Annotated in this window: 56 protein-coding genes and 2 other annotated features (2 of these 58 running past the window's edge); of the genes, 38 read left to right on the plus strand and 18 right to left on the minus strand. The window is 45.7% G+C overall.

Annotated features, from left to right (window positions below):
• The 6 genes from AC6RGY_RS11910 to AC6RGY_RS11935 form a co-directional block, all read left to right on the plus strand.
• Positions 1–1,181, plus strand: partial view of an HBL/NHE enterotoxin family protein gene (locus AC6RGY_RS11910; RefSeq protein ID WP_499863243.1) — the 3' portion only. The gene continues 1 nt to the left of window position 1, outside the view; only the last 1,181 of its 1,182 coding nucleotides appear in the window; only part of the start codon is in view: it crosses the left edge, with 2 bases visible at positions 1–2; it ends in the stop codon at positions 1,179–1,181.
• The gene (locus AC6RGY_RS11915; protein ID WP_499863244.1) at positions 1,178–2,398 is read left to right on the plus strand and encodes a ClyA family alpha-helical pore-forming toxin; all 1,221 of its coding nucleotides are present in this window, start codon (positions 1,178–1,180) and stop codon (positions 2,396–2,398) included. Before AC6RGY_RS11910 ends, AC6RGY_RS11915 begins: the two co-directional genes overlap by 4 nt.
• Before the next feature lie 81 nt (positions 2,399–2,479).
• Positions 2,480–3,499 carry a ClyA family alpha-helical pore-forming toxin gene (locus AC6RGY_RS11920; RefSeq protein WP_499863245.1) on the plus strand — a complete coding sequence of 340 codons (1,020 nt, stop codon included), beginning with the start codon at positions 2,480–2,482 and terminating at the stop codon, positions 3,497–3,499.
• 138 nt (positions 3,500–3,637) lie between these two features.
• Positions 3,638–4,345 (plus strand): MBL fold metallo-hydrolase, encoded by a 708-nt coding sequence (locus AC6RGY_RS11925; protein ID WP_499863246.1) that lies wholly within the window; start codon positions 3,638–3,640, stop codon positions 4,343–4,345.
• Between the two features lies 1 nt (position 4,346).
• Positions 4,347–4,910, plus strand: coding sequence for a TetR/AcrR family transcriptional regulator (locus tag AC6RGY_RS11930; protein WP_499863247.1), 564 nt, complete (start codon positions 4,347–4,349; stop codon positions 4,908–4,910).
• 452 nt (positions 4,911–5,362) lie between these two features.
• Positions 5,363–6,265 carry an SMI1/KNR4 family protein gene (locus AC6RGY_RS11935; protein ID WP_499863248.1) on the plus strand — a complete coding sequence of 301 codons (903 nt, stop codon included), beginning with the start codon at positions 5,363–5,365 and terminating at the stop codon, positions 6,263–6,265.
• 113 nt (positions 6,266–6,378) lie between these two features.
• On the opposite strand, the gene queC is transcribed toward AC6RGY_RS11935, so the two are convergent.
• The 3 genes from queC to queD are packed head-to-tail and all read right to left on the minus strand — an operon-like array spanning position 6,379 to position 8,312.
• Positions 6,379–7,053 carry a 7-cyano-7-deazaguanine synthase QueC gene (gene queC, locus AC6RGY_RS11940; RefSeq protein WP_499863249.1) on the minus strand — a complete coding sequence of 225 codons (675 nt, stop codon included), beginning with the start codon at positions 7,051–7,053 and terminating at the stop codon, positions 6,379–6,381.
• A gap of 30 nt (positions 7,054–7,083) precedes the next feature.
• A complete protein-coding gene (locus AC6RGY_RS11945) occupies positions 7,084–7,788 on the minus strand; it encodes a 7-carboxy-7-deazaguanine synthase QueE (RefSeq protein WP_499863250.1) in 705 nt (234 codons plus the stop codon).
• Entirely contained in the window at positions 7,785–8,312 is a 528-nt protein-coding gene (queD, locus tag AC6RGY_RS11950) for a 6-carboxytetrahydropterin synthase QueD (protein ID WP_499863251.1), read from the minus strand. Before queD ends, AC6RGY_RS11945 begins: the two co-directional genes overlap by 4 nt.
• Positions 8,313–8,618: 306 nt before the next feature.
• On the opposite strand from queD, the gene AC6RGY_RS11955 reads away from it, so the two are divergent.
• Positions 8,619–9,413, plus strand: coding sequence for an SDR family NAD(P)-dependent oxidoreductase (locus AC6RGY_RS11955; RefSeq protein ID WP_499863252.1), 795 nt, complete (start codon positions 8,619–8,621; stop codon positions 9,411–9,413).
• A 289-nt stretch (positions 9,414–9,702) separates the two neighbouring features.
• A complete protein-coding gene (locus AC6RGY_RS11960) occupies positions 9,703–10,347 on the plus strand; it encodes a TetR/AcrR family transcriptional regulator (protein WP_499863253.1) in 645 nt (214 codons plus the stop codon).
• A 396-nt stretch (positions 10,348–10,743) separates the two neighbouring features.
• Here AC6RGY_RS11960 and AC6RGY_RS11965 read toward each other — a convergent pair whose 3' ends face one another.
• Both AC6RGY_RS11965 and AC6RGY_RS11970 read right to left on the minus strand, forming a co-directional pair.
• Positions 10,744–11,667, minus strand: a complete 924-nt coding sequence (locus AC6RGY_RS11965; protein WP_499863254.1) for a 1,4-dihydroxy-2-naphthoate polyprenyltransferase — start codon at positions 11,665–11,667, stop codon at positions 10,744–10,746.
• Between the two features lie 22 nt (positions 11,668–11,689).
• Positions 11,690–12,562 carry a LysR family transcriptional regulator gene (locus AC6RGY_RS11970; RefSeq protein WP_499863255.1) on the minus strand — a complete coding sequence of 291 codons (873 nt, stop codon included), beginning with the start codon at positions 12,560–12,562 and terminating at the stop codon, positions 11,690–11,692.
• A 162-nt stretch (positions 12,563–12,724) separates the two neighbouring features.
• On the opposite strand from AC6RGY_RS11970, the gene AC6RGY_RS11975 reads away from it, so the two are divergent.
• The 11 genes from AC6RGY_RS11975 to thrS all read left to right on the plus strand — a co-directional run bounded on the left by AC6RGY_RS11975 (position 12,725) and on the right by thrS (position 26,838).
• The gene (locus AC6RGY_RS11975; RefSeq protein ID WP_499863256.1) at positions 12,725–14,149 is read left to right on the plus strand and encodes an NAD-dependent succinate-semialdehyde dehydrogenase; all 1,425 of its coding nucleotides are present in this window, start codon (positions 12,725–12,727) and stop codon (positions 14,147–14,149) included.
• 93 nt (positions 14,150–14,242) lie between these two features.
• On the plus strand, positions 14,243–14,902 hold the full coding sequence (locus AC6RGY_RS11980; RefSeq protein WP_499863257.1) for a type 1 glutamine amidotransferase domain-containing protein: 660 nt from the start codon (positions 14,243–14,245) through the stop codon (positions 14,900–14,902).
• 195 nt (positions 14,903–15,097) lie between these two features.
• Positions 15,098–16,501, plus strand: a complete 1,404-nt coding sequence (locus AC6RGY_RS11985) for an isochorismate synthase (RefSeq protein WP_499863258.1) — start codon at positions 15,098–15,100, stop codon at positions 16,499–16,501.
• Positions 16,498–18,279 (plus strand): 2-succinyl-5-enolpyruvyl-6-hydroxy-3-cyclohexene-1-carboxylic-acid synthase, encoded by a 1,782-nt coding sequence (gene menD, locus AC6RGY_RS11990; protein WP_499863259.1) that lies wholly within the window; start codon positions 16,498–16,500, stop codon positions 18,277–18,279. Before AC6RGY_RS11985 ends, menD begins: the two co-directional genes overlap by 4 nt.
• Before the next feature lie 14 nt (positions 18,280–18,293).
• Positions 18,294–19,142 (plus strand): 2-succinyl-6-hydroxy-2,4-cyclohexadiene-1-carboxylate synthase, encoded by an 849-nt coding sequence (gene menH / locus AC6RGY_RS11995; protein WP_499863260.1) that lies wholly within the window; start codon positions 18,294–18,296, stop codon positions 19,140–19,142.
• Positions 19,135–19,950 carry a 1,4-dihydroxy-2-naphthoyl-CoA synthase gene (gene menB / locus AC6RGY_RS12000; RefSeq protein ID WP_499863261.1) on the plus strand — a complete coding sequence of 272 codons (816 nt, stop codon included), beginning with the start codon at positions 19,135–19,137 and terminating at the stop codon, positions 19,948–19,950. The genes menH and menB overlap by 8 nt, the downstream gene beginning before the upstream one ends.
• A 240-nt stretch (positions 19,951–20,190) precedes the next feature.
• Positions 20,191–21,693, plus strand: a complete 1,503-nt coding sequence (locus AC6RGY_RS12005; RefSeq protein ID WP_499863262.1) for an o-succinylbenzoate--CoA ligase — start codon at positions 20,191–20,193, stop codon at positions 21,691–21,693.
• Entirely contained in the window at positions 21,690–22,802 is a 1,113-nt protein-coding gene (gene menC, locus AC6RGY_RS12010; protein ID WP_499863263.1) for an o-succinylbenzoate synthase, read from the plus strand. The genes AC6RGY_RS12005 and menC overlap by 4 nt, the downstream gene beginning before the upstream one ends.
• A gap of 80 nt (positions 22,803–22,882) precedes the next feature.
• Positions 22,883–23,539: a metal-dependent hydrolase gene (locus AC6RGY_RS12015; protein ID WP_499863264.1), complete on the plus strand. Its 657-nt coding sequence runs from the start codon at positions 22,883–22,885 to the stop codon at positions 23,537–23,539.
• A gap of 163 nt (positions 23,540–23,702) precedes the next feature.
• Positions 23,703–24,596, plus strand: a complete 894-nt coding sequence (gene ytxC, locus AC6RGY_RS12020; protein ID WP_499863265.1) for a sporulation protein YtxC — start codon at positions 23,703–23,705, stop codon at positions 24,594–24,596.
• 334 nt (positions 24,597–24,930) lie between these two features.
• Complete coding sequence (gene thrS, locus AC6RGY_RS12025) at positions 24,931–26,838, plus strand: threonine--tRNA ligase (protein ID WP_499863266.1); 1,908 nt, start codon at positions 24,931–24,933, stop codon at positions 26,836–26,838.
• Between the two features lie 290 nt (positions 26,839–27,128).
• Here the strand turns inward: thrS and AC6RGY_RS12030 are convergent, their stop codons facing one another.
• Positions 27,129–28,721, minus strand: a complete 1,593-nt coding sequence (locus AC6RGY_RS12030) for a multicopper oxidase family protein (RefSeq protein WP_499863267.1) — start codon at positions 28,719–28,721, stop codon at positions 27,129–27,131.
• Between AC6RGY_RS12030 and AC6RGY_RS12035 the strand changes: the two genes are divergently transcribed.
• From AC6RGY_RS12035 to rplT, 4 genes are all read left to right on the plus strand, one after another.
• Positions 28,703–28,927: a hypothetical protein gene (locus tag AC6RGY_RS12035; RefSeq protein WP_499863268.1), complete on the plus strand. Its 225-nt coding sequence runs from the start codon at positions 28,703–28,705 to the stop codon at positions 28,925–28,927. The genes AC6RGY_RS12030 and AC6RGY_RS12035 overlap by 19 nt on opposite strands.
• 406 nt (positions 28,928–29,333) lie before the next feature.
• Positions 29,334–29,451, plus strand: a sequence feature (ribosomal protein L20 leader region).
• A 69-nt stretch (positions 29,452–29,520) separates the two neighbouring features.
• Entirely contained in the window at positions 29,521–30,018 is a 498-nt protein-coding gene (gene infC / locus AC6RGY_RS12040) for a translation initiation factor IF-3 (protein WP_499863269.1), read from the plus strand.
• An 18-nt stretch (positions 30,019–30,036) separates the two neighbouring features.
• Positions 30,037–30,237, plus strand: coding sequence for a 50S ribosomal protein L35 (gene rpmI, locus AC6RGY_RS12045; RefSeq protein ID WP_499863270.1), 201 nt, complete (start codon positions 30,037–30,039; stop codon positions 30,235–30,237).
• Positions 30,238–30,262: 25 nt separating this feature from the next.
• Positions 30,263–30,622: a 50S ribosomal protein L20 gene (gene rplT, locus AC6RGY_RS12050; RefSeq protein ID WP_499863271.1), complete on the plus strand. Its 360-nt coding sequence runs from the start codon at positions 30,263–30,265 to the stop codon at positions 30,620–30,622.
• A gap of 53 nt (positions 30,623–30,675) precedes the next feature.
• Here rplT and AC6RGY_RS12055 read toward each other — a convergent pair whose 3' ends face one another.
• A complete protein-coding gene (locus AC6RGY_RS12055; RefSeq protein ID WP_499863272.1) occupies positions 30,676–31,272 on the minus strand; it encodes a nucleotidyltransferase family protein in 597 nt (198 codons plus the stop codon).
• Positions 31,273–31,448: 176 nt separating this feature from the next.
• Here AC6RGY_RS12055 and AC6RGY_RS12060 point away from each other — a divergent pair, with 176 nt between their 5' ends.
• A complete protein-coding gene (locus AC6RGY_RS12060) occupies positions 31,449–32,723 on the plus strand; it encodes an MFS transporter (RefSeq protein ID WP_499863273.1) in 1,275 nt (424 codons plus the stop codon).
• A gap of 148 nt (positions 32,724–32,871) precedes the next feature.
• Complete coding sequence (locus AC6RGY_RS12065; RefSeq protein WP_499863274.1) at positions 32,872–33,675, plus strand: sulfotransferase family 2 domain-containing protein; 804 nt, start codon at positions 32,872–32,874, stop codon at positions 33,673–33,675.
• A 190-nt stretch (positions 33,676–33,865) separates the two neighbouring features.
• On the opposite strand, the gene AC6RGY_RS12070 is transcribed toward AC6RGY_RS12065, so the two are convergent.
• From AC6RGY_RS12070 to AC6RGY_RS12085, 4 genes are read right to left on the minus strand one after another with little or no spacing between them, the layout of a single operon-like run.
• Positions 33,866–34,789 carry a metal ABC transporter permease gene (locus AC6RGY_RS12070; protein ID WP_499863275.1) on the minus strand — a complete coding sequence of 308 codons (924 nt, stop codon included), beginning with the start codon at positions 34,787–34,789 and terminating at the stop codon, positions 33,866–33,868.
• Entirely contained in the window at positions 34,786–36,057 is a 1,272-nt protein-coding gene (locus AC6RGY_RS12075; protein ID WP_499863276.1) for a metal ABC transporter permease, read from the minus strand. Before AC6RGY_RS12075 ends, AC6RGY_RS12070 begins: the two co-directional genes overlap by 4 nt.
• Entirely contained in the window at positions 36,057–36,830 is a 774-nt protein-coding gene (locus AC6RGY_RS12080; RefSeq protein ID WP_499863277.1) for a metal ABC transporter ATP-binding protein, read from the minus strand. Before AC6RGY_RS12080 ends, AC6RGY_RS12075 begins: the two co-directional genes overlap by 1 nt.
• Positions 36,831–36,845: 15 nt before the next feature.
• On the minus strand, positions 36,846–37,772 hold the full coding sequence (locus AC6RGY_RS12085) for a metal ABC transporter solute-binding protein, Zn/Mn family (protein ID WP_499863278.1): 927 nt from the start codon (positions 37,770–37,772) through the stop codon (positions 36,846–36,848).
• A gap of 254 nt (positions 37,773–38,026) precedes the next feature.
• Here AC6RGY_RS12085 and AC6RGY_RS12090 point away from each other — a divergent pair, with 254 nt between their 5' ends.
• Complete coding sequence (locus AC6RGY_RS12090; RefSeq protein ID WP_499863279.1) at positions 38,027–38,239, plus strand: hypothetical protein; 213 nt, start codon at positions 38,027–38,029, stop codon at positions 38,237–38,239.
• A 153-nt stretch (positions 38,240–38,392) separates the two neighbouring features.
• Here the strand turns inward: AC6RGY_RS12090 and AC6RGY_RS12095 are convergent, their stop codons facing one another.
• The 4 genes from AC6RGY_RS12095 to thiD all read right to left on the minus strand — a co-directional run bounded on the left by AC6RGY_RS12095 (position 38,393) and on the right by thiD (position 40,632).
• A complete protein-coding gene (locus AC6RGY_RS12095) occupies positions 38,393–38,599 on the minus strand; it encodes a CDGSH iron-sulfur domain-containing protein (protein ID WP_499863280.1) in 207 nt (68 codons plus the stop codon).
• A gap of 153 nt (positions 38,600–38,752) precedes the next feature.
• Positions 38,753–39,067, minus strand: coding sequence for a hypothetical protein (locus AC6RGY_RS12100; protein ID WP_499863281.1), 315 nt, complete (start codon positions 39,065–39,067; stop codon positions 38,753–38,755).
• A 100-nt stretch (positions 39,068–39,167) separates the two neighbouring features.
• A complete protein-coding gene (gene thiE / locus AC6RGY_RS12105) occupies positions 39,168–39,875 on the minus strand; it encodes a thiamine phosphate synthase (RefSeq protein ID WP_499863282.1) in 708 nt (235 codons plus the stop codon).
• A complete protein-coding gene (gene thiD, locus AC6RGY_RS12110; protein WP_499863283.1) occupies positions 39,814–40,632 on the minus strand; it encodes a bifunctional hydroxymethylpyrimidine kinase/phosphomethylpyrimidine kinase in 819 nt (272 codons plus the stop codon). The genes thiE and thiD overlap by 62 nt, the downstream gene beginning before the upstream one ends.
• 183 nt (positions 40,633–40,815) lie before the next feature.
• Here thiD and AC6RGY_RS12115 point away from each other — a divergent pair, with 183 nt between their 5' ends.
• Both AC6RGY_RS12115 and AC6RGY_RS12120 read left to right on the plus strand, forming a co-directional pair.
• Positions 40,816–40,968, plus strand: a complete 153-nt coding sequence (locus tag AC6RGY_RS12115) for a hypothetical protein (protein ID WP_499863284.1) — start codon at positions 40,816–40,818, stop codon at positions 40,966–40,968.
• A gap of 88 nt (positions 40,969–41,056) precedes the next feature.
• Positions 41,057–42,136 carry a M42 family metallopeptidase gene (locus tag AC6RGY_RS12120; RefSeq protein ID WP_499863285.1) on the plus strand — a complete coding sequence of 360 codons (1,080 nt, stop codon included), beginning with the start codon at positions 41,057–41,059 and terminating at the stop codon, positions 42,134–42,136.
• Between the two features lie 522 nt (positions 42,137–42,658).
• On the opposite strand, the gene sspI is transcribed toward AC6RGY_RS12120, so the two are convergent.
• Positions 42,659–42,886, minus strand: coding sequence for a small acid-soluble spore protein SspI (gene sspI, locus AC6RGY_RS12125; RefSeq protein ID WP_499863286.1), 228 nt, complete (start codon positions 42,884–42,886; stop codon positions 42,659–42,661).
• A gap of 541 nt (positions 42,887–43,427) precedes the next feature.
• Here sspI and AC6RGY_RS12130 point away from each other — a divergent pair.
• From AC6RGY_RS12130 to AC6RGY_RS12165, 8 genes are all read left to right on the plus strand, one after another.
• Complete coding sequence (locus AC6RGY_RS12130; protein WP_499863287.1) at positions 43,428–44,753, plus strand: helix-turn-helix domain-containing protein; 1,326 nt, start codon at positions 43,428–43,430, stop codon at positions 44,751–44,753.
• Between the two features lie 412 nt (positions 44,754–45,165).
• Positions 45,166–45,819, plus strand: coding sequence for a potassium channel family protein (locus AC6RGY_RS12135; RefSeq protein WP_499863288.1), 654 nt, complete (start codon positions 45,166–45,168; stop codon positions 45,817–45,819).
• Positions 45,820–45,822: 3 nt separating this feature from the next.
• Positions 45,823–46,611 (plus strand): TrmH family RNA methyltransferase, encoded by a 789-nt coding sequence (locus AC6RGY_RS12140; protein ID WP_499863289.1) that lies wholly within the window; start codon positions 45,823–45,825, stop codon positions 46,609–46,611.
• A gap of 207 nt (positions 46,612–46,818) precedes the next feature.
• Positions 46,819–47,088, plus strand: a binding site (T-box leader).
• Between the two features lie 45 nt (positions 47,089–47,133).
• Positions 47,134–48,168, plus strand: a complete 1,035-nt coding sequence (pheS, locus tag AC6RGY_RS12145) for a phenylalanine--tRNA ligase subunit alpha (protein ID WP_499863290.1) — start codon at positions 47,134–47,136, stop codon at positions 48,166–48,168.
• Between the two features lie 12 nt (positions 48,169–48,180).
• Entirely contained in the window at positions 48,181–50,613 is a 2,433-nt protein-coding gene (gene pheT, locus AC6RGY_RS12150; RefSeq protein ID WP_499863291.1) for a phenylalanine--tRNA ligase subunit beta, read from the plus strand.
• Positions 50,614–50,881: 268 nt separating this feature from the next.
• Positions 50,882–51,133 carry a cell division protein ZapA gene (locus AC6RGY_RS12155; RefSeq protein ID WP_499863292.1) on the plus strand — a complete coding sequence of 84 codons (252 nt, stop codon included), beginning with the start codon at positions 50,882–50,884 and terminating at the stop codon, positions 51,131–51,133.
• Positions 51,133–51,657 carry a CvpA family protein gene (locus AC6RGY_RS12160; RefSeq protein WP_499863293.1) on the plus strand — a complete coding sequence of 175 codons (525 nt, stop codon included), beginning with the start codon at positions 51,133–51,135 and terminating at the stop codon, positions 51,655–51,657. Before AC6RGY_RS12155 ends, AC6RGY_RS12160 begins: the two co-directional genes overlap by 1 nt.
• 215 nt (positions 51,658–51,872) lie before the next feature.
• Complete coding sequence (locus AC6RGY_RS12165; RefSeq protein WP_499863294.1) at positions 51,873–52,076, plus strand: hypothetical protein; 204 nt, start codon at positions 51,873–51,875, stop codon at positions 52,074–52,076.
• Positions 52,077–52,136: 60 nt separating this feature from the next.
• Here the strand turns inward: AC6RGY_RS12165 and AC6RGY_RS12170 are convergent, their stop codons facing one another.
• The gene (locus AC6RGY_RS12170; RefSeq protein ID WP_499863295.1) at positions 52,137–54,488 is read right to left on the minus strand and encodes a transglycosylase domain-containing protein; all 2,352 of its coding nucleotides are present in this window, start codon (positions 54,486–54,488) and stop codon (positions 52,137–52,139) included.
• A 188-nt stretch (positions 54,489–54,676) separates the two neighbouring features.
• Here AC6RGY_RS12170 and sleB point away from each other — a divergent pair, with 188 nt between their 5' ends.
• Positions 54,677–55,678, plus strand: a complete 1,002-nt coding sequence (gene sleB / locus AC6RGY_RS12175) for a spore cortex-lytic enzyme (protein ID WP_499863296.1) — start codon at positions 54,677–54,679, stop codon at positions 55,676–55,678.
• 72 nt (positions 55,679–55,750) lie between these two features.
• On the opposite strand, the gene AC6RGY_RS12180 is transcribed toward sleB, so the two are convergent.
• Positions 55,751–56,101, minus strand: a complete 351-nt coding sequence (locus AC6RGY_RS12180; protein ID WP_499863297.1) for a phage holin family protein — start codon at positions 56,099–56,101, stop codon at positions 55,751–55,753.
• A 143-nt stretch (positions 56,102–56,244) separates the two neighbouring features.
• On the opposite strand from AC6RGY_RS12180, the gene AC6RGY_RS12185 reads away from it, so the two are divergent.
• Positions 56,245–57,671 carry the 5' portion of an endonuclease MutS2 gene (locus AC6RGY_RS12185; RefSeq protein WP_499863298.1) on the plus strand. The gene runs 937 nt beyond the window's last position, so the window shows 1,427 of its 2,364 coding nt (coding positions 1–1,427); the start codon lies at positions 56,245–56,247; its stop codon lies off the right edge, out of view.

Below are 57,671 nucleotides of genomic sequence, written 5' to 3' on the forward strand. Positions count from 1 at the left end.
TGAAGAGAAGGATCGCAATAGGAACTTTTGCCTCATTATTGGCAATAAACAGTTTGCATCCTCTGGATGTATTTGCTGCTGATCAAGGAAGAACCGAAGAAGAGAGTGGGACTTATTCATCTCTTGAATACGCTAATCTATCCTCTCACTTAAGCCATTTGAATGCTCAATCCATCATGATGCAATCGTATGCACTGGGCTTATTAAAACAGCCTACGGTCGAACTGGAACAAATTCCTACACTATCCTCTCATATTGAACAAGCAAAGAGTAATGCGGTTTACTGGCTGGATACGATCCATCCGCTTGTGATTGAAGCCAACCAAGATGTTATAGGTTTTGATAATAAGTTTCAAAACTACTACAGTTCATTGTATTCGTTAGCGGACGATGTACAAACAGATGAAGCATCTAAAGAGAACCTGCAGTTTGGACTAAACATTCTTGAGCAAGATATTGCTAGTCGAAAAGACTCCGTAGAGAACATCATTGAGAACCTAACGTACTTCAAAGAGTCTTTGCAATCAGACTACAGTCACTTTGTAAACGACGCTGCTCAAGCAAAAGCCCTACTTGAAGGGGAAGAAGGGAAAATTGCCGAGCTAGAAGCACTTTTAGATTCGATTAACGAAGGTATCGAAACAGATGTCAAACTCATCGTAACGGGTACGGTTACATCAATTGCGGGCATCGGATTAATCACAGCCGGTTCGTTTGCAGTCGTTGCTATACCAGAAGGAACTTCTAAAGCGGGGGCAGTGGCGACAATTATCGCAGGTGTCAATATGACGGTAGGCGGAGTTGTCGTGGTGGGATATGCTTCCGACGATTTGATTGAAAAACAAGCAGAACTGGTTCGTGTAGCAAGCGATTTATCGGAGACAGAAGCGGAAGTAGCAACCTTGACGATGGTCAAATCGCAAGTGGATCAATTTGTAGAAAGTATCGATGAAACGATTACAGCACTTGAAGATATCGAACGTGGTTGGGTTGATTTGGGGAACGGCTTTGCAGAGCTAACTGATCGAATCGAAAACGATGTTCATGTGGATAGTGCATTTGTACAGTCTCAGCTTTCTCGCGCACAAGTTTCATGGCAAGAAGTATCCGAAATGGCGAATAAGCTACAAGGTGCTCCCGTCGTAACTGAAGATATCGATCATGAGGAGGAAGAAATATGAAAACAAATAAAAAGGTACTCGTCAGTTCTGCCACACTCGCTCTCGCCCTTTCAGTAAATGCCACGCTACCTACAGACGTTCTGGCAGCAAAATCAGTAGATTCGATTCATGCGAATCAATCCATCAAAACGAAAATGCCCGTCATGCTTGGGACAAATTCTGTGTCAGAAGATTACCTCGGTCCAGAAGGACTGAAACTAGCCATGGAAGATACAGCTTCCAATGCACTCGTGTTGGATGCCTACGCATTAACCATTCTGAAGCAGAAAGATATTTTCTTTCAAAATATCGAGTCGTTAGAAATCAGTGATTTATCGACCTCTTTAACCACTCACCAAACAACTGCGCGTACGAATGCTTCGTATTGGATTGACACGTTGAAGCCTTCTCTGATACAGGTCAACGAAGACATTATCGGATACAATACGAAGTTTCAAAACTATCACGATACGCTTGTCACTTTAGCAGAAAACAACGACAAGGACACACTGAATACTGGCTTGGGTCTTCTTCACGAAGAAATCGTAGAAAATAAGGCTGAAGTTGATGCACTCATTGAGGATTTAACCACATTCAAACACGCTTTGATACATGATGTGCAATCCTTCCGCTCAGACGCGGATACGATTAACTCCATGTTAGCGGGTAATGATGCCCTCATTCCACAGTTGAAGAGTCAGATAAACGCTTACAACAAAGCGATTAACACCGATATTGGGATTATTGCTGGTGGAGCAGTTGGAGAAGTGGTTGGTGTGGCCGCATTTGTAGGAGGGGTCATCTTATTCCCTACGGCTCCTTACTTAGGAGGTGGCCTGATGGTAACAGGGGTAGCTATTGTGGGTGGATCGACGGCTGCGATTATTCTTGCTTCGGAGGATTTGAAAGGTAAACAACAAGCGTTGAAAGATACAACCACTCAACTATCCCAATTAGAAACAGAAGTTGTTGTTCTAGAGACGTTAAATGATCAGGTGCAATATTTTGCTGAGACGATTGATGTTGCGATTAATTCTTTGCAGAATATCTCTGATCAGTGGAATACGCTGGGGAGTAAATACAGTACATTAATCAACACGGTAGAGGATACAAGTGGGGATTTAGGGATCTTTGTTATTCCACAGCTCAACACAGCTAGAGATGACTGGAGTGATATTAAGCTGTATGCCGAAACGCTTTACCAAGATTTAAACTATACCACAGAAGAAATCAAGTAGAATTTACAGAGAATGACCCCCCCCTCCCTTATACCAAATAAGGTGAGGGGGGTCACACGATGACTATAGGGAGATGAGAAGGTGAAAAAGTACTATCTACAAGTTACTATCGGACTATTAACGCTTTTGCTCTTAAATGTCACAGTCTATCCTTCCACTACGTATGCAACAAACGATACGTATTTGGACTCGGGTACAATAAAAGAAACGATGGAGGAGACAACTTCCAATATAGAAAAATTAGATTCATATGCAGACACGATTATTAGCGACTACTCTGTGTTTGAAACCAATATATCTGCTCTACAAATGACAGATATAAAAGATCAGCTTGTGGATCATGGACAAGATGCGCAAGGGCACGCGCATTATTGGAATGATTCATTGAAAGAGGAAGTGAGAGGAACAAACCGTTTGATTATAGATTATCATCATACCTTTATGGAACGATATCAAACACTGACAACACTTATTCAGGAAGAAGAGAATGAACAAATCGCCATCACCTTAGGTCAGCTACAAGATGAGATCAAGCAAAATCAACAACAAGTGGATGGAATTATTGATCAATTAAAGTTATTTAGAGGAGATTTAACCAAAGACGTACGTGCTTTCACAGGCGATTCTGATCAAATCTTAGCTGAATTAGAAGGAGACCAAGCATATATATCCTCACTGGAGAACGAAATTCGGTCATTAAAAAAAGCGATACAGAAAGATAAAGATATCATCCTTGGGGCATCTTTCGGGGGTCTCATTGGCTTGCCATTTGTTATCATGGCACAAAAAGATCTAGAGAAAAAACAGAAGCAGTTAAAAGAGAAAGAAGAGTTGCTCTCCCGAGTAAAACAAGAAATCAAGGTATTAAAAACACTCAATGAGCAGGTAAACAAGTTTACTCATACGATTGATTCTGTTATCGGTTCTTTATCTGAGATGTCCTCTCAATGGTCAACGATGGATAGTAAGCTCACTGTTTTAATTGATCATGTCAACGATGCAGATCCTGCGGTGCCAATATTTTTGCAGGCAGACTTAAACACTGCGAAACAAGACTGGGAAGAAGTTAAGGCTTATGCGGAAGTGTTACTTTCCAGTTAGGGATTCATGATGAATAGAGAACCCAATCCTTCTTTGTCCATTTGGAGGGGTTGGGTAAATCTTTTGCATAAACAGTTGCCAAAACTAATATAATTAATTATAATACTAATTAAGTTAGTTTTAAAAGGGGTGGACACCATGTTTGTCTGTAAACATCATAATGTATACCAGTTAACCTTTATGCCGCGATTATTTCCAGTCAATTGCTATTTAGTGGAAGGGGAAAAAAGTCTCACCTTAATTGACACCGCTCTTCCCTATAGCTACAAAGGTATTTTACATACGGCCTCTTCGATTGGAAAACCGATTACAGAGATTATCCTAACGCATGCCCATGATGATCATGTTGGTTCCTTAGATCGGTTAAAGAGTGAGTTACCTGAAGTGAAGATTGTTATTTCACGCCGAGACGCTAGTCTATTAAAAGGAGATGTTTCATTAGCAGATGACGAACCGCAGACCCCCATAAAAGGTGGAGTACCCAAGAATATACGGACCAAACCAGATGTTTTGCTAGAGGATGGGGAGGAAGTTGGGTCACTCTTGGCATTGTCTGTACCGGGACATACACCTGGTTCGATGGCTTTTATGGAACGCGAATCGGGGGTTCTGATTGCTGGGGATGCTTTTCAAATTAGAGGAGGCTTAGCAGTAGCAGGAGATACAAGGATTCGATTTCCTTTCCCTGCATTGGCTACGTGGAATAAAGGAGAAGCACTGGCAAGTGCTAATCGTCTGTTGGAGCTAAGGCCGTCGGTCCTGGCGGTCGGTCACGGCTCATGGATCCATGAGCCGTATGATAAGATGGAGAAAGCGGTTCAAAGAATGAAAGTGAGGATATGGTGAAGTGAGAAGAGGATTAGATCAGACACGGATTATCAATGAAACGATCAGTATTATTGATCAAGAGGGGATGGAGAGCTTGACTTTAGCTAAACTGGCGGGGCGTTTAGAAGTAAAGACCCCCTCTCTTTACAATCATGTCAAGGGATTGAGTGACCTGAAGCGACGCTTAGCATTGTCAGGGCTTGAACGATTGAAAATTGCTTTAACAGAAGCAGCGATCGGAAAATCGGGAGAGGACGCCATCCGTTCCATTTCAATAGCGTATGTCTCTTTTGTCCATCGTCATCCCGGTTTATATGAGGCATCACTGTTTCCTCCGTCCTTGATGGATGAGCGATTAAAAGAGATAGGAGAGGATATTCTCCGTATCTTTGATAGAGTGTTCGCCCCTTATGCACTCTCAAATACAGATAAGATTCATATGATACGCGGGTTACGTAGCCTTCTTCACGGATTTGCTTCTTTACAGTTGAAAGAGGGGTTTAATCTTCCGGTTTCAACGGAAGAGAGCTTAGAGGAAATTTTACAGATTTATCTTCAAGGGATAAAGGGGAGATGTGAGTAATTTAGAAAATATTATATATAGAAGAAAAGAAATAAAGAGGAGCAACCCATTTTCGGAGAGGTTGTTCTTTTTCTTTTAATGAAGACCCAGATGGGGTGGGTCGTAGAAAGAGCTGACTTTTCTTCACCGAAAAGAAAGGGTCTGTTATAGGCAACCGCTAGACGGATGCATCATAGGATCATGCATCACAGCAATATCCTATGGAGGAGAAGGGGGAGAGATGGGAGTCATTTTTAGATAGAGAAACGCGGGCTAGAGGTAACACTCTTCGAAGAGGGATTGGGTGGTTTTTGTAAAGTCGTTCCCTTAAGTATGTATAATAGAGGATGGTCTCACTAACGACTCCAAGGGCTCTAACTTGTAAGCGAAGGTCACCTTAAGGATAGCTAATCTAGCTCGGAATAAATACTGTTTGATCGAGAAGGATTAAATGAGGGAAAGGCTGAGAGGAAATGAATAAAAAGAGATCAAAGATAGGGAATGTCTACGTGATACCGCTTTCAAATGGATCTTTTGCATTTGGTAGATTGTATAGAGGGATGACAATGGCGGTTTATCAACACATAGGAGAGAATGTTAATCACCTCCCCGAAGCTGAAGATGAAGATTATCAATTCATCGTGAAGATAGAAAGCGATATGATCAAACCGAGTAGGTGGCCATGCATAGACCATCGACCTTTTAAGAAAGAAGAGGAGGAATGGCCACCACCCCGCTATAAAATCGATTCATCAGGAAAATACAAGATATTGTTTAAAGGAGAGGAGTACGAAGCGACCAGGGAGGAATGCGAAGAGCTAGAGGTAGATTCGGTATGGAAAGCGTATATGGTGGTAGATAGAATATTGGGCTATGAGAAGTGGGAGAAACTAAAAACGAAAAGCTGTGATGAGAAAAAGAGGTGGGTTTTGGAGTTAATCGAGCAAGCCAAAGAGGAGAAAGACTTTGCTGGCGAGGTTGGAGAGGAGCGAATAAGTGAAATCGAGCATAGATTGGGTGTAGAATTACCGGACAGTTATCGTTGGTTTGTTGGCAAGTTTGGTGAAGGTGGCATAGGAGGAGTGGAGATCCTCGGAGATATACCGGGAGAGATAGCTACCTGTGTACAGGAAACGGAAGATTTGAGAGCAACCGGACTTCCGAACTCTTACGTGGCTATCGAACATGTCGACGAATACACAATGTGCTTGGATACAAGTAGGATACGGAATGGAGAATGTCCTGTAGTAGACTTTAGTATGGATGGTGAAAGTTACATCGAATATGATGGTTTCCTGGATTTTTTGATTAATAAGTTTGAATCTGTATTAGAAGATAGGATTGATCAAGAGATAGAGGGAGATAATGTCCCTTGAATTTCGAGATAATGATAGTCTTTAATCATAGTGAAAACCGCAGGAGAAATGGAGTCCTGCGGTTTTCTTCGTTCGCATTTAGCGAGTAGTTTGATGCGTGTTAAGGACTATGATCAGCTTTGATAGGCGATGGGATCTTCCAAGCCGGCTTCGGAAAATCCTTTTAGACGTAGACGGCAACTATCGCATTCGCCACATGCCACCTCTCCACCTTGATAACAAGAAGTGGTCAAGTGATAGGGAACGTCGAGGCGACTTCCCAGTTCTACTGTCGCTGCCTTCGATAAATGTGCGAGCGGGGCTACGATTTGAATGGGGTTCTCTTCTTGTGAAGCTTTTGTGCCTAGCCCGATAGCATGGTTCATGGCTTCAATAAATTCTGGACGACAATCCGGGTAACCACTGTAGTCCACACCACTTACTCCGATATAGATTCGCTCCGCCCCTACTACCTCTGCATAAGAGGTGGCAAGTGAAAGGAAGATGATGTTACGTGCAGGGACATAGGTGACCGGAATTCCATCTTCTACTCCATCAGTGGGAACGTCCAATGCTTCATCCGTTAAGGCACTCCCACCGATTTGTTGCAGGAAGTCCATTTGCACGACTCGATGTTCAGAAGCCTCAAAGTAGCGAGCTACCTGCTTGGCATTCTCGATTTCTTTATGGTGACGCTGACCATAATGGAACGTGAGGGCATAGATTTCATAACCTTCCTCTTTGGCTACACCCATACAGGTGGTGCTATCCAAGCCACCACTTAAAATGACGACTGCTTTCTTTCCCAATAGAATAACCTCCTTGCTTTTCTCACATTTTTACACGCCTCGTTTGTCAGGATGCCAGATGTATTTATGGGTTTGTAGATTGAGCTTGATTTCCTTTTTGGAGGATGAGAGGAGCCATTCGACCAGTGTTCTGGATGGCAGTGAGGTCCATTCTGGACTAAAGAGCACCTCTCCGGCTCTTACATGCTCTTCCACAATGGAAAGGGCCTCCTGAAAGTCGTCTTTGTCTGCAATCACAAATTTAATCTCATCCTGTGGGGTGAGATCGGAAAAATTAGGCATCAGCATGCGCGCGCGTTCTCCGCTTTTACTAAGCTTAAAGTCCATAATAAAACGCACCTTTGCTCCCAGTGCATGACGAGTACGCCAGGCATGAAAAGGAGCAAGGTCGATGGCTCCGTTGGTTTCAATATGGATATCGTCGATGAATGAAAGCTGGGCAAGCTCTTCTATCAGTGCTAATGCTTTGTCCTGATAAAGAAGTGGTTCTCCGCCTGTTAAGCAGATATACCGGTTTTGATACTTTTTCACCTCGGTCAGGATCTCCCCGATGGTCGCAGTGAACTCTGGCTTATGTGGAGCATAGCTATAAGGCGTATCACACCAAGTACAGCGGAGGTTGCAATTATATAAACGAATAAATGTTGTCGGATACCCTGTTTTTTGCCCTTCACCTTCCACAGTTTCAAAGATCTCCACCATCGGAAGCTGGGTTTCCAAAGAAGAGGCACTCATGCTTCATCCACCATCCATTCCCGTTTCAGGTAGGCAGAGCTAGTGGGAGTCTCGTATAGACGGATGGACTCCAAGCGCAATTGTTGCTCTGGTGTCCCCATGGCAGTAAGGCCCTCAGCTAACTCTTCCCAGACCCACACAATCATGTTTTCGACACTTGTATTCATCGGAGGGAGGACTTCATTTATATATTGGTGATCGAGTGGCTTCATAATCCGATCGTTTACCAATGTTTTTAGATCTTTAAAGTCAACTACCAATCCGATCTCATCGACAAATCCACTTACTTGAAGAATGAGTCGGTACGTATGTCCATGTAGGCTCCTGCATTTGCCTTCGTAAAGGTGGAGATGATGCGAAGAATCAAAGGTGAATTCTTTCTCCACAGCTACGCGGCGTTGATGATAACGCAACTGGTTCTTGGTAATATCTCTGCCGAAGATTTGGAGATTCGGCGGAAAATGAAAAGCTCCTGCCTCACGTTGACGAGGAGGAGCAGAATGGGATTTATCTTTATGAGACATAACACATCGCTCCCTAGTTTTGTTTAAAGAGTGGTGGGCATCTCGACACTCTTCCAGTGTAAGTATAGCATACTGGCCAGAGGGACGGGCAAGAATATACACTTGACCAGAAGGAAGGTTTTTCTAGTCAGACTTTTCGGCAATATTATGTCGTTGACAACAGACGTTACGTCAATTAAAATATAATTAAAAGACATTGAGTCTATTATAGAGAGAAGAGATAGAAAAACAAGGAGAGCTGGAGGGCGATTACTAGATACGAAAGGGTATTGTTCATTTCATTGAAATTGAAAGGGGAAAAGGAGCATGACAAAAAATAAAACGGCCCTTATAACCGGGGCTTCAAGTGGGATTGGGAAAGAATTGGCTTTTATTCATGCGAAAAAGGGAGATGACCTGGTCATTGTTGCTCGTCGAGAGGCAAAATTAGTTGAACTTAAAAAAGAGATAGAAAAGAAACATGGTGTAAGCGTTATGATGATTACCAAGGATCTGACATCGCCTGCCGCACCTACCGAAATATATGACGAGATAAAAGAAGCAGGCATACAGATAGACTATCTGATTAACAATGCTGGCTTTGGTGGACATGGAAAATTTCATGAGCGTCCCATGGAAACGGATTTAGCCATGATCCAACTGAATGTGGTTGCTTTAACGACACTGACAAGATTATTTATACCGGACTTTGTGAAGCGAAACGAAGGGAAAATCCTTAATGTATCCTCGACGGCTAGTTTGATGGCGGGACCACTACAAGCGGTGTACTATGCAACAAAAGCATTTGTCACCTCGTTTAGCAATGCCATTGCTGAAGAGTTGCACGACACAGATATTTCAGTGACAGCCCTGTTACCTGGTGCAACCGAAACCGAATTTGAAAGCACTGCTGATTTAGGAAAGACAGGGATGTTCAAACAGTCGGCTAGTGCTAGAAAGGTGGCAGAGGATGGATACAAAGGAATGATGGCTGGCGAGTTGAATGTTATTTCCGGTCTACCTTTCTTGCAACGTATACAAGTTGCTGCTATACCTGTCACACCAAAAAAAGTACTTTTGAGAACGATTCGCCAAATGCAAGAGGAAACGAAGGAATCGTAATCGCAGTTATTTGATATGGATGGTGGATGAACGTGAGGGGGAAGTGGGGAGATTCCCTTCTTCCCTTGCTCTCATCATATCCCCGAGGTAGATCAAAAGAATATAATTGGCAGACCAAGTAGGTTTGCGAGCGGCGCTTAGAGGCACATTTCCTGAGAGAAGGATTTGTGTTATTTTGATTATGAGAAGAGTAGGGTTACATGGTTATACAATTTTGAAGTAGCATGAAAGATAAGGAATCATTAAAAAATAAGTGGCGTCAATTGTCTCTCGAGAAGGAGTGAAAGAAATGGGGTTTTCACGTGCTCGAACCAATGAGCAGAAACAGCAACGAGTAGAAGAAGTTATGAATGCTACTGCTCGTTTGTATGATACGCTACCTTATGATGAGATTACCTTCGCGGCTATTGCTAAAGAGGCAAGCTTTACAAGGTCTAATTTATATAGTTATTTTTCGAGCAAAGAGGAAATATTATTGGAACTCCTCATGAAGGACCTTAATTTATGGTTGAAAGAGGTGGAAGCATCTTTTCATATAAGAAAAAAATATACCGTAGAAGATGTTGCAGGGGTGTGGGCCACGCTACTTACTCAGAATGAACGCCTTCTTAGTTTACTTGCCATTTTATTTACTGTATTAGAAAAGAACGTTTCGGTTAAAGCGCTTGCGAAATTTAAAGAAAAGATGACATCGATTCAACTTCGCATTTTTCAATTGTTAAAGGGGCTATTCCCATCTGCTACTCTGGAGGATCTGCAACAATTTTTTGTTAGTCAATATGCCCTTTGCCAGGGGTTGTACCCCATGACGAAGTTAACAGAGAACCAGATAAAAGCCATCGAAATGTCTGGTGTTGACTATACTGCGCCCGTCTTTTATGATTTCTACCTTCAGGCACTTATCCAATTGATGCAACCTCTTAGGGGAAAATGACTAGTAAGCTCTCATCATGAGGGCTTTTTTTATTCGTCGAGCAAGGATGGATGATGCACGAAGATGGACGCTACCTTGCCCTAGCCATTCCAGAGGGAATCTACTCTCTTCCAGAAGGGATGAGAGCACTCTTGACCAATCACGTTTCCTCGTCCACTTCTTAATGTGGGAGTATAGCTCTATACGGATCGCTTTCCCTGGATGCTTTTTGTGGATCAAATGGCGGAGGGAATAGGAGGCAAGGAATGCGAATAGATGACTGACTCGCATCCTTCGCCTCACGAAGTCAACTTCAGGGTGAAAGTTGAAAGAGCAACAACTTTTTTTGCGGGCTCGATGAATCATAGTTAGAGATAGGTAGAGGGCGGGTGCCCTTACTTTTTTCTAAAGGGGTTCTTAGGTCCAGTATTCAATGAGAAGCCCAATTGCAAGTAGTAATCCATATAACGTATTCGTCTGTGCCGTTGCTTGCATTGCAGGCATCATGAGTTGAGGAGTGGATGAATGTTGGAATCCCTTTACGGAACGAATCGCTTTGGGACTACTTACAAAGACGATGAGGACCCAGACGGACGTAAGACCGAGTAAGACCCCTAACCCCGTCCATACATAAGCGAGCAGGAATAAGCCGGCTAAAAGGCGTACGGCTCCTCGGTGACCTAATAGGATGGCCAATGTTTTTCTACCGCTCCTCTGGTCTCCCACTCGATCACGAATGTTATTGGCTAACAAGATGGCGGCGATGAGAAGAGCGAGTGGGAAGGAAACGTATACACTTTGCCATGTCACACTACCGGTCTGAATATAATAAGAGATCAGGACGATCAGGTTCCCCATAAAAAGTCCAGCCGCCAGCTCGCCAAAGGGGGTATAGGCGATCGGATAGGGTCCCCCAGTATAAAAATAACCGACGAGAATACTTACCAATCCGATGAGCGCCAGCCACCAACTGCTCTCAAGACAAATGTAAATCCCTAGAAGAATCGCTATGAAGCAAAAGCTGATGGCAAGGTTGAAGACGGTTTGTGGATGGATCCCATCACGGACAATCGCGCCACCAATTCCGACCGACTCCGCTGTGTCCAATCCCCGTTTAAAATCGTAATACTCATTAAACATATTGGTCGCCGCCTGAATGAGAATAGAAGCGATCATCATGGCAAAGAAAAGCAACCAATCTATTTTTCCAACAGGTAGAGCCAATGCGGTTCCTACACCCACAGGCACAAAAGAAGCAGTCAACGTATGGGGGCGAAGTAGTCGCCACCAAACCCGCCAGCGTGACTCCTTTTCTGTCTGTGAAGAATGTTGTTTTTCCATAATTTTGTACCTCCAACTAAAATCAGTGGTTCTTGTTTTCGCGAAGTAGGGGGTACATCTTCTTCCCGATGTCATCCTCTCTTGCAATTAACGAGATGCTACGTTGTACAGGGAAATCTGTGATTGGAAGTGTTTTTATTTGATCGTTATGAATGTGATGAACAAAAATCTCTGGCAAGATGGACATTCCTAGGTTGGCAGAGATCATCCCAAGAATACTTTGGCCGAAGCTGATTTCGGAAGAAATCTGCAGTGTAGCCCCATGTGTTCGGAAAGCTTTCTCAAGCAGCATACGAATATCACACGTTGATGGTAGCGTAATAAAGGATTCGTCTTTGATATCAGCGAATGAAATCGAGTCTTTTTCCAGTGCAAGTGGATGACCAGCATGAACAAATAACATGAATGGCTCTGCGAAGAGTGGTTTTGTAAAGTAAGGATGTTTAATCACTGTATCGTCACAAAGGACGAGATCGATCTCTCCTCGTTCCAACCCAGTGAGGAGGTCCCAAAAACTATGAGAGATGTTTATAGAGATATTATCCTTCAAAGAAAGATCAGTGGTATGAGCCAATTTGTCGGGTATATAAAAGGTTGCAATACTGGGCCAAGAACCAACAGTTATTTTTTCCTGCCCAAGAGAGAAAGAGATTTCCTTTTTCATGGCAGTAAATTCGTCCAATATCCTCTTTGCTCGGTTTTGCAAAACCAATCCAGCTTTTGTTAATTCGACACCGGTCGTGGAACGGATGAATACTTTTGCACCGAGATCATTTTCTAGACTGCGGATCTGTTTGCTTAGTGCTGGTTGACTGATATGAAGATGCTCGCTTGCTCGCGTTAGGCTTTTAAATTCGGCCGTAATCTGAAATGCTTCTAGCCACTCTATCTTCAATTGTACTCACCTATAACCTTTCGTTATGTCCTGAAAAGAGAATAGAAGTACCCCATGATCTAAACCGATGATACCGTAAGGTTAGGGCGATTACAACAAATATAGAAGAAAGGCAAGGTGAATCGCCTGGATAAAAATCGAAAGGGAGTAGGAGGGGGTACGATGTTTCAGGGTAAAAATATCGTCGGAGGCGAGAGGATCGACAGCAGTGAGTCGATTCCCGTTTATAACCCGGCAACGAAGAAAATTTTAGGGTTCATTCCGAAATCAACTGAGGAAGTGGCTTTAAAAGCGGTTGATGTAGCCCATGAAGCATTCCAGTCCTGGTCGAAAACAACCGCAGAAGAGCGCAGTCGACTACTGTACCAGTGGCATGTATTAGTGGAAAAAAATAAGGAACGAATTGCGGAAATCCTAACGAATGAATTGGGGAAGCCGCTACGACAAGCTAAAGGTGAAGTGGAGTATGCAAATCAGTTTATTGCTTGGTATGCGGAGGAAGCAAAACGCATGTATGGAGATCTTATACCGGCATCATCCAGTCGTAAAAGGATCTTTGTAAAGAAAGAACCGATTGGAGTCGTCGCGGCGATTACTCCCTGGAATTTTCCAGCTGCTATGGTGACGAGAAAGTTAGCTCCTGCGCTAGCGGCGGGGTGTACGGTTTGTCTAAAACCTTCTGAGGAGACACCCTACACAGCGATTAAATTAGTCGAACTAGCCTCTGAAGCTGGAATTCCCGCAGGCGTCATTAATGTTATTACTGGGGATCCGCAAGAGATTGTGAAGGTATGGCAAGGGGATCAAAGAGTGAGGAAGCTCACTTTTACAGGTTCAACCCCTGTCGGGAAGTTACTGATGCGTGATGCGGCTGAAACCATGAAAAGGGTATCCCTTGAATTGGGTGGACATGCTCCCTTTATTATTACGAACAAGGCAGACATAGGGGTAGCGGTCGATCAGTCGATTGCTTCTAAGTTTCGTAATGCAGGACAAGCGTGTATTGCAGCGAATCGGTTCCTTGTTCAAGAAGAACTAGCCCCCGCGTTTATTCAGCAATTTACAGAAAAGGTCTCGAAACTTGTCGTAGGAAATGGACTGAAGGAAGAAGTGGATATGGGCCCTCTTATTAATCGGCAAGCAGTGCTGAAGGTGAAAAACCACATTGATGATGCGCTGGCGAAGGGGGGTGTGCTTACCACGGGTGGTCAATCCATTATGGATGAATGTGGATATTTCGTGGAGCCCACAGTCATTACGCATGCAACGGATGATATGTTATGCATGCAAGAAGAAACCTTTGGTCCAGTAGCACCTATTACTACTTTTAAAACAGTAGATGAAGCGATTCTGCGCGCAAACCAAAGCTCCTTCGGACTTGCTGCCTATGTTTTTACGCAGGATATTGGTGAGGCATTCTATCTCACAGATTCTTTAGATTATGGAATCGTCGGGGTTAATGACGGACTGCCTTCTGCTGCGCAAGCACCCTTTGGTGGTTATAAGGAGAGTGGGCTGGGGCGTGAAGGCGGAAGGGTTGGCTTGGATGAGTATGTGGAGCTTAAATATATTTCTGTAGGGATATAACCTTTTGTTATGTTGCAAGAATATAAGGGAAGTACCAATAGGCTATATCGGTTGGTACGATATAGATGTACGCAAAATTGAGGAGGATGAGTGATGGCAAACGTGTTAATGGTCATTTCGAATGGCATTCAAGTAAAAAGTTATCGGACAGGTTATTGGTCGGAGGAGTTTAGGGTACCTCTTAACATTCTAGAAAGCGCTGGGCATAAGGTAACAATTGCCTCACCAAAAGGTGGGGAGGGTCAAGTGGATGAAATTAGCTTGCTTGATCAATTTGATCCCGATGGGGAATCCAAGGCGTTTGAAGAGTTAGGACGATCGAAAGGAACAAAGCGTTTGGCTGATCTGAAAGGTAGTGACTTCGATGCCGTTGTGTTTGTCGGAGGACATGGACCGATGTTTGATGTGGCTTATGATCCAAATGCTCATCGTCTGATTAACGAGATTTATGAACAGGGTGGTTATGTCGTGGCAGAATGTCATGCACCATCAGTCTTGGCTTTCACCTATCGAGATGGAAAATCGATTATAGATGGAAAGAAAGTAACTGCTTATCCAGATGAATTTGAGCCACAAGAGGCATTGCCATTTCTGCCTTACAGCGTTGAACAAGAACTGCGTAAGGTAGGCACCTATATTACAGAGCCGGAAACGAAAGAACTCGTTGTATGGGCAGATAAGCAAATTCTTACAAGTAGGGATCAAGTAGCTTCAAAAGCAGTTGCAGAAGAGTTACTAAAAGTTCTATCATAAAATAGAATTCATCACAGAAACAGCCGCCTCGTCGAAGGTGGCTGTTTCTGTGATGAATGGTGACAGAGGCTGATGCTTGGAATTATTCACATGGTAGGATGGGGACCGACAACGATTGACAGGAAAATTGGGTGAAGAGTATGCTAAAATATGATAGAGAATCTACGGATTTGATATAGATCGTGAGGGAGCAATGTGACGGCAACACAGTATTCAACATTTGTTGATCTTAGTGCAAAAGCAATCGAACAAGCCAACCAAACAGGTAAGCCTGTATTGCTCAGCATGTCGGAGCTCGTTGAGGGAGTTTCTCCGCTTGCTTTTTTTCATGCGGGCAAGGCTAGTTACGACGGTCAGCGTGTTTATTGGGCAACGCCCACTGCGGACCTTACGTTGGTTGGGCTCGGGTTTGAACATAAAATTGAAACGAATGAACAACAGAAGCGATTTCAATACGTGCAAACAGAGTGGCGATCGCTCCTGGAGCATAGCATCGTGGACAAAAAGACAGAGCAACCTGGTGTTGGCCCCTTGTTACTAGGAGGATTCTCCTTTGATCCGCTCAAATCTCGCAGTCCATTGTGGGAAAAATATGAGGCGGCTTCCATGGTATTACCTACCTTTCTTTTAAGTTGTACACCGAATGGTACTTGGTTGACGATGAATCGACTTGTGACGCCTGGGTTGGAAATGGATCAAGCACGGTGGGAACAGGAGTGGAAAGCGCTGCTTGAACAATCCGCATCTGCTCGGATCCAATTAGCATCCAGTTGTTATGCTATCGAGGAGGTAGCACCTGAAGAGTATCTGAATGCGGTTGCCAATGTGGCTTATGCTGTCCGTACGAGTGAGCTTGATAAAGCGGTCATTGGACGGGAACTTTGTCTATCGATGGAGCATTCTCTGCAAGCCGAGCATATATTGATGCGGCTGTCTGAAGAGCAATCAGGCAGTTATCTGTTTGCGATCGAACGGGAGGGCGACTGTTTCATCGGAGCTACTCCAGAACGGTTGGTGCAGAAAGAGGGTAGGAGGCTTCTATCCACCTGCTTAGCCGGTACCATTCAGCGTGGGAAATCGGTAGCAGAAGATGAGCGATTAGGAAATGAACTGATGAACGATGCCAAAAACCGTGAAGAGCATGCGGTGGTTGTACGTAAGATTGGGACGGCTATTCGTCAGCTGTGCAAGGATGTTCATGTGCCCAATGAACCGGTTCTCTTAAAAATGCGTGACTACCAGCATTTGTACACGCCCGTATCGGGAGAAATTGAAGAAAACCTCTCGCTTATCGATGTGGTGGGTCAGCTTCATCCGACACCAGCCGTTGGTGGGCATCCTTCTGCTTTGGCGTTAGAGGTCATTCGCCGGGAAGAGCAGATGGATCGCGGTTGGTATGCTGCGCCAATTGGTTGGGTCGATCATGCGGGAAATGGCGAGTTTGTCGTCGCCATCCGTTCGGGGTTGCTTCGTGAGAACTATGCTTCGCTCTTCGCAGGAGGAGGGATTATGGGCAATTCCAACCCTGTGAGTGAGTATATTGAAACTCAGGTGAAATTTCGCCCGATGTTGTCGGCACTTGGGGTGAACTGCGAATGAATCACCAGGAGACGATGACCACTTATCTAAGTGCTTTTGTGGATGAATTTGTACGTGCAGGCTTAAAGCATATGGTGATTAGTCCTGGCTCCCGGTCGACTCCCCTAGCGATGTTATGTGCTGCCCATCCGGATCTGAAAGTGTGGATGCACGTCGATGAGCGCTCAGCTGGTTTTTTTGCCTTGGGTATGGCGAAGGCAGAGCGTCGACCGGTGGCGCTATTATGTACGTCGGGAACGGCAGCGACCAACTATTATCCAGCGGTCGCAGAAGCATGCTATGCTCGCGTGCCCCTGCTCGTATTGACCGCCGATCGCCCTCATGAGTTGCGTGATGTCGGAGCGCCACAGGCGATGAAACAACAAGAACTATTTGGGTCATTTGTCAAATGGTTTCACGAAGCGTCGCTACCGGAAGCATCGGTAGAGATGGAACGATATGCACGCACGGTGGCGGGACGCGCATTTGCCTCAACGATGCTGGGGGCGGCGGGGCCTGTTCATCTTAATTTTCCTCTGCGGGAGCCACTCATCCCGTTACTCTCAGCTCCTGATCTGTGGAGCAAAGGACGAGCGAAGGGGTCCCCCTATGTGGAAACGACGGCGGGACCACGTCAGTTACCCCCAGGTGACTTAGAAGCTCGGGTAGAGAGGTTGCTGCAGGTGGAAAAAGGATTAATCGTGTGTGGACCACAGGATGATCCGGCTTTAGCAGAAGCGACAGTGGCATTGGCAGAACGGTTGCGCTATCCTATCTTAGCGGACCCATTATCGCAACTGCGTAGTGGGCCTCATGATAAAAGTTGGGTGGTAGAGGGATACGACGCTTTTTTGCGCCATTTAGGGACAGACGAGCGCTTGGCTCCTGAAGTGATCATTCGGCTGGGAGCGATGCCTGTGTCAAAAGCTTTGATGCAGTTTCTCAAAGGACATGTCCAGGCGGAGCAATGGGTGGTTGACGAACACGAAGGCTGGCGTGATCCTACGTTGATGACAGCTTCCATGGTACGTGCGGAACCGGTTCAATTCTGCCAAGATCTGCTGGATGCGTATCCCGCTGACGATGCGCATCCTCCCCCTGGCGATTGGGCGCAACAGTGGTTTTTCCTCAACCAGCAGACACAAGCGGTGGTGGCTGAGATGGGAACGCATGCGCTTGGCTTTGAAGGAAGGGTGCTCAAGGAAGTGGTGGCGGTATTGCCACAAGAAGCGATGCTATTCGTAGGCAATAGCATGCCCGTTCGTGACTTGGATACGTTTTTCCACTGCCAGGAAAAGAGCATTCGCACGTTGGCCAACCGTGGGGTAAATGGGATTGATGGATTGATCTCGTCTGCACTGGGTGTCAGCGCGACTGTCGAAGAGGAGAAACCGGTGGTACTAGTGGTAGGAGACCTTTCCTTTTACCATGACCTGAATGGTCTTTTGCCGGCCAAGCTATATAAACTCTCTCTTACAATTGTCGTGGTGAACAACGATGGGGGAGGAATCTTCTCGTTTCTTCCACAAGCCAAGGAGGCAGATCAGCACTTTGAGCTGTTGTTTGGGACTCCTTTGGGGCTGGATTATGAAAGCGCTGTGCAAATGTACGACGGGACATTTCACCGAGTGAGAAGTGAAGAAGCGCTGTCCCAAGCCGTTAAACGAGGGGTCCAGAGCAAAGGGTTGACCGTGGTCGAAATTCCTACAGAGCGTACACACAATGCTCACCTTCACCGAAAAATGTGGCTGGATGTGGCAGACGCGATAACGAAGCAAACCGGTACCAGCAACCAGTGAAGAGAGGGAATCCGATGCGTATCAAGGTAGGCGATGTTTCGTATCAAGTGGAAGTAGCTGGGCAGGGGGAGCCTCTTCTGCTTTTGCACGGCTTCACCGGCTCCTTAGAGACGTGGTCCCCTTTGCGCTCGTTGTGGGAGCATGCTTATCAATTGATTCGGATCGACTTACTGGGGCATGGGGGGTCAGATGTCCCATCCGACCCCGCGCGGTACTCTATTGAGCATGCAGTAGAGGACTTGTCGTCACTACTGGATCATTTAGGGATCGATCGCGCTCATCTTCTCGGGTATTCGATGGGGGGCAGGCTCGCTTTATCCTTTGCGCTCAGCAATCCCGGACGCGTTCAGTCGCTGATACTAGAGAGTAGCTCCCCAGGCATAGCACAGGAGAGTAGCCGGGCTCAGCGTCGTCAACAAGATGAACAGTTGGCAAAGCGCATCCTGCATGAGGGAATCGAAGCTTTTGCTGCTTATTGGGAAGAGATTCCACTCTTTCAGACACAAAAGTCCCTGCCTGTCTCCGTAAGGAAGAGGGTGCGACAGGAACGGCTACAACAGGCTCCGCACGGGCTGGCGAATAGCCTGAAAGGGATGGGGACAGGAGTACAACCCTCATACTGGGAAGAGCTTTCGCAGTTGGAGATGCCTGTTCACCTGATCGTCGGAGAATGGGATAGAAAATTTCTTCAAATAGCAAATGAGATGGAGAAAAAAATTCCATATGCAGAGATTTCGCAGGTTTCTCGTGCTGGGCATGCAATTCATGTGGAACAACCACAGGTTTTTGGTAAAATGGTGTTGGACGGGCTTACAGATGCTCGTATGAAAATGAGAGATAAAGGAGGCTCCATCCATGATTGAATGGAAGTCAGAACGACAATATGAAGATATTTTGTACGAAACGTATAATCACATGGCGAAAATCACGATTAACCGTCCGGAAGTGCGCAATGCCTTCCGCCCTAAGACGGTGCATGAGCTGATCGATGCAGTCTCGTATGCACGAGAAGACTCTGATATCGGCGTGATCATTTTGGCAGGAGCGGGAGATAAAGCTTTTTGTGCCGGTGGTGACCAACGGGTACGCGGTCACGGTGGCTATGTAGGCGACGATCAAATTCCTCGTCTCAACGTGTTGGATCTACAACGCTTGATTCGTGTCACGCCGAAGCCTGTGATTGCGATGGTATCTGGCTATGCGATTGGAGGCGGTCACGTCTTACATATCGTTTGTGATCTGACGATTGCTGCGGACAATGCGATCTTTGGACAAACGGGTCCAAAAGTGGGTAGCTTTGATGCAGGTTATGGTGCGGGTCTATTGGCACGTATTGTAGGGCATAAGAAAGCACGCGAAATTTGGTTCCTCTGTCGTCAATACTCGGCACAGGAAGCACTAGACATGGGATTGGTTAATACCGTGGTTCCTCTAGACAAACTGGAAGAAGAGACGGTACAGTGGGCAGAAGAAATCTTGGAGAAATCGCCAACGGCGTTGCGCTTCCTGAAAGCTTCCTTTAATGCTGATACCGATGGATTGGCTGGTTTGCAGCAAATGGGTGGAGATGCTACGCTTCTCTATTACACCACGGATGAAGCGAGAGAAGGACGCGATGCTTTCAAAGAGAAGCGGAAGCCTGACTTTGACAAGTTCCCGCGTTTTCCGTAAGCAAAGAGTAGGAAGTAAGCTTTGCGCTCTCCTTGAACGAAAGCACTCGTTTAAGGGGTGAATAGCTGTCTGGGTTATTCGCCTGCACCAGGAGTTGCCATGGGGGATAAGAATGAGGGCAGGTGCACGTACCTTCCTCTTGCTTCTAGTTACTTGTCTCTACAATGACCAAAAACAGCTTCGCTTTTATAGCAAGCTGTTTTTGGTCACTTTTCTACATAAGAGAAGGAGGAGCCTATAATGTTATCAGAACAAATGTTACCGAATTGGTTGAAAAAAAGAGCGAATACGACCCCTAATCGATTGGCCGTTATCGATGAGAATGGAGACAGCCTAACCTTTCAGCAATTGCATGTTCGTGTACAGAAAGTTGCTGCGCAAATGGCGAGTGCTGGAGTGAACGAAGGGGATCATGTCGCCTTATTGATGGGCAATCAGTTTACGACCATCACCTGTATGCACGCATTGGCGTATCTGGGTGCGGTTGTGATTCCGCTCAATACCCGTTTGACTGCGATTGAGTGTATCTACCAGGTGCAGGATGCCGCTGTCTCCATTCTCATATTCGATGATTCCCATAGAGAGAAAGGCGAAGAAGTGAAAAAAGCGAGCGGGGTGAAAGGCTACTCCTTTGTTCAACTATCTGCTTTACCTGAGGGGAAAGCCCCGATGAAAGATCATTTTTTCTTGGACGATGTTTATACCATTCTGTACACTTCCGGAACGACAGGTAACCCGAAAGGGGTGCAACTTACATACGGAAACCACTGGTGGAGCGCGATCGGATCGGTACTTAACTTGGGGCTTCATGAAGAGGATCGCTGGCTACTTTGTGTTCCTTTATTTCATATGAGTGGCTTCTCTATTCTCATGCGCAGTGTTATCTACGGAATGGGTATCGTGCTTCATCGTTCGTTTGATGCAGAGCGAGTGAATCGCACCATATGTCAAGAAAGGATCACACATATCTCCGTGGTTAGTACGATGCTCCAGCAGATGATGGAGAAGCTGGATTCCCCCGATGAGATTTCCCACCTGACCCGTTTGCGCTGTGTGCTGTTAGGAGGAGGACCCTCTCCGCAGTCGCTGTTGGAGCAGTGTCGCAAGCGGCAAATTCCCGTTTATCAAACCTACGGGATGACGGAGACAGCCTCCCAACTGGCGACACTTGCACCAGAAGATATGTTGCGTAAACTGGGTTCGGCAGGAAAGCCCCTGTTCCTATCTGATCTAGCTATTGTGAAAGACGGGAGGCAACAGCCAGCAGGTAAAGCGGGTGAAATCGTGGTGCGCGGACCGAATGTGATGAAAGGGTACTGGCGTCAGGCGGAGAAGAATCGCGCTGTCTTCGATCATGACTGGTTTTACACCGGCGATATTGGAAAAGTAGACGAGGAAGGATTCCTTTATGTGTTGGATCGCCGCAACGACCTCATTATCTCAGGGGGAGAAAACGTTTATCCAGCTGAAGTGGAAGCCGTGCTCTCCCAGCATGAGGCGGTCGCTGATGTAGGGGTGGTTGGACGCGCGGATGCGAGCTGGGGACAAGTGCCGGTCGCTTTGGTGAAACGAAAAACAGAGGTAGCTGTGGAAGACCTGCTTGCTTTGTGCTCCCAATCACTTGCTTCTTATAAGGTGCCAAAGGATGTTTATTTCGTCGAAGAGATTCCCCGTAATGCGTCGCGCAAGATTTTGCGTCATCAATTGCGGAATAAACTAGCGGAGTGGGAGGTGGCAGATTGAAGTTAAAAGCCGTTACGCTCCATCATGTTCAGATGAAGTTAAAAACCCCATTCACCAATAGTTTAACCACAGTAGAAGAGCGAGAGCTCATCCTAGTGGAGGTAGAAGATGAGGCGGGTTGGACAGGCTGGGGAGAATGTGTTGCTTTTTCCTCTCCTTGGTATACAGAGGAAACTGTAGAGACGGCATGGCATATCATGAAGGATTTCTTAATTCCACAGTTAAAGGACATACCGATTCATACGCCGTGGGAAGTGGGAGAACGCTTTGCATCGATTCGTCGCAATCCGATGGCGAAGGCAGGGATTGAGGGAGCGACTTGGGACTTGTGTGCGAAGAGGCAGGGAATTCCTCTTGCTACACTGATGGGAGGGAGTCCACGGACCGTAGCCGCGGGAGTGGCGGTTGGAATGAAGGAGACGATTTCTGACCTGGTGGAGGCAGTGGGTCAACTCCATCATGAAGAAGGATATGGACGTGTGAAGATCAAGATTAAGCCGGGGAGGGATGTCGAAGTGGTGCGCGCGTTACGTACTGCTTATCCCGAACTGATGCTGATTGCAGATGCCAACTCCGCCTACTCTTTGCAGGACCTTCCCTCTCTGCGCCGATTAGAGCCCTATCAGCTTGCTATGATTGAGCAGCCGCTTGCTGCTGATGATATTGTGGATCATGCTAAGCTGGCAGATGAATTGGATATCCCGATCTGTCTGGATGAGAGTATTACTTCGTATGAGGAAGCACGCCGAGCGATCGAACTGGGTAGTTGCCAGGTGATGAGTGTGAAGATTGGTCGAGTCGGAGGCATTGCAGAAGCGATTCGTATTCATGATCTGTGTCTTCAGGAAGGAGTTCCTGTCTGGTGCGGAGGGATGCTGGAGTCGGGAGTTTCACGCGCGCAACACTTAGCTTTGGCGACGCTACCTAACTTCATTATCCCCGGCGACCTATCGGCATCAAGCCGTTATTGGGAACAAGATCTTATTTCTCCGGAGGTTGTGGTTGATCAGGGTAGCATCTCTGTTCCAAGCGCTCCGGGAATGGGCTATGCTGTGGATCGTGAACAATTGGAGAAAGTCACCTTGCGGAAGAAAATCCTTTTGCTATAGATGAAAAACCTTCCTGCCCGTGATATGATATGGACAAGAACATCCAAACATTCGTTTGGAACGGAAAGGAAGGGATTGATGTGACAGGGAAAACCCATTGGGGACTAGGGGTGATGTCTGGTGTTGCTGTTGCAGGCTTGGACTCTGTTCATGGTGATGCCTTGGCTACTGTCCTGACTGTAGCGGTAGCCACTGTTGCTTCTATTCTCCCCGACATTGATGATGAAGGCTCCGTGGTAAATAAGTTCCTTTTTCAGGGAGTGCGCAAATCCTGGCGATCCTATGCCTTGGCGTTTGTCGGAGTGGCTATTATCCTTTTTTCTCTTTTTTACCAAGCGCCTCTGTGGGTGTTGCTCACAGGTGCTTTCGCAGTTTCTGTGGCGTTTGTCCCTCATCGAACCCTGACACACTCTCTCTTGGCGATGGCAGCCGTAGGGGGAATTACCTATCTCGCCTCACCTGAACTGATGCCAGCGGTGTTGGCAGGGTATGGTTCTCATCTTTTGGCTGATTCTCTAACGCCGAGCGGGATCCCGTTTTTGTGGCCTTGGCGTGTGCGAATGGGTCTGGGGCGAATGGGTCTTTATTTTCCAACGGGAGGCTGGGGAGACCGCTTTCTCGGACGGGCATCCTTGTGGATGGCGGCTGTGATGGGCGTTTGGTTTTTGTTTGATGGTTTATTTGAAGAGGGAACGTGGGCAATGGCATGGATTGAGACGATGCTCTCTTACTTCTAAAAGAGTATCTCGCTTCGTTTCTGCCAGTAGAGTGAAGGGAAGTGGCGTGGCACCTTGTCTTACAAACGGCGTCCTACCTTCTTTCTTAGCTTGATCGGCGTATACTCTCTATTCGTCGCCCATATACTATGAGTAAATGGTTGGACAAAGGAGAGGGCGGGATATGAGTGCTTATCGAGTATCGCTTCCGACAAGCTATACGGATGATGTGGGGCAAATGGAGGACTCGTTATACTTACAGATGGAAAGATTAAAGAAGTTGGGCTATCCATGTACATATAAAAAAAGAGTAACCGACACGCGCACCATCTTCCATTTAGAATCGGAGAAGAAGAAAGTAGGGGAGTTGCGCTTCCGTTATGGCATCGGGCTGGCCATTGCAGAGTATATCTTTTCGTATAAGTCGCACGCTATCATTCGTTCCCTGATTTACAAACAGCTACAACGAGCGCATCCGACGGAGACGGATGAAATTGAGGCGCATGTTCATCTCTTGCTGCGTGAGCGAGAACGTAAACAGAAAGAGAAGGGAATTCGCCTTACTTATGCAGATCGCGTGGCACGTAGTGTAGCGCAACATTTGTCGGACTTCCCTCAGTTAGAAGTTGACGGGTACCTTCACTTCCGGATGAAATCGTATCGTCGTTCTTTGAATCGATTAGTAGAAAAGGCGATTGACGATTATATGTTGGATCAGGAGTACAAGGAATTTATTCAGCTATTACGGTATTTTGTGCAGGTACAGGTATCCAAGACACAATTGGTCCATGTGTTGCATGCGGAGAAAGGTCGTTTTCGTTTGTTAGACATCGATGGGACTCCACTCAATCTGGAGGAAGAAGGGACCCCGTCTGACTTAGTGGAGCAAGCACACTCACATGAAGATTTGATTGTGAGTACTTTATTGACCATGGCTCCAGAAAAAGTGGTCCTCCACTCCCGTCATCCTGAAGAAAATGTCATTCGAACGCTCGTGCAGATCTTTGAAGATCGTATCCTGATCTGTGAAGGGTGCCCTGCTTGCACCTCTAGCCTATTTTTAAATGGTGATGCTTGACAGCTAGTGGCTAATGTGGTTATACTACAAACAATATTTCTAATGCGTTGATGAGGACAGACTTGTTTGTTCGCATGGTGACCAGAGAAGAGGGACTTGGCTGAAAGCCCTTTAACCATTGCCCAAATAAGCACCCCCTCTGAGCAGAAACTGGGAAGACTTCTATAGGAAGTGAGTATCAGTTGACGGTTTTCACCCCGTTATTGGTGACTGATGAGGACCATGATAGTGGCAGGAAACTTGCTATGGTCGAATGAGGGTGGAACCACGGCAACGCTCGTCCCTTTACCGGGATAGGGGCGTTTTTTATTTGTTTTAAAAAGGAGAGAAGGACATGAGTATAGCAATCAAGTTACCCGACGGATCAGTTAAAGAATTTTCGGAACAAGTGAATGTAGCAGAAGTTGCCGGTTCCATTAGTAAAAGCTTGCAAAAAAAAGCCGTTGCTGGCAAAGTGAATGGACAGGTGGTTGACCTGCATCAACGGGTAGAAGATCAAGCGGAAGTACAAATTTTAACCTTAGATGATGAAGAAGGTCTGGAAGTTTATCGTCATAGTACGGCTCACTTGCTGGCGCAAGCGCTAAAGCGCCTGTATCCAGAAGTGAAGCTAGGGATCGGTCCAGTTATTGAAAATGGCTTTTACTATGACATTGATCTTCCGGTCAACCTGACCCCAGAAGACTTACCTAAGATTGAAGCGGAAATGAAAAAAATTGTGAAGGAGAACCTTCCGATCGAGCGCAAAGTGGTCTCGCGTGAGGAGGCAATGCGTCTCTATGAAGAGGTGGAAGATCCACTTAAGCTAGAATTGATTCGCGAGTTGCCAGAGGGAGAAGAGATTAGCATCTATGAGCAAGGAGAGTTCTTTGATCTATGTCGTGGTTCCCATCTTCCCTCAACCGGTAAAATCAAAGCATTTAAGCTGATGAACGTGGCTGGGGCTTATTGGCGAGGGAACTCTGATAATAAGATGTTGCAGCGCATCTATGGAACCGCTTGGCCCAAGCAATCACAGCTGGAGAACCATCTCCACCTGCTAGAAGAAGCGAAAAAGCGGGATCACCGTAAGCTGGGGAAAGAGCTGAAGCTCTTTATGTTTTCCGAAGAAGCACCAGGCATGCCGTTCTTCCTGCCCAATGGCATGACCTTGTACAATGAATTGCAATCGTTTGAACGTCAACTGATTGCTCCGATGGGGTATGAAGAAGTACGTACGCCTCTCATGATGAACGAGCGTTTGTGGAAGCAATCGGGGCATTGGGATCACTATCGTGAAAATATGTATTTCACCGATGTCGATGAGACGGTGTATGCACTAAAGCCGATGAACTGTCCGGGTCACATGTTGATCTTTAACAACGAGCTTCGTTCCTATCGTGATTTACCGATGCGATTAGCAGAATTCGGGCAATGTCACCGTCATGAGCTCTCGGGCGCGCTTAATGGTATGTTCCGTGTTCGTACCTTTACACAAGACGACGCACATATTTTTGTTCGCCCAGACCAGATTGAAGAAGAGGTTCGCAATGTCCTTGAGTTGGTGGATCAGATGTACTCCGTCTTCGGTTTTCCTTACACCCTAGAGTTGTCTACCCGTCCGGAAGATTCGATGGGAGAAGATCACCTATGGGAGCAGGCAGAGGGAGCGTTGGAAAACGTACTGAAGAGTTCGGGAGTAGAGTATCGGGTGAATGAAGGGGACGGTGCTTTCTACGGTCCGAAGATCGACTTTCATATTCGCGATGCGCTGGGTCGTAGTCATCAATGTGGAACCATTCAAGTCGATTTCCAAATGCCGGAGAAATTTGATCTTAACTATATTGATGAGAACAACGAGAAGGATCGTCCAGTGGTGATTCATCGAGCGGTGTTTGGTTCCTTGGATCGTTTCATTGCGGTACTGGTGGAGCATTATGGTGGAGCGTTCCCTGTATGGTTGGCACCTGTACAAGCCAAAGTTCTCACCATCTCCGATGCTCAATTAGCGTACGGCAAAGAAGTGGTGGCGCGCTTACAGGAAGCGGGCATTCGCGCTGAGTTGGATGCACGAAACGAAAAGATCGGCTACAAGATCCGCGAAGCGCAGTTGCAAAAAAACCCTTACATGCTGGTGCTTGGTGCCAAAGAGCAAGAAGAAGGAACCGTTGCTGTGCGTAAGCGCTCTGAAGGGGATGTAGGTGCTGTCAAAGTGGATGATGTAATTGCAGAGATCGTAACAGCGATTAACGAGAAGAAGTAGAGGGACTTTCTCAAAGGGAATCTTCTACGAGACATTACAGCATTGACGAGAACAAGCTTAAATACAAAAGAGAGGGCCAGAAACTGTGGGCCCTCTTCTTTGTATTCAACTAAGAACCGCTTCGGGAGAAAGAACTAAGAAAGCCTCTAGCGAAGTGGATGGTTTTCATTTCGTTACGGGTGACCGCAGAGGATTACCGAGGAGGTAGGAGTCGCTTTGATAACCAAAGCGGGTCATTCGGGCGATAATGCCCTTTGATAGGAGAAATATCACTGTGAAAAGCAGCTATCCTAGAAATAGCGAATCTTTAGTGGGAGTTTTTTTATTACTTTCATCGGTCTCATCATGTCATTGTCTTCATGGTCAAGCAGGTGGCAATGCCAAACATATCCTGGCTCACTAGTAGGATCGAAAGGAAATAAATTTACGCCAGGCTTTGCTAGTTTTGGATCTGCATCCTGTGGAGCAAAGCGAATGCGAATCCGCGTAACTTCCTCAGGATTCATTTGCAGTGTATCTTTCCATCCTCGTTCATTCGGTTCAGGCTTAATCGGTTTTCCGATGAGAAAGGGTTCGACCGCTAATGGTTTTGGTTTTTGACTAAATGGAGGTTCACCATTTATTTTCATCCATGTTTCGTTATACGCTGTGGCATCTATTCCTTGCCGATTGAAAAGCTGGAATTGTATTAAGTGAAGGTGTATTGGATGGACAGCTCCCGTGAGATTGACAATCTGCCATTCTTCTGTTGACCCTATGATGGGTAGTTCAGTCGTGGTCGATTCCCATTTCTCCCCATTGAGCAGTAGTTCTAGAGGGTTGTTTGTGTTCGGGTCACGCACGACATTTAACGTCAATATGCGATTGGGAGCATTCGGGCATAGTTTGGGTATTTTATTTAGTTTCGGTGGAAGTGGTTTGGGTCGAATCGGCTTAGAATCAATAACGGAAAATTGCATGATCTTACCTGTAGTATCTGGATCGGGAAGCGGACCATTCGGGAAAGGAGCGGGAGCATCATTGGTGAATCGTAATTGAGTGCCTGGATCGAACTTTGAAAAGTCGACTAAGATATCGATCCGCTCCGCTGGTGCTAGGAGTACCTCCGTCAGCTCTACTGCAGATGGAAGGAATCCGCCATCCGTACCAATTTGCACGAATGGAAAGCAATTTTTTAGATTATCTTGTAATCTAAGTCGATAAAATCTTGAATTCGATCCGTTAAGAATTCGCAATCGATACTGTTTTCGCTTCACATCTAAATTTGGCCAAGCTCTTCCATTTACAATAATGGAGTCACCGATAAAATCTTGTATCCAATAGGGATGCGTGTCAGGGTTCACCCCATCAGCAGGGAAAAACAACGAACCGTCTTCATTAAATATACGATCTTGAATAACAAGAGGAACTTCAAATTCTTTGCTTGGTAACAGTGGCTCAATCTTATTTTTCGGATCACGGAGCAAATAAAACCCCGCTAGCCCGAGAGAAACATTGAGACGAGTAATGCCGAGTGTGTGATCATGATACCAAAGCGTAGTAGGTTCTTGCCCATTGAAATAGTTATAAAGTGTTGTCATAAATGTTGGGCCCACTTTATTCTCATTAAAAGTAAACCATGCTTCCGGATGACCATCAGAGTCAGGCTTTGTCTCTCCACCATGTAAGTGAGTAACAGTAGGAACAGGGCATTGTGCTTTAGCATAGCCAGATGGGAATGGCTTGAAATATGTAGGAGATTTCATATTATTGGGATTTGCCCAATGAAGGGTAGGATCTACTGGGAATAAATGTGGACCTTTAAGTTTGTTCACCCACTGGACATTAATGGGTATCCCGCGAACCGCTTCAAAGGTAGGTCCAGGTGAGCTGCGAAAAACCATTTCACCATCTTTATGGTGGCCGCGACAAGGATCATGATGGGGATCGTGACAAGGGTCATGATCTTGGTGAGGATCTTCATAGCAAGGATCTTGATGGGGATCATAACAAGGATCTTTATGGTGGTCGTGACAAGGATCATGATCTTGATGAGGATTTTCACAGCAAGGATCTTTATAGAAATCATGATGCTTACAGGGGTATTTAACAATGCCTTGATAGCCCCAGACCTTTGTTTTAGGAAGAGGATAAGGAAGCACTTGCTGAAAGAATTCTTCCATACTAACCTTATAATTGTGGCTTTTGACTTTACCATTACATTTTATTATTTTCGGTTTAAATATGGGGGGGATAAATAGTTGATTCACAAATTGAGGGATCGTTTTTGGATCTAGTTGTTTTTTCATGCGAATAACGACCTCCTTGAAATTTTTGGTGAGAATAGAATTTAGCTATTCACAAAGGTGTTATATTATATAAAGTAAATAAAAAATATTGACAAAAAACTAATTTTAAATAATAATCAATGGAAATTACAGGTGGTGGGGCACAAAAAACCATACGTTCCGCACCCCTGCTTGACTTTAAGGAGAACACCGTGATATGATACATGAAGTAACAAGCAGAAGCGCCCCGCTTCTCACCTGATCGACGCAATCATGCTGTTGACGGGTTCTTGGGATGGTACGGAAGAACAAGTGCGGGCGTTTACGTCCGCACTTTTTTAGTGGGTAAACGTAAGCGGGGAACTCTGAAGAATATCATTGTCGGAGGTGGCAAGTTATTAGCAAGGATCACCAGGTGAATGATTCCATTCGTGCCCGTGAGGTACGTGTTATTGGCTCTGACGGAGAGCAAGTTGGAATCATCCCAACCAAGGAAGCGTTGCGCATGGCTCAAGAGGCTGAACTTGATTTGGTAGCTGTGGCTCCGCAAGCGAAGCCGCCCGTTTGTCGCATTATGGATTATGGTAAGTTTCGCTACGAACAGAGTAAGCGAGAGAAAGAAGCCAAGAAGAAGCAAAAGATTATTCAAGTCAAAGAGATTCGTTTTAGCCCTTCGATCGAGGAAAACGACCTGCAAACCAAATTGCGGAATGTGAAGAAGTTCCTTAAGAATGGGGACAAAGTGAAGCTCACGATTCGTTTCCGTGGTCGGGAAATTACTCACCAAGATTTGGGTCGTTCGATTATGAACCGGATCGCGAAGGAAATCACGGAATTTGGTGATGTGGAACGCCATCCGAAATTGGAAGGGCGCCACATGATCATGATCTTGGGACCTAAGTCGACAGACTAAGCGAGGAGGAAATCAATCATGCCAAAAATGAAGACGCGCAGAAGCGTTGCTAAGCGCTTTAAAAAGACAGGAACCGGCAAGATTAAGCGTTCGCATGCATTTATGAACCATATGCAAATCAACAAACCAAAAAGCGCAAAGCGCAAATTACGTAAGAGTGCTCTCCTGAGCAAAGGGGACACCAAGCGAATCGAACAACAAATCACTTACATGAAATAATTGAAGCAATCAGGAGGTTTTGATCATGGCACGAGTTAAAGGCGGAGTCGTCACACGCCGTCGTCGCAAAAAGGTGTTAAAGCTGGCCCGTGGTTACTACGGTTCCAAGCACACGCTTTTTAAAACGGCTAAACAACAAGTAATGAAATCCTTAATGTTTGCATACCGTGATCGTCGGCAGAAGAAGCGGAATTTCCGCAAACTGTGGATTACACGGATTAATGCAGCTGCACGTATGAACGGTATGTCTTACAGCAAGCTGATGTATGGACTGAAGCAAGCTGGTGTAGATATCAACCGTAAAATGCTAGCAGATCTCGCTATTCATGACGAGAAAGCATTTGCTGACCTTGCCAATCTGGCAAAATCGAAAGTGAATGCATAATAAAAAATCCCCGCTGTGTGAAAGCATAGCGGGGATTTTTTATATAAGTAAAGCTAATTCCCTGGAGAAGTCTCTTCTCTAGTGTGGATCTTGAGCTTGTTCCAGACCGTATGCCACTGCTTGCGTTTGATCCGCTCTTGGTATACGGAGTGAAGGGCTTTGCTCTCGTGGAACAAAGGAGTGGGTCGGACTCGTAAATGGAGAGCATCTGCAACACCATGCGGAGCCGTAAGAACAAGCTCATCATAGGCATTTAAGCGAACGCCTAGGGATGTAGCCGTTTCTGGAAAGTGGGCAATGCCATCTGTTGAGTTGGAGTAGGGTGGGAAGTGGTTGATCCGATGCATACGGGCTTGGTTTTTGACAGACCAAGGTAGGTTGGAACACTTATTATGTAATTGTTGTTCGATCCTTTTCTCTCTGCTTTCATGTATGTTTGATTGGTCAAAGTAGACGACATCGATATCGGAAAGGGGTGTTCGTTTCTCAAAATCATGTAAGGTATCCCATATCTTTGTGCGAACAAACCCAGCACAGACCCACCAATCGGGTAGATTCAACGAATGTACGATAGATAGAACATTTATCATCCAGGTGTCTTCACGGATGATTTTTTTTATGTCTTCTTCTGTTTCTATTTTCATCTTCATCTTCATCATTCCTTGGCCATTAGATAACCTATGTTAACATGTAAAGAGGATAGGATAGGCGGTCTTTGGGATGCGCACAGAGTAAGGTGGCTCAGGCAAAAGGCGGAGTCGGTCTTTGGACTAATTCCGGATTTCCTCTCTGTATTCGAATGAGAAAATGGAGTGAAGGCGAGTGGATGGATAGTTACATAGAAATGGAGGAGAACCATTTGCGGAATCGACCACTTTATCACCTTGCGTTTGGTTTAACTGCGACCAATCTCGGCTTTATCTTTTATACCACCGCTCTTGTGGTGCTCCTATATCAAGAGTCCGCTCGCATGGCAACAGGTATTTTTTTGCTCAGTACATTGGCTCGCATTGGAAGCAACCTGTTTTTACCCCTGATAGTGGGAAAATTACCGACACGGACGTTGCTTTGGGTCGCCCAGAGTGGTCAATGGTTATTGGTTGTAGGCCTAACTTTCTTGGTGATGGATAAAGAGCCAGCTTCCTATCCTTTTTTGTCTATCTTCCTTACTCTGAGCGGAATCTCTTTTTTCAATGGTTGGATGGGCCCATTAAAGAGCACATTGGTCAAGAGTCTCGTTGCTAAGAAGGAGCGTGTGCGGGCAAATGGACTTTTGAGTACGATTGATCATACCTTCTTGTTTGCTGGTTGGGCATTAGGAGGATGGTTGGTTGCTCAGCTAGGGGAGATTTTCTTGCTACAGGTGACGATTGGACTATTTCTAATGGGAATGCTTAGTGTCTGGTTGATTCCTCATCATGGAGAGGAGCAGACAACACTTTCCCAGGAAATAAGATCATCGTGGATAGAAAGAATGATGGAGGGATGGAGGGTTCTTTTTCATCACCGCGGACTGCGTGTGATTGTGACCATGGATTGGCTAGAAGCTTGGGTGGGAACGATATGGATTGCTCCGGTTACACTTGCTTATACCGATCAAGTACTAAGTCGTGGGGAAGAATGGTGGGGATACATTAATGGGTGCTACTTCTTTGGTACGCTCGTCGGTGGTTGGTTGGTTTTTCGTTTTGCCAAACACGTAGAGCAGCGGTTGGTGTTATGCATGTTAGCCGGTTCATTGCTATTTGGAATGCTTACCTTTGGTTATGGACTACTTACTGAGCCCTTATTTGCACTTGTTTGGGTCTTCTTGATGGGACCCGCTTTTCAAATGCGTGACCTTGCGCAAGAGACGATGATACAAAATAGCGTTGATGAAGAGATGTTATCGAAAGTGATGACAGCTCGATCTACGATCGTCCAGTTGATCTTTATTCTCTCAATGATCGGAATTACTTTCTTAATTGACTTGATCGGTGTCCATTGGATTTATCTCATGGCTGGAGCTCTCTTGATTGTTTCCAGTCTGTATGGGGGAGTGCAGTTGATTTTTTCACAGGGAAAAGAGCAGGATACTCTCTATCGATGGGAAACTAAATGATAGGTTTTTTATTTCTTCGGTTCTATACGCTATGCCAGGGAATAAGAGGAGTTTGTTTGACTAAAAGGACTGCCCAAACATTGGGTAATGAAGAGCCATATAATGGGGGAAAGAAGTTTGTTTTGGATCAAGGTGGAGGTTGTGCAAGATGACAGGCGTGACGAGTAGCACATCCCATCGGGTGTTACAGAAGATCGTAGGAGATAGTCGTCCCTTATACCACGCGAGGTTTCCTTTGATTCTCTACTGGAGTCCCAAAAGCGGATGTACCTCCCTAACGAAATGGTTTTTTTATCAACTAGGGTGTTTAAACAAAGCATTAAAGTATCACAGGTGGGTTCATCGTTATCGTATTCGTGTATTTCAAGCGGGGTCCGCTTATAAGGTCCGTGACATTGCCATGCAGCAATGGCAAGGGGAGAAGGTCGCTTATAAATTGGTCCGCAATCCATATAGCCGGGCGGTAAGTTCCTATCTTCATTGTTGTGTGGATGGGATCCAGTGGGGAAGAATAAATCAATGGGTCAACGGTAGCGCAAAGGGGCATGGAATATCCTTCAAAGAATATTTATATTACCTGGATCATATGAGATCGGTTCGCCAAGAGGTAGATGTCCATCTTGCCCCTCAATACATGGAAGAGGAAGAAGCCTTCATCAAGAGGTATATTTATTTGGAGAATTTCGCAGGGCGAATTAGAAAATTAGAAGAGAAGTATAACCTAAAGCACTCCCCGCTCGCCAAAATAGTCAAATCACCACATCATAAAAAGAGTGGTGTGGTGGGAGAACATCATTTTGCAGAGCACAAAATGACGCGGGCTGCTGTGCGAAAAGGTGTACCACTCTACTACAATTTCTATGATCATGAGTCAAAGAAGTTAGTACAAAAGCTCTATGTCAAAGATTTTCAGACCTATGGTTATCCAATGGATGGTCTCATAGATAGATGAGATTTGTAAGGGAGGCGTTCCTAGAAAGATCACCAGAAGGAGAGGATCAAAGAAAGCCGGCATGGTTTATCTCGGGATGAAAGCAACCGGCATAGGAGCTTCAGGTTCTCTCGGTGCTTGGCGAATGTCATAGAAAAGACCATTCTCTACATTGGTAGGGAATGGCCTTTTTCAAGTGTGCCTAGCTATGTTATTCGGTAGCAAGTACTTTGCTATCTTTCGTAGCATTTTCAGCTTCTAACTGCGTGCGTAATTGTCGTTGCATCCACCAGCGGGTGACGACACCGTGTTTGGGTGAGAACAAGAAGGCGATGATAAACAGGATGGCCGCCATCGATGTCATACAACCAGCGATGGACGCATCGATTTGTTGAGCAATCAAGTAACCACCCGCTGAACTTAGGAAACCAGCAATGACACTTAGCCACAACATGACAGAAAGGCGATCTGTCAGCAAGTAAGCAGTGGCTGAAGGGACGATCAGCATGCCCACAACCAAGATGGCTCCGACGCTTTCGAAGGAAGCGACTGTGGTTACAGAAACCATGCCCATAAGTAGGTAGTGGAAGAGCATGACTGGGATACCCAAGGTTGCTGCCAAAGCAGGATCAAAAGCGCATAGCTTAAATTGCTTATAAAAGAGAAGGATGAGCCCTAAGCTAAACAGGAAGGCGGCTCCAATTCCCCAGACAGCTACTGGTCCAAGATTCATACCGAACAGTGTCCATGTATCCCACGGAACATAGGCGATTTCTCCATAGAGGACGCAATCGAGGTCAAGGTCCACTTGACGAGAGAACAAGGAGACAAGGATGACCCCGAGAGCAAATAAAGCAGTGAAGCTGACACTGATAGCGGCATCCGACTGGACACCTTGCCCACGTAACATCTGAATGAGGATGGTACATAAGAGTCCAAAGACAGCGGCTCCGATCAACATCGGCAAGGCTTCACGACTCCCGCTAAAAAGAAAAGCAAGCACGATTCCCGGCAGAATGGCGTGGCTGATGGCGTCTCCGATCATCGCCATTCGACGCAGAATGAGGAAACATCCGAGCATGCCGCATGCAGAGGCGACGAGGCCACCGGTAAGGATGATCCAAAAATCGCTCATGAAGTGATCCCCCTTTCTTGAAGTTGTGGATGCCATTGCGGTTCGTAATGGTGCTGAACGAGCAGTTGGCGCAATCGTTGTTTTACTTCTTCTGGAATATAAGTTTGTGAGATGCTTTCTCTGACGGGGTATTCACCCTCGAGATCGCTCTCGTGCATTAACCACATTTCAAACATGCGTTTTTTCAGAACGACTTCGTATGCCAGTTGATAGCCTTCTTGATTCAGCTCGATACGTTGTTCAGAAGGAGAGAAGGTAAGGAGCTCTTCTTTTTCAAGTGACTTCACTTGCCCTTTAGAAGGACGATTCGCTTTTGGTATATCGGTGAGTGAAAAGGTAAGGCTCTCTGTTTCTAATGAATGCTGGAAAAGGCGTTCCAATAATTGATTGCGAGCTACTTCTTTTCGGGTACTCAGATGGTGTATCCACTTTGCCAATAGTCCTCTTTTCGGTGCAAAAACCATAGAGATAAGAAACATGGTGGTAGCGGCCATGACGATGAGAGGACCAGTAGACAAGTTGTAACCCAAAGAACTAATCCATGTTCCTAATACACCGGATAAGGCACCCATGACTGCAGAGATGACAACCATCAGATGAAGCTTCTCTGTCCAATAACGAGCGGCAGCAGCTGGAGTGATGAGCATCGCTGCCATCAAGACGACACCGGCAACTTGCAGACCAATGACAACCGCAATAACCAAGAATAACATCAAGAGAAAGTCGAGTCCTCTCAACGAGAAACCGATGCTCTGCCCAAACTGAGCGTCAAAGCAGAGGAGCTTCAATTCTTTGAAGAAGAGGAAGCAGAGGACAAGCAGAATCGCAGAGATAATGCTCATCATGGTGACATCGCTGGGAACCATCGACGCGGATTGTCCAAATAAGAATTTATCCAATCCGGATTGGTTTCCATCATTACTGTGTTGAATTTGCGTTAGAAGGACGATTCCAAAACCGAAGAAGACCGATAGCACCAGTCCCAAGGCAGTATCTTCTTTGATACGAGAGTAACGAGTAATCCACTGAATACAGAGGGACCCCAATACTCCAGTTAAGATGGCTCCTAAAAGAAAGGCGAATGAGTTCTTGGAACCGATTAACATGAAAGCGAGGCAGATACCGGGTAACGCAGCATGGGCCAGAACATCGCCCATGAGCCCTCGTTTACGTAAGAAGGCAAAGCTCCCTAGTACACCACTACAAAGTCCAAGCAAGGTGGTTCCGGAGAGGACCCACCAAGCATTAGGATCTGTCAAGATCGACATCATTTTCCATCACCTACTATAGCCAACTCTTCTGCCCCTGGAATAAAGGTGAGGCGTCCGCCGTACGTTTTTTGGAGATTTTCTGGTGTGAAAATCTCTTTGGTGGGACCGGAAGCGACGAGGCGCATATTGAGTAAGAGTACAGAATCAAAGTACTCAGGAACGGTTTGGAGATCATGATGAACAACCAGAACCGTCTTTTTCTGTGCTTTCAATTCATTAAGTACTTGAATAATCGCCTTTTCTGTTGCCGCATCCACACCGACAAAGGGTTCATCCATAAAGTAGATTTGTGCATCTTGCGCCAATGCGCGGGCTAAGAAAACCCGTTGTTGTTGTCCACCGGACAACTGAGAAATTTGCCGTTTGGCTAAGGCATCAATGCCTACTTTCTTCAGACATTCCATCGCGATCTCGCGGTCTTTCTTCTTAGGACGTCGGAACCAACCGAGGCTACCATACCGGCCCATCATGACCACATCGAGCACGTCGGTAGGAAAATCCCAATCGACCGATTCTCTTTGCGGAACATAGCCGACTAAGTGGCGCTGTTCGTCGTATGACTTGCCATAGAAGGAAACACTTCCGCTTGCTAATGGCAAGAGTCCTAAAATCGCCTTAATAAAAGTGGATTTACCAGCACCGTTAGGGCCAATTATACCGATTAATTCTCCTTCAGGTGCGTCATAATCGATATCTCGTAATACCGGTTTTTTGTGGTAGGCAACGGAGAGTTGCCGTACCGATACCGGATGTTTGTTTGTTTCGCTCATGCTGTTTCTTCCTTTCTACTTCAAAGCATTCACTATGGTATCTACGTTGTGACGTACCATTCCGAGGTAGGTTCCTTCTTCCGTTCCCTCTTCACCCATTGCGTCAGAGAAGAGTTCTCCGCCGATGGTTACTTGGTGGTCTTTGGCCTTGGAGCCTTCAACTACCGCTTCTATCGAACGTTTCGGGACACTTGACTCAATAAATACAGCTTTAATCTCACGATCAACCAAGAGATTGACGATTTTTTGTACGTCTTTTAATCCATATTCAGAAGCTGTACTAATTCCTTGCAAGCCGATTACTTCCATTCCATATGCTTCACCAAAGTAGGTGAACGCATCATGGGCGGTAACCATCACACGTTGATCTTCTGGAATAGTAGAGATTTGTTCAGTTACGTATTGATTGAGCTCCTGGAGTTCATTAAGGTATGCTTCTGCTTGTGCTTCGTAATCTTCTTTGTGTTCCGGATCTTTTTCGATCAGCCCATCACGTACGCTCTCAACCGCTTTCGTCCAGAGCTGAACATCAAACCAAATGTGCGGATCGTACGCTTTATCAACTGTTTCTAATCGTTCATTTTCTTCTACATTTTCTGCGACTGCAATGACGGGTTTGTTACTTGCCATTTTGACGAGAATGTCGCCCATCTTTCCTTCGAGATGAAGGCCGTTGTAGAAGATGATATCTGCTTTATCCAGTTTCTCGATGTCACCTTGAGATGCTTTATATAAATGGGGATCTACACCTGGCCCCATCAATCCCGTAACTTCTACATGTTCTCCGCCGACATTTTTAACTGCGTCTGCGATCATGCCGGTCGTTGCGGTCACTCTTAATTTGCCATTGTTATTCCCTGCGTCAGTGGAGCCACAGGCGCTAACGATCAGCATGACCATAGCAATGCTAGCGACACCAAGGGTACGAATCCATTTCTGCATTTTTCTCTTTCTCTCCCTTATTTCAAGTAATTATTGCACAAAGCGTTTCTTTGTGACTCTATCAACTTTTATTTGTATAGCCCATATAAGTTGCATTAGTGCAAAAGATGATCTAATCCCATTAAAACACGGGCATCACCCCCTGTCAATAATGATTTTCATTTAGACGGTGGTCAGTTGTTGAGGCAGATAGGTTTTCGAAGAGAAAATAAGGAGGAGGTGTGTAAGAGAGTGAGATCGATAGGGGGATTGGAATGGTGGTAGATCGTGCGAATCGAGGTTATATAACAAGTGTGACAGACTCACAAAATTTCTCTACGACATCTAGAGACTTCCAGGGTCAAATGGAGTTTGCTACAGATCATGTTGTTCACATATCGCAACTCAATGCTTTGGGAACTTCAATATTGTATTCCACCTTTTTGGGCTGTGGTACTACGATCGAGCGTGCTTTGTCTGCTATTTGACTGAGATAACGGGATAACGCCGTATGTTACGGGTGCTATAGAAGGCACTAGGACCCCGTGGGCCGAGAGATAAAGGCCACGGGGTCCTAGAGGGTGGAGAGGGCTGCGTGGTGCTGGAGTGGAGAAATGAGAAGGTAGGTGACTGCTAAGCAGTTACAAGCTTTTTTTTGCACGGGCGCAATCTTCAAATTGCCCCGCATGAGCGCCATCGCAGAAAGGTTTATTCTCAGACAGACCACAACGACAGAGTGCGAAGGTCTTCTTGGTTTGAAAAGGGTTGCCTGCTGTGTCGATCAGTTCTACTTCTCCTTTTACCAATAGCGGACCGCGGTCTGCTACCTTGATCGTGGTATCAGCCAATGACCTTCCTCCTTTCTTGTGCTCACACTTCGCTTTAAAAGCACAAGGACCCTCTTTTTTAAAGTGACTATTTAGAACGCTATCCGGGAGTCAAAATAAAAAAAGCTGTCGAGAAGTCTCGACAGCTTTAAAGAAGGGGCGTCCTTCCTTCTTTTAATAGGCCATATTTTGTGCTTGACCAATCTGTTGCTGCGCTTGTTGGATTTGTTGTTGTGCTTGTTGGAGTTGTCTTTTTTGTTGTGCATTGGCTTGTACATTCGCTTGAGCTTGCGCCTGCTGAACTTGTTGTTGCGCTTGCTGAAGCTGTTGCTGCGCCTGTTGCATTTGTTGTGGATTCATGCCCGCTTGCGCTTGTTGAACAGCTTGTTGCGCTTGCTGTGCGGATTGCATTGCCTGCTGGATTTGCTGTTGGGTTTGTTGTTGGTTTTGTTGCTGCGCTTGCTGATTCTGTGGATTTTGTTGCTGCACAAAAAGGCCCCCTTTAACAAGGTTTTGTTAAGGTGAAAATCCTTAACGCGCATTAGTCTGGATTACTATGAAGAAAAATATCCATCGACTTCATCTAGAGTTATGACGTCGCTTGTTCTTGCCGTAAGATTTCTGTTGCTTGTCGAGGATGTAGGCTATTTGTGATGGCAGAAATAACAGCAACTCCGTCTGCGAAACGTCGAACATCTTTTGCATTTTCTAGTGTAATTCCACCGATTCCTACAGTAGGTACCGCTTGGTTTCCAGTGGGCATAATAGTAGGAATCGCACTTGGTCCAAGTGGTTGCCCGGCATCGCTCTTGGATGAGGTCACATACATCGGACCGATTCCGATGTAGTTGGCACCATCATCGACAGCCTGTTGTGCTTCTTCATAGGTTGCAGCGGATACGCCCAAAATACGCTGGCTACCAATCAACTTTCTGACGGCAGAAGCAGGGAGATCTTCTTGCCCGACATGAACGCCATCTGCATCCAAGATAAGAGCCAAATCGACTCGATCGTTTACGATAAAGGGGATGCCGCTTTGCTTGCATTGATCACGTAACTTTTCTCCTAGTTGAATGATTTCTCGGATGGAGAGCGAACTGTGCTTTTCACGAAATTGAAAACAGGTGATGCCTCCTGCAATCGCCTCTTCTAAGACGGTGATAGGTGAGAAATGTTGACAATCTTGGCTACCCATAACCAAATAAGTATGTAGACAGGAAGGGAAGAGTGATGTATTAATCGTTCTGCCGCCTTTCTTGAACGAACTGGTTATATGCCCAATGGTTAGTCGGACCATGTCCTTTTCCGATGTTTATGGGATGCGAGATTGCTGTAGAGATAAACGTTTTTCCCAATTGCACAGCGGCGGGTAGAGAAAGACCTTTGGCCAATCCAGCAGCAATAGCTGCAGATAAGGTGCAACCGGTGCCGTGCGTATGAGGGGTTTGAAACCATTCATAGGAAAAGGAAGTAAACTCATGCCCGTCATAGAGGAGATCAGTCGCATAGGTCGCTTCTAGATGCCCGCCTTTGATCAGGACAGCACCTGGGCCCATTTCATATAGGAGATAGGCTGCTTCTTTGGACTCATCAAAGTTACTAATTTTTTTTCCTGTGATTTCTTCCGCCTCGGGTATATTGGGGGTAATCAGGTGAGCGAGCGGAATCAATAAATCGATAAGTGCTTCTTTTGCTTCTGCCATCAATAACGAATCACCGCTTTTAGCCACCATGACGGGATCGAGAACAACATTGGTCAAGTGGTGATTAATTAACTCTCCTGCTACCGTCTCGATAATCGTGCTATTTGAAAGCATGCCAATTTTGACTGCATCTACTCCAATGTCCGTTACCACTGCTTCGATTTGCTTTTTTACTGCTTCATGAGGAAGTTCATAGATAGCGGTTACCTCTTGTGTGTTTTGAGCGGTGACAGCCGTGATCGCACTCATCCCGTAGACACTCAACTCTTGGAATGTTTTTAAATCAGCTTGAATCCCTGCTCCTCCTCCACTATCCGAGCCTGCGATCGTTAGTGCGCGTGAAATACTCATGGTTTCTCTCTCCTCTTGTTTTGTCCTGTTCTTTTCTTCATTGTAGCGTAAACGAGAAAGCGAGTAAAAAGGGTATTCGTTAAGAAGTGAGGCTTGTTTACTCGACAGATGACCATACCTTATGGTCATCCATAGCGTACAGTATAGAGCATGGGAATCGGGAACGAAAAGGAGGAGAAGGGGATGAGTAAGGCTAGCTTAAGTAGCTATTTTGATGGAATCGGTTACGGGTATATATGGGTCGTCATTATTATCTTGATAATCTTATTTTTCCTATTCTTTTGGTGGGGTTTTGCTTATGGTTCGATATCTGACTATGGGTATAGGCCCTATTAATCGAGTGATTGCATGCCTCTGCGGTGCAGAGGCCTCTTTTTATGTTAAGATGAATGAGAAATTGGTGAAGGAAAGAGGAGAAGTACATATGGAAAAACAAACAGAGATGAAAGAGCTATTAAAAGTATTAAGTGAGACTGCAGGTCCTCCGGGGAACGAGGCACCTGTGCGGGAAGTGATGAAAGACGCTATTGTCTCCTATGCCGATGAAGTGAGTACAGATGGCTTAGGAAGCTTGATTGCACGAAAAGGGGAGAAAGGACCGCGCATCATGGTGGCGGGCCATCTCGATGAGATTGGATTTATGGTTACAAGGATTACCGACGAAGGGTATTTAAAGTTTGAAATGCTGGGTGCCTGGGTTACGCAAATGATGTTGTCGCAACGAGTGGAAGTTTTAACAGAGAAGGGGTCGGTCTTAGGGGTTTTTGGATCGGTGCCGCCTCACATTATGACAGCTGAACAGCGAAAGAAAGCGTTCCAGATGGAAGAGCTGTTTATTGATATTGGTGCGAAAGACAAGGAAGAAGCAGAATCATTAGGTGTACGTCCAGGAGATGTGGTTGTTCCAGTCTCTCCTTTTACCGAAATGAATGCTCAGAATATGTGGTTAGGAAAAGCATTTGATAATCGTATTGGCTGTGCGGTTGCGGTAGAGGTGATGAGAAGACTTCATCACAAAGATCTTCCCAACACCTTGTATTCGGTAGGGACAGTGATGGAAGAAGTAGGTTGTCGTGGTGCCCGTACCTCCGCAGCTACGGTTAACCCAGATATCGCCTTTGCTGTCGATGTTGCCATCGCAGGGGATACTCCAGGTGTTAAGGTAGATGACGCACCGTGCAAAGCAGGAGAAGGTCCGGCAGTGGTATTGGTAGATGGCGCTCACATTGCTCATCGTGGTCTGCTTCGGTTGGTACAGCAAACAGCCGAGGAAGCTGGGATTCCTTTGCAATATGAATGGATGAAAGGTGGAGCGACGGATGCGAGCTTCCTCCATTTGAATGATAGTGGGGTTCCTACGCTTTCGATCTCAGTAGCCACACGCTATATTCACGGTCATACGTCGATCGTGCACAAAGATGATATCGAACAAGCTGTACAGCTGTTGGTCGCCGTCATCGAAAAACTGGATGAATCTACAGTGAAGGCGATTCGTGAGAGCTAAAGTGAAGAAAGAAGCAACAAGCATATAGGAGATCATCTCTTTATATATGAAAATTGCGGAGGTGTGTGGGAAAATCCACACACCTTTCTTGTGAGAGTCCCCATTTGGGAAACTCGATTTCACTATATGAAAAGCCACCTTTGAGGATAGAGGAGAAAGCTCACTTTAAGAATGGTTGAAGATGGGCGAGAGGGTTTCTCCTTGAGAGACTTTGAGCCGTTAATCAGGGAAGCGATAGGAGATGCCGCCTTCTAACAAACAGGCACCGAGAGAGCCGAAACTCCCATGCCGTCTTCTTTCTTGAGGGATGTGTGGCAGCAACCATGCGGGCTTTGCGGGCTCTTTATGTATGTATCTCCTATTGTTTACTGCGATAGAGAAATGAGGATATAGGCAGATAATGGGTTAGGGTGGGGATCTGAAGTAACGCTTTGTTGAATCTGAAAAGGGAGGGGAAAAATCCCCTCCCCTCATCATTTTTACGGGGTTTTCGCATGCATTACTAAGTAGGCTTGACTATCATTACAATGGTGCTTTCGCTGTTTCTGGAAGGTTCTGATGAAGAATATCGACAAATTGATTTTTTTTCGCTTCGTCAGCATTTTTCCAGATCATTTCGAAGACCACTCCCAATCCTGGAAGCAACTTTTCATCCCCTTGCTGAATCGAATCTTGAATCATATCGGAAAGTTGCTCTTTGTTCATCTCATGAATGTTATGAATCACAGCTCCACGCACGTCGATGTTCATGCTATCTACCTCCTTTACAGCGTTATTTTGACCAATCGCAGGCGGTTTATCCGTTGAGTTTGAAATGAGATTATAACCTGATATCTGAATGAGGCATCTGAATATGAAGGGCCAATCAAGCCAATAATCTTGGTGCGCTCTGAAGCGTTGTTTGTTAGCAGAATAAGCAGGAATAAGTGCTCGCTTTCACAAAGCGTTGACAGTCTACATGGGAGGAAGATTTTCTTTGTAAGGAGTTGAGAATTCAATATTAATTAAAAATATCATCAACATGGTATCGATAGATAATATTCCATTCTCACTTGTTGATTTAATATTTTTATCTATATCATCCTTGTTATCCTTGATCCCAGAGGACTTGGATTTTATCCTATGGATAAACAATTAATCTATTCCATTGTGTCTGTCCAGTGGATACGGCTATCTGGCTACTAATGAGCAACAAAATTTACTTTTAATTATTTTACTTTTCTCTCTTTCTAATAATTCAGTTTTATAGTATACTGGTGTAGAAACTATTAGTATGGGGAGGTAGGAATTTGTGGAGCCGTTCCAACGGAGAAAAATCGGTGAAATTGCACGTAAATTACGAAAAGAACGCGGGCTAAGGCTGGAAGACCTTGCAGATGAAAGAATCTCTCCCGCGACGATCAGCAATATCGAGCGTGGTGTTCCTCATGTGAAGCCAGAAATGATCAACTTCCTCATTGAAGAGAAGCTAGAACTTGATACGAGCGCAATGAATGAATTGATGTTTGAAGCAGCAGAAGTATTAGAAGCGCAAAGGCTCGCTCTTTTCAGGGCTGAGAGCTTACGTGATTTAGGTCATGTTGAAGCAGCCGCAGAAGCATTAAAAGAATTAGACGTACAAGATGACCATCCCTATGCATCAACCAGGTATTTCATCGAAGGGAAAATCCAAGCGAGAAAGCGTCAATGGAAAAAAGCTGAACGAGCCTATGAAAAAGCAATCCATCTCGATCGGGATCCGGCGAGTAATATTGTTGCATGGTCTTATAACAACCTTGGATTTTGTGCTTATCATCGGAGCGACCTTGATCAAGCGATTATTTTCTCAGATCAAAGTCTGAAGTCTTTTGTTGCGGACGGCGAAAGGAAAGATTGTTACTATTCGACTCTAAGAAATAAGGGCGTCTATTTGTACCACATGGGAAGGTTTGGAGAGGCATTCAGCATTATTTACAATGTATGGGATGATCTTGAGAATATCGAACACCCAGGTATCAAAGTTGGGTATTATCACCTCCGAGCGCTTCTTTCTGAAAGGACCTTGAATTATCCAGATTCGATTAAGTATGCTACAGAAGGACTTCGGATTGCACGCGCCGCAAGAGATTATAAAGGTATTATAGGTTTGTGGGACTTATTGGGAAAGGTGAATATTGAGTTAGGAGATTACAAGTCAGCAGAAGATTGTTTGAAAATGTCACTCGAGTTTCAAGATAATGAATCTAGTCGGGGCATCACAGACACATATAAAAATCTAGGTAATTTGTATACCTACCAAGAAAGATCTTCTGATGCTGAAAAAATGTTTGCTCTTGCTATTCAAAAAGGAGAATCTTGTAATGATGAAATCAGATTGATCGAGGCTTACCGTGGTATGGGTGATCTGAAACATGTAACAGGAAACAGAAGAGAAGCAGTCGAATTTTATGAAAAGGGGTTCTATCTCGCGAGGAAGCACAATCAACAGGAAGAGTTGAACAAACTATTGGCTCTTATCGCGATTTGTTACGAAGGAAGTGACAGATTTGAAGAACATCTGCATAAACTATATAACAGTTACAAGAATTATGTGACTTCAAAGATTGGAGAGGTTGAATATGATAAACCAGCTTACTAAAATCGTTCTATCAGTATCCTTGATGATGGTGGTTTTGACTACGATCAAAATGGATCACTCCACAATTCTTAAAGAGCAGCAAGAGATTGCAGTAATGCAAAAAAACATCGAGCCAGGAGATTAATCAAGCAGCATGATTACCGATCCCTAAAAGAAGAGGGTCGGATTTCTTTTTTTAGATTATTAAAAATATTTAAACTATTAATCGATTGAGGAATTTAACCGATCTATCACAGCACAGGGTCGGTTTTCTCATGTCCTTAGATGATGATTGGCATCTGCTATGTTATCTGAAGGTACTTTAGATGACTCTCATGGTAATTGAGAATGGAAGAGGGTCGATCTATCGGACCAAGCAACCAGTTATGATATAATAATTCCACCAATGAACAAGCTCCAAAGGGGAATCGATATGAGTAAACAATTTGCAGTGGTTGGACTGGGACGGTTTGGTGGAAGTGTTGCTAAGACCTTACATGATATGGGGTATGAGGTATTGGCGATAGACCGAGATCCCGAACGTGTGCAGGAATATTCACAAATTGTGACGCATGCAGTGGAAGCCAGTTCGACGGATGAAACAGCTCTTAAGGCGCTGGGAGTGCGGAATTTTGATGTGGTTGTTGTAGCGATCGGGGAAGATATCCAGTCTAGCATCATGACTACCCTTCTTTTAAAAGAGAGTGGCGTAAGCAACATTGTGGTAAAGGCACGCAACGACCTTCATGGGAAGGTATTGTATAAGATCGGAGCGGATAAAGTTGTCTATCCAGAGCGCGACATGGGAGTCCGTGTGGTGCATCATCTGATATCGCCCAATATCTTAGACTACATTGAGTTGGCCGACGATTATAGTATTGTGGAGATTCGTGCGAATGAATTTTTTGCTAATAAAACCCTGCAAGAGCTGGATATACGGGCGCGGTTTGGCTGTAACGTGATGGCTATTCGCAGTGGCAAAGGCTTTAATATTGCTCCGTTGGCTGACGATATGATTCGTTTAGGCGATATGCTGGTGGTTATCGGACATAACAATGATTTGAGCAAGTTGGAGGCGAAAGCCTAACCTATGCGTATACAAACCATTACTTCGCAAACAAATGATAAAGTGAAACGCTGGCGGAAGTTACAGACAGCCAAAGGGAGAAGGAAGGAAGGGGCTCTCTTGATCGAAGGGGACCATCTGCTCATGGAAGCGTTAAATGCAGGATGGAGAGTGAATTCGCTACTGGTGGATAGCGAGCGGGAAGACTCCTTGGAGCAAGCGCAGCAACTTTTGGGGGAGAAAGGAAATGTCCCCATTTATCAACTGGACCGCTCGCTTTTTCGCCAGGTGACGGATACAGAAACACCCCAAGGGATTGCGGCTGAGATTGCCCTTCCTGATGAGCCGATCGCTGTTAAAGAAAGAGGTCCCACCATACTTTTGGATGCAATCCAAGACCCAGGGAATCTGGGTACGCTATTGCGCACAGCAGAAGCAGTGGGTGTAAAAGAAGTGTGGATGGGTGAAGGAACGACAGATCTTTATAATAGCAAAGTGGTACGGGCGGCGATGGGTTCGCTTTTTCGTCTACCCATTTGCCGTGGTAACCTGCATGAGGTGATCCCTCGCTTGCAAAAAGGCGGTATCACCGTAGTGGGAACGGACCTTGCCGGAGCGTCCACCTGCTTTGAAGCTGCATTTCCATCCGAGACTGCCTTCTTATTTGGTAATGAAGGTAACGGGGTGAATCCTACCCTTACCCAATTATGTGATTTGACCGTGCGCATTCCGATGCAATCTCCTGTTGAGTCACTCAATGTCTCCATTTCAGCAGCCGTTCTTCTTTATGAGTGGTTACGACAATGGGGTTAATGGAATGTTCTCCTTTGGCTGATGATCTTCATCTTAAGGTAAAGAGTTTGTTAATTTTCATGGTCATGAGAGCCTATATAGACCGGTGAACTGATTAAAATAGAACGTTTGAGAACCGAAGTGAGCTGTTTCCTACAGAAAGGAGCCTCCTTCTTCTTGCAACGTACGAGCGGGCTTGCTATAATGAAGAATGAATTTTACTGAAGGCTAACGGTGACGATAGAGAAAAGTAGATCGTTTATCCTTGTCAGGGAGAGAGTGTCATAGACTGGGAGCACTCTCCAAGAAGATGGGCGATTGAAGTTCCCTCTGGAGCCGTCCCCTTGAAGGTTGAAGTAGAGGGGTACCGGGTGCGCCCGTTAACGCGTGTGAAGAGGAGTAGTAGGAATCTGCCGATTTTATAGAGGGTTGATCCTTTATGAAGACGTGTGATCTTACTGTTCAATGAGGGTGGTACCGCGGTCTCTCGTCCCTTTTGGATGAGGGGTCTTTTTTATTTATACAGGAAGGGAGTGTTTTCAGATGCAAGAGCGCTTAGAACAGATTAGGCAAGCGACCTTAGAAGCATTGGAGTCCATGCAAGAGTTGGAACAAGTGAAGGAATTGCGTGTGAAGATCTTAGGGAAGAAAGGGGAAATCACACAGGTTTTACGCGGAATGGGGAGCTTATCTGCGGAGGAACGACCCAAAGTAGGACAGTTGGCTAACCAATTGCGCCAGGAGATGGAACTGGCTATCCAAGAGAAAGAAGAAAAATTGGAGGAAGAGGCGCTCCTACATAGGCTGGAGCAAGAAAAAGTAGACGTGACGATGCCTGGGGTTCCTAGACCGTTAGGCGGGATTCATCCACTGACTGCAGTGATCGAGCAGGTGGAAGATATTTTTATCGGAATGGGCTTTGAGGTAGCAGAAGGGCCCGAAGTGGAACAGGATTATTACAACTTTGAAGCACTTAATGTGCCCAAAGATCATCCCGCACGTGATATGCAGGATACTTTCTACCTAACGAATGATCTGCTACTTCGTACGCAAACCTCACCTGTGCAAATTCGTACGATGAGGGAAAAGGAAGGGTACGTCCCCATCCGCATTATTTGTCCGGGAACGGTATATCGCCGGGACGATGATGATGCGACTCACTCTCATCAGTTTATGCAGATTGAGGGATTGGTCGTTGATCGCGGGGTTTCGATGACCGAACTTAAAGGAACGTTGCTCGCTTTCGTGAAGCAGATGTTTGGAGAGGATCAAGCCATTCGTTTGCGCCCTAGCTATTTTCCTTTTACGGAACCCAGTGTAGAGGTGGACATTCGTTGTATGAAATGTTCGGGCGATGGATGCCGTCTCTGTAAGGAAACCGGTTGGATTGAAATCCTGGGTGCAGGGATGGTCCACCCCCATGTCTTACGTAGCAGTGGTTATGATGATAAGCGTTACACCGGTTTTGCTTTCGGTATTGGTGTGGAACGGGTAGCGATGCTGAAATACGGCGTGGATGATATTCGTCATTTTTATACCAATGATCTTCAATTCTTACGCCAGTTCCGATCAGTTTAAGGAGTGAGTTAGATGAATGTATCCTATCGATGGTTACAAGAGGTCGTCAATCTTGAAGGGATCACTGCCTCTGAAGTTGCAGATAAATGTACGTTTGGCGGAATTGAAGTAGAGGGAATCGAAGTGCGTGATCAAGGATTGACTGGTGTCATTCTCGGACGAGTGGAAGCGGTCGAATCTCATCCCAATGCGGATAAACTGCGTGTTTGTCAAGTTAATACAGGTGAAGGGGAATTGCGGCAAATCGTTTGTGGCGCCCCTAACGTGGCTACGAATCAACTGGTTCCCGTTGCTATCGAGGGAGCGCGTCTTCCCGGAGGAATGAAGATTAAGCGTTCGAAGCTACGTGGTGTGGAATCCCGTGGGATGATCTGTTCCGCCAAAGAGATTGGCCTTCAAGAGAAACTTCTTCCCAAAGGAAAAGAAGAGGGGATATTGGTCCTGACGGAAACGTCAGCCGAAGTAGGAACACCGATTAGCCAGGTGCTGGACTTGGATGATCAGGTTCTCGAATTGGGTCTGACCCCGAATCGTGCAGATTGCCTGTCGATGTGGGGATTGGCTTATGAGGTAGGAGCCCTTTTCGATCGTGATATTCATTTGCCACAAGTGGAAGAGTTGGCACCGTCTGAAACGAAGATAGACGGAATGGATATTCAACTGGAAGCAGAAGAAGAATGCCCTTTCTATGCTGGACAGGTGCTCGATGTGACAATCGCTCCTTCGCCACAATGGTTGCAAAACCGTCTGATGGCAATGGGGATTCGTCCCATCAATAACGTTGTAGATATTACCAACTATGTCATGCTAGAGTATGGTCAGCCATTACACGCTTTTGACTACAACAAGCTGGAATCCAAACAAATCGTGGTGCGTCAGGCGCGTTCTGGAGAAAAACTTACCACGCTTGATGGCGTGGAGCGTGAACTGAGTACAGATACCTTGGTGATTACCGATGGTGGAGAGGTACCGATCGCTCTTGCTGGTATTATGGGAGGAGAATCCTCCGAAGTGAGTGCAGAGACATCACGGGTGCTTCTGGAATCAGCTTACTTCGTTCCTGCCATCGTAAGGCAGACTTCGCGTCGTTTGGGTCTACGCTCGGAGGGGAGCAGTCGTTTTGACAAGGGAGTTGATCCCGAGCGGGTGATACCAGCTCTGCAACGAGCGGCTCAGTTGCTTGTGAAATATGCAGATGCCCAAGCGGTGTCGGAAATCTCCTATAAACGTGTGGGAGATATTGAAGACGTTACCGTTACCATGAATCATGATCGATTGTCGAACCTTTTGGGTGTAGAAGTGAAGGCAAATGAAGTGAAATCCATCTTCCGTCGATTACGCTTTGAAGCAGAAGAGGAGAATGGCGAATATCAGGTGAAAGTTCCTTCACGACGCCAAGACGTGATGTTGGAAGTGGACCTGATCGAAGAAGTGGCACGTCTATATGGATACGATCGTCTTCCCACTACCTTGCCATGGGGAAAGCAATCTCCAGGTGGTTTGACTAAAGAACAACGTCTACGTCGTGTTATTCGCCAAACCCTGCGTTCGATGGGGATGTTTGAAGTGAAGACATACACACTCTCCAAAAAGGGAGAAGGAAGAGAGATGGCGTCGATCACGGGAGGGGTACAACCACAGCCAATTCCCGTAATGATGCCGATGAGCAGAGAACACAGTGTCCTACGTACGAGTCTTCTACCACATTTGATTGAAGCAGCTTCTTATAATATCAAACGGCAACAAGAGCGTGTTTCTTTGTTCGAGCTCGGACGGACCTTTATCCATGGTGAAGAAGAGCTGGCTCAGCAACCAGAAGAACGGTGGGAATTAGCAGGGCTATTGACGGGGAGTTTGATTCCGAGCAACTGGAATAGGCAGTCCCCACCAACCGACTTCTTTGTTGCTAAAGGGGTCATCCATTCGTTGCTATTGCGCTTGGGAATTAATCATCTCGAATATCGTGCAGCGAAGCCATCCGGTTTTCACCCGGGACGGACAGCACAAATGTTACTCGAGGGTGAAGTGATTGGAATGATTGGACAGTTGCATCCACAAGTGGCTGATCAGTATGGTTTAAGCGATACCGTGATCTGTCAGGTAGACCTCTCTCGCCTCTTTCAAGTGGCGGGTCCAGATATCTATTTTGAACCTATTAAACGTCATCCATCTGTATCGCGTGATCTTGCTTTCGTCGTAGATGAAGAAACGACCGCTGCACAGATCGAGGAAGTAATCTATTCCAATGGTGGAGACCTATTGGAGAGAATCAATTTATTTGATGTTTTTGCCGGTAGTCAGATCGGTGAAGGCAAAAAAAGTGTAGCTTATGCTCTTACCTACCGTCATCCAGAGCGGACATTGACGGATGATGAAGTACAGGCGCGTCATCAGCAAATAGTGAACCAGCTTGAAGAAGCCCTGGGGGCACAGTTGCGTCAATAGAGAATGATGAGAGATACAGGGTAGGAGGCAAGATGGAAGGTGATGAAAAATCCTTCCTACTTCTTGTTTCCTGTCTCTTGCTTCTGCACTGTTGAAGCACCAGGTAGATGATTGTTTAGCGAATGATGATAAAAGGTCGTGTATCTTGAATTAGATAACATTGGGACAGCGAGACCCCTTTTCCTCGCTGTCCCAATCATTATATAATAAAAGGAAATAGGTTCGTCTCATGTTGGATGCGGTGAGGCAAGTGGGATGGAGGATCGATATGAGCAAAAATAAACTACACGTAGAGATATATGATCGAACCTACTCACTCACGGGGAAAGCAAGCCCTGGATACATGCGAGAGATTGCTCGATTGGTCGACGAAAAGATGAATGCGATCGCTCAATCCAATGCGCGCTTGGATACAACGCGGATTGCGGTGTTATCCGCGGTCAATATTGCCGATGAGTTTATGAAGTTACAACGAGAGCATGAGGAGATTTTACATTTGATCGAGGATGAGGAGCCCTGATGAATCTGCTTGATGGATTCATCCTCGGTTTTGTTGTCTTCCGCCTTATTCGTGGATATCAGCAGGGTCTTTTCCTGCAAATCGCCTCCCTCGTCAGTTTGATCGTGGCTGTAATCTTTGCCTATTCCTTTGCGGATGAGTGTCTACCCTTCATTCAGGAAATCGTAACGCTACCAGAAGCGGTGGATGGGAAAGGATTTTCAGGCCTTTTTCCTATTGAAGAAGGAATCTATTATTCTTTGTCGTTTCTACTATTGTTCATCTTGATAAAAATACCTCTCTCGATTGGGATCTCTTGGATGAAGCGCTTAATCAAACTTCCTGTTCTCTCAACTTTGGACAGAATAGGTGGACTGGTATTTTCCACTATCTATGTTTTTTTTATACTTCTGATCGGTTTAAACTTTATCAATATGCTTCCATTTGAAGAAACACAAAATTGGATTCAGCAGTCCGCCTTGGGAACGTTGATAGTGAAGGAATCACCCGACTTATGGAAATTATTCTTGGAAAGTGGTTCATAAATAAAGGAGAGATTCGCCAACGGTACTTACGCGAACCTCTCCTTTTTGATGATGGTTTCCTCAGCGCAGAACTTCGCTTAAAGAAGACGAGGGTGTCTATGCGCAGACGGGGCACTAGTCATGCGTTCGTTTTTCTTTTATCTTATGCAACTGACGATACCAGATTCTTAATATTGCATAAGATAGGGTGAATAGAGAAGAAGGAGGTGGAAGAGTTGAAATTATTAAAACAAGTTATTCGTGATATGGAGAAAATGACGGGCAATGGTCGTGGAGCGGTTGGTATGACAATGGATGGAAAAGGGAGAAAGAACATTGTGAAAGGGAAGGGCTCGGTAGCTACTTCCGTCAACGGCAAAGGCAAACAAAAAACGGTACGTGGGAAAGGTACTTCCCTCAGTATGACGAGAAATAAATAGTGCACAAGTAGGGTCAGGTGATAGCAGCAGCAGAGAAATCCTCTGCTGCTGATTAATTTTTTAGGGAAATAAACGATCCCTTAGATTAAGTGGTGGTTCTGCTGGTTCGTCTTCGGTCGTTTCTTCTTCATCAGAAGGAGGTTCTTCCGATTCGTCCTCCTCCTCCTCATTCATAAGAGGTTGTAGTGTTATCTCATATATTGGAGATGGAGTGGATCGTTTATTGGTTTCTTTATCGATGGCAATCACGCGATAGGCAATTTCCCACTTTTGCTCTTCCTCCGGTATGGTCGGATCGAAGGCGGAATCAGGGAAGATAACGGAATCGGTATAAGACCCCCCTGAAACAGTGGTGAGGGTCTCCCATTCCTGGCTTTCTTGCAATCGTTGGACCTCATACGTGACACGTGTGCCTTGATCACCCCAAGATAAGTGAATTTCCTGTGTCTCTTCGTTGTAGGAACCACCCAGCTGTTGTACAGGCTGCAAACGAAAAGGAGGTTGAGGCACGGAGACTCCCGGATTTTGGAAAGACTGTACGGGCTGGTCATCGAGTGCTGCATTCATGGCTGACTGGAAAATACGTGCTGGAACCGTTCCGCCGGAAAGGGCGTGGTTTGTTTCCTCCTGTTGGTAAACCATGACTGCCATAACCAATTCAGGGGTGTAGCCCACAAACCAGGCAGCTTGATTGGCCTGTGTCGTCCCTGTTTTTCCTGCGATATCTCGATTATTTGCCAACTCCGCATTGTTTCCTGTACCGTGTTCAACCGTATATTGCAGGATGCGGGTCATGTAATAAGCCGTTTGTTCACTTATCCATTGATGAGACTTTACCTCTTCTGAAGGACGAAGCTCTTTTCCATCGGCATCCACGATACGCTTGATCGCATGTGATGAGATGATCTCCCCTTGATTGGCAAAGGCACTGTATGCTTCTGCCATCTCTTGGGTGGTGCTTCCTTTCGTCAGTCCCCCTAGTGCCAATGGGGATGGGTTTTTATCTTCTTCTTGTAGAGAGAGGCCAGCCTCTTTTCCGTACTTAAAAGCCGTTTCTTCACCTACAGTCTCATGTAAGAGGCGAGCCGCCGTAATATTGTATGACTGGGCTACGGCTGTTTTTAGATAAACACTGCCATGTGAGGTTTGGTCGGCATTTTGTGGTTGCCAATTCCCAATTTTATAGGGGGCATCCGACACCGTCGTATATTCATGGTATTCATGTTCCTCGATTAAGGGGGCGTAGACGGTGATTGGCTTTATGGTGGAGCCTGGCTGTTGGGGAAGAAGGGCTCCATTTACATAGCCGTGCTTGTATTGACGTCCCCCTCCGACAGCCACCACTTCTCCTGTGGTTGGATTGAGCATCATGGCGCCACTGTTGAACTGGCTGTCCTCTGGATAAAGTTCATCGGTATCGAGCGCATTTTCGACCGCTATCTGTGCTTGAGGGTCGAGTGCGGAATATATTTTGTAGCCACCATTGACCAATTCTTCGGCGTCCATTCCAAAGCGATCAGTGGCCTCAGTAATCACCATATCGACATACGCTTGATAAGGATCGTTTTTAATATGCTTGGTGAGGTTGTCTGGATTGACGCCCAGGTCCATGGCCTGATATTTTTCTTTTTCCTCCTCTGTGATTAACGCTTCTCGTGCCATCACAGAAAGAACCGTATTTCGTCGCTTTTTTGCTAAATCGGGATTTTTATAAGGGTTATAAATATCGGGTCCCTTCGGTAAGCTGGCAAGGAGCGCAACCTCGTGAGGTTGTAACTCGTCAGTTTTAAGATCTTTGTCAAAATAAATCTTAGTTGCCATTTCGATTCCCCTGACGTTATTGCCGAGGTATATGTAATTGAGATAAGCCTCTAAGATTTCATTTTTGCTATACCGACGCTCCAGGTTCCAAGCAATAAACCATTCACGAATTTTGCGTTCCAATCTTTTTTCGCGGTTGTGTAGAATGGTGTTGCGAGCGACTTGCATGGTAATGGTACTTCCACCCTCTGTCGGTTTCAATGTACGCAAATTGACGGAAAGAGCACGAGCCATTCCGCGATAATCGACGCCATTATGTTCGTAGAAGCGCGAGTCTTCTACTTCGAGAATGGTTTGTACGAGTAAAGGGGTGTGAATATCATCAATGGCGATATATTCACGATTACTATCTCCTAGTCTTAAGACAGACTCCCCATCGTTTGCATAGAGAGTAGAGGCAAATTGCATTCGTTGCATATCACTCAGGTCATAAATTTTTGCTGTGAGCACTACTGTTGCCAACGCGATCAAAAGAAGGGAGAAGGAAACCCCTGCCACTAGAAAAATCCATTTTTTTGTAAACATGCTACGGTACAATAAGTAATACCGGCGAATCCTCCGCCAAAGGCTGAGTTTGTGTTGCTTCTTCATTCCATCTCCCTCCTTGTGTCATTATAGCATATGCGATTCGTGCGAACGGTTTTATATTGAAAGAATTTCCACAACTTACGTCTCACTTTTGTCCACGACAATGGGCCGTATATTCATGGAGAGAACCTGAGATAATAACGGGTAAATTAACCATGAATGGTTGACGTGGAATGAAAGGTTGGCATGCAATGAATAAATGGTTTTTTTACTTGATCCTGAGTCTTTTTCTCCTCGGTGGTTGTCTGTTCGCCTCTTTTCATGCTGTATCTGCCTTCGGGGACGAGACATTAAAGGTTGGAGCGAGTGGTGGGGATGTATACGAATTGCAAAATAGATTGAAGTACATCGGCTACTATACCGGAAAAGTGGATGGGCAGTTTGAGAATCGCACCTATAAAGCCGTCCGCTTGTTTCAGTACTCCTTTGGAATGAATGTGGATGGGGTAGTGGGTTCGAGAACGAAAACAAAATTATGGGAAGCGACGAAAGCATGGGCCCCTGGAGTCTCCAATCGCGTGTATAAAAAAGGGGATGAAGGAGGGTATGTGTGGGAGTTGCAAAAACGCCTCCAATTTATTGGTTATTATAAAGGAGAGATTGATGGCCATTTTGGTGAAGGAACAAACAAAGCTGCCCGCCGTTTTCAAGGAGAGTTTGGTTTACCTGTAGATGGAAATGTGGGTGCGGTGACGAGAGAAAAATTGTGGCTGGCAACGAAAGACTGGGAGCCCAAAGCTGGAGAGAATAGAGAGAAGAAGAATGTTGCGCAAAAAGAGAAGAAGCCATCCGCGCAAGCGAAGGCACCATCTATCACGAAGAAAGAAGCGGGTGGGATGGACAAGGGAGACATCCAATTAATGGCCCAAGCGGTTTACTCGGAAGCACGTGGAGAACCGTATGTAGGGCAAGTGGCTGTGGCAGCAGTGATACTCAATCGTGTAGATGATAATAAGTTTCCCAACTCCCCTTCAGGTGTTATTTTTCAGCCCTTGGCTTTTGAAGCAGTGGATAATGGTCAGTTCTGGCTGGAGCCGGATGAGCAAGCGAGGAAAGCCTGTTATGATGCGCTCAATGGTTGGGACCCTACTGGAGGATCGATTTACTACTTTAATCCGGATACAGCCAAATCAAGCTGGATTTGGAGTCGTCCACAGACGAAACAAATTGGAAAGCATGTTTTTGCTAAGTAGGAACGGCAATAAAAAAACTGGCTCACAGCCAGTTTTTTTATTGCCTTCATTTTAAAAAGAAACTAGAGCAGATTAGTCTGCTCTAGCTGTAAATTTTCCTTTGATAGGGACGAAGAGATCGATAATCCCAATCACCAAGGCAGCCAACAAAGCACCGATGACCGAGACGCTCATCCCACCAATAAAAAATTGGGTGAGGTAAATGACAGCAGCACTGACGAAGAAACCGACCACCCCACGTGCATAAGGAGAGATATCTTCACCAAATATCTTCTCCACTCCCCAGCCCAAGAGGGCGATGACAATAGCGGAGAAGAAGGCACTCCAAAATCCGAGGATGCGAAAACCAGGAACGATGGCCGCGACTAATAAAAGAACCACCGCAGCGACGAGGAAACGAATAACGTGTCGAACGATTTTCATTCCAGACCTCCTTTAATCGTTATCCTTTCCTGCAAGTGCTGGAAGTATGAACCGTCCTTATGATAATCACTCTTTCCCGCTTTCAACAATCTGGTATAATTAAGGGTGAATGCTTTATGGCAGAAAGGAGCGTATTATAGCAAATGGACGCTCATACATTACGTGTTTTAGAGTATCATCGCGTGCTTCAATTGGTACAAGAAGAGGCTTCTTCTTCTCTTGGGGAGAAACGAGTACACGAATTGTTGCCAAGCGTGGCATTGGTCGATGTGAAAAAAAGATTACAGGAGACACAGGAGGCTTTAGACCTCTTACGCTTGAAAGGAGGCCTTTCCTTACGTGGATTAGAAGAGATGGAATCTAGTCTGCAAAGAGCAGAGATTGGGGGCATTTTAAGTCCGGCGGAGTTTGTCATTCTTCACCGCCTATTACTCAATGGGAAGCAGATGACAGCGAAGGTTCGTGCGATTGATCCCGAGGAACTTCCCTTACCCTTGATGCGTGAAGCTGCAGAGCGAATCGCCCTTTTGCCAGAATTAAGGCAGGCGATTGAGCAAGCAATTGATGAAGAAGGACAAGTTCTTAGCCAGGCGAGTCCAACGCTGTCCCGATTACGCAGTAAGATCCAAACGATTCAAATGCGTATTCGCTCTACACTGGATCAGATGGTGAAAAGTGCGCGGTATCAAAAAATGCTACAGGACCCGATCGTCACACAACGAAATGACCGGTATGTCCTCCCTGTGAAACAAGAATACCGCAACGAGTTTGGCGGATTGGTCCACGATCAATCCGCATCGGGGTCCACTGTTTTCATGGAGCCCAATACCGTCGTGTCGTTAAATAATGAACTACGTGAATCCCACTTAGAAGAAGAGCGGGAAATTGAGCGGATTTTACAGCAACTATCGGCTGAAGTGGCCCAATCGGTGGAGCCCCTACGCATCAACGAACAAGTGTTAACCCACATGGATGTCGTATTAGCTAAGGCACGCTTTGGCCAGAAATATCGGGGCAGTTGTCCATCGGTGTGTGTGGAGAAGAAAATGCGTTTGAAGCGAGCTCGTCATCCGTTGATTCCTAAAGAAGAAGTGGTACCCATTGATCTGAGCATTGAGGAAGGACAACAAGGGATTATGGTTACCGGACCCAACACGGGTGGGAAAACGGTGACGATAAAAACGGTGGGGTTATTTGCTTTGATGACACAGGCGGGAATTCCACTGCCAGTAGATGAAGGCTCACAAATGCCGATTTTTGGACAAGTATTTGCAGATATTGGTGACGAACAGAGCATTGAGCAAAGTCTGAGTACTTTCTCCAGCCACATGAAAAACATTGTGGACATGCTTTCGCGAGTGGATGAACATAGCTTGATCTTGTTGGATGAATTAGGAGCAGGTACCGACCCTACTGAGGGTGCGGCACTAGCTACCTCCATTTTGGAAGAATTGCTAAATCGGCAAGCGCTCTTTGTCGCAACCACACACTACAGTGAACTGAAAATGTTTGCTCATACGCATCCGCAGGTGATCAATGCCAGTGTTGAATTTAATGTAGAGACTTTGCG

It is taken from the genome of Mechercharimyces mesophilus (assembly GCF_059818345.1).

Bases quoted from the DNA above. Each gene is read 5' to 3' on its own strand.
- thiE (WP_499863282.1), bottom strand. From the start codon at position 39,875: ATGGTCCGACTAACCATTGGGCATATAACCAGTTCGTTCAAGAAAGGC.
- sleB (WP_499863296.1), top strand. From the start codon at position 54,677: ATGAATAAATGGTTTTTTTACTTGATCCTGAGTCTTTTTCTCCTCGGT.
- AC6RGY_RS12160 (WP_499863293.1), top strand. From the start codon at position 51,133: ATGAATCTGCTTGATGGATTCATCCTCGGTTTTGTTGTCTTCCGCCTT.
- AC6RGY_RS12070 (WP_499863275.1), bottom strand. From the start codon at position 34,789: ATGAGCGATTTTTGGATCATCCTTACCGGTGGCCTCGTCGCCTCTGCA.
- AC6RGY_RS12080 (WP_499863277.1), bottom strand. From the start codon at position 36,830: ATGAGCGAAACAAACAAACATCCGGTATCGGTACGGCAACTCTCCGTT.
- AC6RGY_RS11955 (WP_499863252.1), top strand. From the start codon at position 8,619: ATGACAAAAAATAAAACGGCCCTTATAACCGGGGCTTCAAGTGGGATT.
- thiD (WP_499863283.1), bottom strand. From the start codon at position 40,632: ATGAGTATTTCACGCGCACTAACGATCGCAGGCTCGGATAGTGGAGGA.
- menH (WP_499863260.1), top strand. From the start codon at position 18,294: ATGCGTATCAAGGTAGGCGATGTTTCGTATCAAGTGGAAGTAGCTGGG.
- menD (WP_499863259.1), top strand. From the start codon at position 16,498: ATGAATCACCAGGAGACGATGACCACTTATCTAAGTGCTTTTGTGGAT.
- AC6RGY_RS12060 (WP_499863273.1), top strand. From the start codon at position 31,449: ATGGATAGTTACATAGAAATGGAGGAGAACCATTTGCGGAATCGACCA.
- menB (WP_499863261.1), top strand. From the start codon at position 19,135: ATGATTGAATGGAAGTCAGAACGACAATATGAAGATATTTTGTACGAA.
- AC6RGY_RS11915 (WP_499863244.1), top strand. From the start codon at position 1,178: ATGAAAACAAATAAAAAGGTACTCGTCAGTTCTGCCACACTCGCTCTC.
- pheS (WP_499863290.1), top strand. From the start codon at position 47,134: ATGCAAGAGCGCTTAGAACAGATTAGGCAAGCGACCTTAGAAGCATTG.
- AC6RGY_RS12085 (WP_499863278.1), bottom strand. From the start codon at position 37,772: ATGCAGAAATGGATTCGTACCCTTGGTGTCGCTAGCATTGCTATGGTC.
- AC6RGY_RS12115 (WP_499863284.1), top strand. From the start codon at position 40,816: ATGAGTAAGGCTAGCTTAAGTAGCTATTTTGATGGAATCGGTTACGGG.
- AC6RGY_RS11975 (WP_499863256.1), top strand. From the start codon at position 12,725: ATGTTTCAGGGTAAAAATATCGTCGGAGGCGAGAGGATCGACAGCAGT.
- rpmI (WP_499863270.1), top strand. From the start codon at position 30,037: ATGCCAAAAATGAAGACGCGCAGAAGCGTTGCTAAGCGCTTTAAAAAG.
- AC6RGY_RS12030 (WP_499863267.1), bottom strand. From the start codon at position 28,721: ATGGTTTTTCGCAGCTCACCTGGACCTACCTTTGAAGCGGTTCGCGGG.
- AC6RGY_RS12135 (WP_499863288.1), top strand. From the start codon at position 45,166: ATGAGTAAACAATTTGCAGTGGTTGGACTGGGACGGTTTGGTGGAAGT.
- AC6RGY_RS12170 (WP_499863295.1), bottom strand. From the start codon at position 54,488: ATGAAGAAGCAACACAAACTCAGCCTTTGGCGGAGGATTCGCCGGTAT.
- AC6RGY_RS12075 (WP_499863276.1), bottom strand. From the start codon at position 36,057: ATGTCGATCTTGACAGATCCTAATGCTTGGTGGGTCCTCTCCGGAACC.
- thrS (WP_499863266.1), top strand. From the start codon at position 24,931: ATGAGTATAGCAATCAAGTTACCCGACGGATCAGTTAAAGAATTTTCG.
- AC6RGY_RS12065 (WP_499863274.1), top strand. From the start codon at position 32,872: ATGACAGGCGTGACGAGTAGCACATCCCATCGGGTGTTACAGAAGATC.
- AC6RGY_RS12120 (WP_499863285.1), top strand. From the start codon at position 41,057: ATGGAAAAACAAACAGAGATGAAAGAGCTATTAAAAGTATTAAGTGAG.
- sspI (WP_499863286.1), bottom strand. From the start codon at position 42,886: ATGAACATCGACGTGCGTGGAGCTGTGATTCATAACATTCATGAGATG.
- AC6RGY_RS11945 (WP_499863250.1), bottom strand. From the start codon at position 7,788: ATGAGTGCCTCTTCTTTGGAAACCCAGCTTCCGATGGTGGAGATCTTT.
- pheT (WP_499863291.1), top strand. From the start codon at position 48,181: ATGAATGTATCCTATCGATGGTTACAAGAGGTCGTCAATCTTGAAGGG.
- AC6RGY_RS11935 (WP_499863248.1), top strand. From the start codon at position 5,363: ATGAATAAAAAGAGATCAAAGATAGGGAATGTCTACGTGATACCGCTT.
- AC6RGY_RS11980 (WP_499863257.1), top strand. From the start codon at position 14,243: ATGGCAAACGTGTTAATGGTCATTTCGAATGGCATTCAAGTAAAAAGT.
- rplT (WP_499863271.1), top strand. From the start codon at position 30,263: ATGGCACGAGTTAAAGGCGGAGTCGTCACACGCCGTCGTCGCAAAAAG.
- AC6RGY_RS11925 (WP_499863246.1), top strand. From the start codon at position 3,638: ATGTTTGTCTGTAAACATCATAATGTATACCAGTTAACCTTTATGCCG.
- AC6RGY_RS12180 (WP_499863297.1), bottom strand. From the start codon at position 56,101: ATGAAAATCGTTCGACACGTTATTCGTTTCCTCGTCGCTGCGGTGGTT.
- ytxC (WP_499863265.1), top strand. From the start codon at position 23,703: ATGAGTGCTTATCGAGTATCGCTTCCGACAAGCTATACGGATGATGTG.
- AC6RGY_RS11965 (WP_499863254.1), bottom strand. From the start codon at position 11,667: ATGGAAAAACAACATTCTTCACAGACAGAAAAGGAGTCACGCTGGCGG.
- AC6RGY_RS12140 (WP_499863289.1), top strand. From the start codon at position 45,823: ATGCGTATACAAACCATTACTTCGCAAACAAATGATAAAGTGAAACGC.
- AC6RGY_RS12155 (WP_499863292.1), top strand. From the start codon at position 50,882: ATGAGCAAAAATAAACTACACGTAGAGATATATGATCGAACCTACTCA.
- AC6RGY_RS11960 (WP_499863253.1), top strand. From the start codon at position 9,703: ATGGGGTTTTCACGTGCTCGAACCAATGAGCAGAAACAGCAACGAGTA.
- AC6RGY_RS12005 (WP_499863262.1), top strand. From the start codon at position 20,191: ATGTTATCAGAACAAATGTTACCGAATTGGTTGAAAAAAAGAGCGAAT.
- AC6RGY_RS12090 (WP_499863279.1), top strand. From the start codon at position 38,027: ATGGTGGTAGATCGTGCGAATCGAGGTTATATAACAAGTGTGACAGAC.
- queD (WP_499863251.1), bottom strand. From the start codon at position 8,312: ATGTCTCATAAAGATAAATCCCATTCTGCTCCTCCTCGTCAACGTGAG.
- AC6RGY_RS12055 (WP_499863272.1), bottom strand. From the start codon at position 31,272: ATGAAGATGAAAATAGAAACAGAAGAAGACATAAAAAAAATCATCCGT.